The sequence below is a fragment of the Pseudomonas sp. B3(2017) genome, from assembly GCF_002113595.1.
Taxonomy (GTDB): Bacteria; Pseudomonadota; Gammaproteobacteria; order Pseudomonadales; family Pseudomonadaceae; genus Aquipseudomonas; species Aquipseudomonas ekonensis.
This window is the reverse complement of the sequence record NZ_NEIU01000013.1, coordinates 57,672-114,167: the sequence shown is the minus strand read 5'-3', so window position 1 is coordinate 114,167 and position 56,496 is coordinate 57,672. Positions and strand designations below refer to the sequence as shown.

The 56,496-nt window shown below is 65.8% G+C and carries 50 protein-coding genes and 1 tRNA gene (2 of these 51 running past the window's edge); 28 read left to right on the top strand and 23 right to left on the bottom strand.

Annotated elements, in window-relative coordinates; all coding sequences use genetic code 11:
• The 3 genes from CAG33_RS19145 to CAG33_RS19135 all read left to right on the top strand — a co-directional run.
• Positions 1-343, top strand: partial view of an amidohydrolase gene (locus tag CAG33_RS19145; RefSeq protein WP_218189700.1) — the final stretch only. It extends 992 nt beyond the left edge of the window; the window shows 343 of its 1,335 coding nt (coding positions 993-1,335); its start codon lies beyond the left edge, outside the window; it ends in the stop codon at positions 341-343.
• 209 nt (positions 344-552) lie between these two features.
• Positions 553-2,298 (top strand): methyl-accepting chemotaxis protein, encoded by a 1,746-nt coding sequence (locus CAG33_RS28545; protein ID WP_085640106.1) that lies wholly within the window; start codon positions 553-555, stop codon positions 2,296-2,298.
• A gap of 12 nt (positions 2,299-2,310) precedes the next feature.
• Positions 2,311-4,038 (top strand): bifunctional diguanylate cyclase/phosphodiesterase, encoded by a 1,728-nt coding sequence (locus tag CAG33_RS19135; protein WP_085582404.1) that lies wholly within the window; start codon positions 2,311-2,313, stop codon positions 4,036-4,038.
• Between the two features lie 217 nt (positions 4,039-4,255).
• On the opposite strand, the gene CAG33_RS19130 is transcribed toward CAG33_RS19135, so the two are convergent.
• Positions 4,256-4,343: transfer RNA gene (locus CAG33_RS19130), tRNA-Ser, on the bottom strand.
• Between the two features lie 123 nt (positions 4,344-4,466).
• Between CAG33_RS19130 and CAG33_RS19125 the strand changes: the two genes are divergently transcribed.
• Positions 4,467-5,138, top strand: coding sequence for a Bax inhibitor-1/YccA family protein (locus CAG33_RS19125; protein WP_085582406.1), 672 nt, complete (start codon positions 4,467-4,469; stop codon positions 5,136-5,138).
• 73 nt (positions 5,139-5,211) lie between these two features.
• On the opposite strand, the gene CAG33_RS19120 is transcribed toward CAG33_RS19125, so the two are convergent.
• Positions 5,212-5,538, bottom strand: a complete 327-nt coding sequence (locus CAG33_RS19120; RefSeq protein WP_085632802.1) for a YceK/YidQ family lipoprotein — start codon at positions 5,536-5,538, stop codon at positions 5,212-5,214.
• Positions 5,539-5,594: 56 nt separating this feature from the next.
• Positions 5,595-6,032: an Lrp/AsnC family transcriptional regulator gene (locus CAG33_RS19115; RefSeq protein WP_085582410.1), complete on the bottom strand. Its 438-nt coding sequence runs from the start codon at positions 6,030-6,032 to the stop codon at positions 5,595-5,597.
• Positions 6,033-6,168: 136 nt separating this feature from the next.
• Between CAG33_RS19115 and CAG33_RS19110 the strand changes: the two genes are divergently transcribed.
• A complete protein-coding gene (locus tag CAG33_RS19110) occupies positions 6,169-7,062 on the top strand; it encodes a DMT family transporter (RefSeq protein WP_085640103.1) in 894 nt (297 codons plus the stop codon).
• A 3-nt stretch (positions 7,063-7,065) separates the two neighbouring features.
• Here the strand turns inward: CAG33_RS19110 and CAG33_RS19105 are convergent, their stop codons facing one another.
• Positions 7,066-8,106, bottom strand: a complete 1,041-nt coding sequence (locus tag CAG33_RS19105) for an FUSC family protein (protein ID WP_170930041.1) — start codon at positions 8,104-8,106, stop codon at positions 7,066-7,068.
• Positions 8,107-8,152: 46 nt separating this feature from the next.
• Positions 8,153-9,778 carry an NADP-dependent glyceraldehyde-3-phosphate dehydrogenase gene (locus tag CAG33_RS19100; RefSeq protein WP_085640097.1) on the bottom strand — a complete coding sequence of 542 codons (1,626 nt, stop codon included), beginning with the start codon at positions 9,776-9,778 and terminating at the stop codon, positions 8,153-8,155.
• A gap of 444 nt (positions 9,779-10,222) precedes the next feature.
• Between CAG33_RS19100 and CAG33_RS19095 the strand changes: the two genes are divergently transcribed.
• From CAG33_RS19095 to CAG33_RS19030, 14 genes are all read left to right on the top strand, one after another.
• On the top strand, positions 10,223-10,585 hold the full coding sequence (locus tag CAG33_RS19095) for a cytochrome c5 family protein (protein ID WP_085582418.1): 363 nt from the start codon (positions 10,223-10,225) through the stop codon (positions 10,583-10,585).
• Between the two features lie 76 nt (positions 10,586-10,661).
• Entirely contained in the window at positions 10,662-11,990 is a 1,329-nt protein-coding gene (locus CAG33_RS19090) for a D-arabinono-1,4-lactone oxidase (protein ID WP_170930040.1), read from the top strand.
• Between the two features lie 74 nt (positions 11,991-12,064).
• Complete coding sequence (locus tag CAG33_RS19085; RefSeq protein ID WP_170930039.1) at positions 12,065-13,273, top strand: DSD1 family PLP-dependent enzyme; 1,209 nt, start codon at positions 12,065-12,067, stop codon at positions 13,271-13,273.
• Positions 13,274-13,573: 300 nt separating this feature from the next.
• The gene (locus CAG33_RS29075; RefSeq protein ID WP_085640087.1) at positions 13,574-14,185 is read left to right on the top strand and encodes a transposase; all 612 of its coding nucleotides are present in this window, start codon (positions 13,574-13,576) and stop codon (positions 14,183-14,185) included.
• A gap of 59 nt (positions 14,186-14,244) precedes the next feature.
• A complete protein-coding gene (locus CAG33_RS19075) occupies positions 14,245-15,834 on the top strand; it encodes a ShlB/FhaC/HecB family hemolysin secretion/activation protein (protein ID WP_085640083.1) in 1,590 nt (529 codons plus the stop codon).
• A gap of 14 nt (positions 15,835-15,848) precedes the next feature.
• On the top strand, positions 15,849-17,648 hold the full coding sequence (locus tag CAG33_RS19070; RefSeq protein WP_085582428.1) for a DUF2341 domain-containing protein: 1,800 nt from the start codon (positions 15,849-15,851) through the stop codon (positions 17,646-17,648).
• Between the two features lie 11 nt (positions 17,649-17,659).
• The gene (locus tag CAG33_RS19065; RefSeq protein WP_085640080.1) at positions 17,660-18,085 is read left to right on the top strand and encodes a biopolymer transporter ExbD; all 426 of its coding nucleotides are present in this window, start codon (positions 17,660-17,662) and stop codon (positions 18,083-18,085) included.
• A gap of 3 nt (positions 18,086-18,088) precedes the next feature.
• On the top strand, positions 18,089-18,796 hold the full coding sequence (locus CAG33_RS19060; protein WP_085582430.1) for a TonB C-terminal domain-containing protein: 708 nt from the start codon (positions 18,089-18,091) through the stop codon (positions 18,794-18,796).
• A gap of 39 nt (positions 18,797-18,835) precedes the next feature.
• On the top strand, positions 18,836-20,533 hold the full coding sequence (locus tag CAG33_RS19055) for a putative porin (protein WP_085640077.1): 1,698 nt from the start codon (positions 18,836-18,838) through the stop codon (positions 20,531-20,533).
• A gap of 17 nt (positions 20,534-20,550) precedes the next feature.
• On the top strand, positions 20,551-21,180 hold the full coding sequence (locus CAG33_RS19050) for a DNA repair protein (protein WP_085640074.1): 630 nt from the start codon (positions 20,551-20,553) through the stop codon (positions 21,178-21,180).
• Positions 21,181-21,198: 18 nt separating this feature from the next.
• On the top strand, positions 21,199-21,669 hold the full coding sequence (locus CAG33_RS19045; protein ID WP_085582436.1) for a YbjN domain-containing protein: 471 nt from the start codon (positions 21,199-21,201) through the stop codon (positions 21,667-21,669).
• Positions 21,666-22,613: a peptidylprolyl isomerase gene (locus CAG33_RS19040; protein WP_085640070.1), complete on the top strand. Its 948-nt coding sequence runs from the start codon at positions 21,666-21,668 to the stop codon at positions 22,611-22,613. Before CAG33_RS19045 ends, CAG33_RS19040 begins: the two co-directional genes overlap by 4 nt.
• Before the next feature lie 158 nt (positions 22,614-22,771).
• A complete protein-coding gene (locus tag CAG33_RS19035; protein WP_085582440.1) occupies positions 22,772-23,749 on the top strand; it encodes a LysR family transcriptional regulator in 978 nt (325 codons plus the stop codon).
• A 73-nt stretch (positions 23,750-23,822) separates the two neighbouring features.
• Positions 23,823-24,338 (top strand): GNAT family N-acetyltransferase, encoded by a 516-nt coding sequence (locus CAG33_RS19030; protein WP_085582442.1) that lies wholly within the window; start codon positions 23,823-23,825, stop codon positions 24,336-24,338.
• Between the two features lies 1 nt (position 24,339).
• Here the strand turns inward: CAG33_RS19030 and CAG33_RS19025 are convergent, their stop codons facing one another.
• The 5 genes from CAG33_RS19025 to ccoN form a co-directional block, all read right to left on the bottom strand.
• The gene (locus CAG33_RS19025; protein ID WP_085640067.1) at positions 24,340-25,032 is read right to left on the bottom strand and encodes an aspartate/glutamate racemase family protein; all 693 of its coding nucleotides are present in this window, start codon (positions 25,030-25,032) and stop codon (positions 24,340-24,342) included.
• 163 nt (positions 25,033-25,195) lie between these two features.
• The gene (locus CAG33_RS19020) at positions 25,196-26,182 is read right to left on the bottom strand and encodes a halovibrin HvnC (RefSeq protein WP_085640064.1); all 987 of its coding nucleotides are present in this window, start codon (positions 26,180-26,182) and stop codon (positions 25,196-25,198) included.
• A gap of 51 nt (positions 26,183-26,233) precedes the next feature.
• On the bottom strand, positions 26,234-27,622 hold the full coding sequence (locus tag CAG33_RS19015; RefSeq protein WP_085582448.1) for a hypothetical protein: 1,389 nt from the start codon (positions 27,620-27,622) through the stop codon (positions 26,234-26,236).
• Positions 27,623-27,833: 211 nt separating this feature from the next.
• A complete protein-coding gene (locus CAG33_RS19010; protein ID WP_085582450.1) occupies positions 27,834-28,055 on the bottom strand; it encodes a CcoQ/FixQ family Cbb3-type cytochrome c oxidase assembly chaperone in 222 nt (73 codons plus the stop codon).
• Between the two features lie 14 nt (positions 28,056-28,069).
• Positions 28,070-29,497 (bottom strand): cytochrome-c oxidase, cbb3-type subunit I, encoded by a 1,428-nt coding sequence (gene ccoN / locus CAG33_RS19005; protein ID WP_085640061.1) that lies wholly within the window; start codon positions 29,495-29,497, stop codon positions 28,070-28,072.
• A gap of 324 nt (positions 29,498-29,821) precedes the next feature.
• Here ccoN and CAG33_RS18995 point away from each other — a divergent pair, with 324 nt between their 5' ends.
• From CAG33_RS18995 to CAG33_RS18985, 3 genes are all read left to right on the top strand, one after another.
• Positions 29,822-31,495, top strand: coding sequence for a nitrite/sulfite reductase (locus CAG33_RS18995; protein ID WP_085632771.1), 1,674 nt, complete (start codon positions 29,822-29,824; stop codon positions 31,493-31,495).
• Positions 31,492-31,971, top strand: a complete 480-nt coding sequence (locus tag CAG33_RS18990; RefSeq protein ID WP_085582456.1) for a DUF934 domain-containing protein — start codon at positions 31,492-31,494, stop codon at positions 31,969-31,971. Before CAG33_RS18995 ends, CAG33_RS18990 begins: the two co-directional genes overlap by 4 nt.
• 143 nt (positions 31,972-32,114) lie before the next feature.
• A complete protein-coding gene (locus tag CAG33_RS18985) occupies positions 32,115-33,089 on the top strand; it encodes a hypothetical protein (protein ID WP_085582458.1) in 975 nt (324 codons plus the stop codon).
• A gap of 108 nt (positions 33,090-33,197) precedes the next feature.
• On the opposite strand, the gene CAG33_RS18980 is transcribed toward CAG33_RS18985, so the two are convergent.
• Entirely contained in the window at positions 33,198-35,534 is a 2,337-nt protein-coding gene (locus CAG33_RS18980; RefSeq protein WP_085640058.1) for a tetratricopeptide repeat protein, read from the bottom strand.
• Positions 35,535-35,736: 202 nt separating this feature from the next.
• On the opposite strand from CAG33_RS18980, the gene CAG33_RS18975 reads away from it, so the two are divergent.
• Positions 35,737-36,408 carry a DUF3313 domain-containing protein gene (locus tag CAG33_RS18975; protein ID WP_085632765.1) on the top strand — a complete coding sequence of 224 codons (672 nt, stop codon included), beginning with the start codon at positions 35,737-35,739 and terminating at the stop codon, positions 36,406-36,408.
• A 110-nt stretch (positions 36,409-36,518) separates the two neighbouring features.
• Here the strand turns inward: CAG33_RS18975 and CAG33_RS18970 are convergent, their stop codons facing one another.
• The 12 genes from CAG33_RS18970 to CAG33_RS18915 all read right to left on the bottom strand — a co-directional run bounded on the left by CAG33_RS18970 (position 36,519) and on the right by CAG33_RS18915 (position 50,262).
• Complete coding sequence (locus CAG33_RS18970) at positions 36,519-39,020, bottom strand: fused MFS/spermidine synthase (protein ID WP_085640055.1); 2,502 nt, start codon at positions 39,018-39,020, stop codon at positions 36,519-36,521.
• A gap of 207 nt (positions 39,021-39,227) precedes the next feature.
• Positions 39,228-40,802, bottom strand: a complete 1,575-nt coding sequence (locus CAG33_RS18965; RefSeq protein WP_085632761.1) for an arylsulfatase — start codon at positions 40,800-40,802, stop codon at positions 39,228-39,230.
• A gap of 64 nt (positions 40,803-40,866) precedes the next feature.
• The gene (locus tag CAG33_RS18960; protein WP_085640053.1) at positions 40,867-41,889 is read right to left on the bottom strand and encodes an HAD family phosphatase; all 1,023 of its coding nucleotides are present in this window, start codon (positions 41,887-41,889) and stop codon (positions 40,867-40,869) included.
• The gene (locus tag CAG33_RS18955; protein WP_170930038.1) at positions 41,886-43,280 is read right to left on the bottom strand and encodes a BatD family protein; all 1,395 of its coding nucleotides are present in this window, start codon (positions 43,278-43,280) and stop codon (positions 41,886-41,888) included. Before CAG33_RS18955 ends, CAG33_RS18960 begins: the two co-directional genes overlap by 4 nt.
• A gap of 38 nt (positions 43,281-43,318) precedes the next feature.
• On the bottom strand, positions 43,319-44,899 hold the full coding sequence (locus CAG33_RS18950; RefSeq protein ID WP_085640047.1) for a VWA domain-containing protein: 1,581 nt from the start codon (positions 44,897-44,899) through the stop codon (positions 43,319-43,321).
• 1 nt (position 44,900) lies between these two features.
• Positions 44,901-45,893: a VWA domain-containing protein gene (locus CAG33_RS18945; protein ID WP_085640044.1), complete on the bottom strand. Its 993-nt coding sequence runs from the start codon at positions 45,891-45,893 to the stop codon at positions 44,901-44,903.
• The gene (locus CAG33_RS18940; protein ID WP_085640040.1) at positions 45,880-46,473 is read right to left on the bottom strand and encodes a DUF4381 domain-containing protein; all 594 of its coding nucleotides are present in this window, start codon (positions 46,471-46,473) and stop codon (positions 45,880-45,882) included. The genes CAG33_RS18945 and CAG33_RS18940 overlap by 14 nt, the downstream gene beginning before the upstream one ends.
• Positions 46,470-47,408, bottom strand: a complete 939-nt coding sequence (locus CAG33_RS18935; protein WP_085640037.1) for a DUF58 domain-containing protein — start codon at positions 47,406-47,408, stop codon at positions 46,470-46,472. The genes CAG33_RS18940 and CAG33_RS18935 overlap by 4 nt, the downstream gene beginning before the upstream one ends.
• A gap of 8 nt (positions 47,409-47,416) precedes the next feature.
• Complete coding sequence (locus CAG33_RS18930; protein ID WP_085632749.1) at positions 47,417-48,397, bottom strand: MoxR family ATPase; 981 nt, start codon at positions 48,395-48,397, stop codon at positions 47,417-47,419.
• 54 nt (positions 48,398-48,451) lie between these two features.
• Positions 48,452-49,402, bottom strand: a complete 951-nt coding sequence (locus CAG33_RS18925; protein ID WP_085640034.1) for a transporter — start codon at positions 49,400-49,402, stop codon at positions 48,452-48,454.
• Between the two features lie 12 nt (positions 49,403-49,414).
• Positions 49,415-49,639, bottom strand: coding sequence for a hypothetical protein (locus CAG33_RS18920; protein ID WP_085582484.1), 225 nt, complete (start codon positions 49,637-49,639; stop codon positions 49,415-49,417).
• Between the two features lie 197 nt (positions 49,640-49,836).
• Positions 49,837-50,262 (bottom strand): YciI family protein, encoded by a 426-nt coding sequence (locus CAG33_RS18915; protein ID WP_085640030.1) that lies wholly within the window; start codon positions 50,260-50,262, stop codon positions 49,837-49,839.
• A 134-nt stretch (positions 50,263-50,396) separates the two neighbouring features.
• On the opposite strand from CAG33_RS18915, the gene CAG33_RS18910 reads away from it, so the two are divergent.
• The 5 genes from CAG33_RS18910 to CAG33_RS18890 form a co-directional block, all read left to right on the top strand.
• Entirely contained in the window at positions 50,397-50,840 is a 444-nt protein-coding gene (locus tag CAG33_RS18910; RefSeq protein WP_085640027.1) for a polyketide cyclase, read from the top strand.
• Positions 50,841-51,076: 236 nt separating this feature from the next.
• Positions 51,077-51,577: a thiol peroxidase gene (gene tpx / locus CAG33_RS18905; protein ID WP_085640024.1), complete on the top strand. Its 501-nt coding sequence runs from the start codon at positions 51,077-51,079 to the stop codon at positions 51,575-51,577.
• Between the two features lie 190 nt (positions 51,578-51,767).
• Positions 51,768-53,075, top strand: coding sequence for an MdtA/MuxA family multidrug efflux RND transporter periplasmic adaptor subunit (locus tag CAG33_RS18900; RefSeq protein ID WP_085632745.1), 1,308 nt, complete (start codon positions 51,768-51,770; stop codon positions 53,073-53,075).
• Entirely contained in the window at positions 53,072-56,170 is a 3,099-nt protein-coding gene (locus tag CAG33_RS18895; protein ID WP_085582494.1) for an MdtB/MuxB family multidrug efflux RND transporter permease subunit, read from the top strand. The genes CAG33_RS18900 and CAG33_RS18895 overlap by 4 nt, the downstream gene beginning before the upstream one ends.
• A gap of 85 nt (positions 56,171-56,255) precedes the next feature.
• A protein-coding gene (locus tag CAG33_RS18890; RefSeq protein ID WP_085582496.1) for an efflux RND transporter permease subunit crosses the window boundary here: on the top strand, positions 56,256-56,496 show its 5' end (the start). 2,867 nt of this gene lie beyond the right edge of the window; the window shows 241 of its 3,108 coding nt (coding positions 1-241); it begins with the start codon at positions 56,256-56,258; its stop codon lies off the right edge, out of view.

Genomic DNA, 56,496 nt, shown 5'->3' with positions numbered 1-56,496 from the left:
CATGAAGGGGCACTCCACGCCGTTGGTCAACGACGCGGGGGCGACCGTCATTGCCCGTGCCGCCTTGGTGCGCCAACTGGGTGCCGACAAGGTATTGAACGGCTTGCCGCCTGCAATGGGGTCGGAAGACTTTCACATGCTCGCCACACCTTTTCCCGACACCAAAATCATGTTTGTCGAGGTGGGGGGCGGGCTCCCCGATGCCTATGCCAACCTGATCGAAAAAGGACTGGCGCCGGCCATGAACCACAGCCCGAAGTTCGTCGTCGAGCTACCGGCGATTGCAGCGGGTGCGCGGGCCATGAGCGCGACACTGTTGGCGTTTTTCGCCAAACCGCAATAGCCGCACGTTGTGTTGCCCGACTCTGGCTCTTTACCTGGTGAGGATCGCCAGGTTGGAGTCGGGTAAGTCTTCTACGCCATCTCAAATGCCTTTAGAGCATTTCGCAATGCAGTTGAGCGCAGGTCAGGCGCTCAGGGCTGCCGGGGACTCAACCCTCTGTGCAGCTATCGCCATTGCGGGCATGTAAATCCAGATTCAGGAATATAGAAATGAAATTAGCCAACACATCGAGAGCGATCCAATACGTGCTGGTTGCGATAGTGGCGACATTTTCAGGCCTGCTTTACACCTTCGTGACGCTCAAACAAGCCGCCCATGATGCACGCGAGGTCAGCGAGAGGCGTTATCAGTCCTACTTGCTGGCGGATGAACTTCGCCAAAGCTCCGACGATTTGACCCGCCTGGGGCGGACTTATGTAGTGACGGCCAACCCGGAGTACGAGCGCGAGTACCTGCAGATTCTCGATATTCGTAACGGGAAGGCTCCGCGTCCTGAAGACTATCACCGTATTTACTGGGATTTCGTCGCGGCGGGCAATGCGCAGCCTCGCCCTGATGGCGAGGCGGTGGCCCTGGAAACCCTGATGAAGCGGGATGGTTTCACGGATGATGAGTTCGCCAAACTCAAGGAAGCGCAGGCCAATTCAGACAAGCTTGTTCAACTCGAAGTCCAGGCGATGAATGCGGTCAAGGGCAAGTTCGTGGATGCCCAAGGCAACTACACCGTCAACGGCGAGCCTGATCTCGCGCTCGCTCGCACCTTGGTGCACAGCCCGCAATATCATGCCTTCAAGGCACAGATCATGAAGCCGGTCGATGAATTCTTCGGCCTGATGGAAGGGCGCACATCGCGGGCGGTATCACAGGCAAACGACGCGCTGAATTTTGCGCAGAATCTGTTTGTGGCGGTTTTGCTCATGTTGATCGGTGAGATCGGCCTGATGATTTACTTGGGGCGAAAACAAATCATCGAGCAGTTGGGCGGCGCCCCAGCCGAACTGGACCGTGTGTTGACGGAAATTGCGAGCGGCAATCTGGCCGTGACGATTCACGATGCCCCGGACAGGAGCGCCCTAGGCAGCGTGCGGGTGATGACCCGTACGTTGAGGACTCTGATCGGCGCCATTACCCAGACGAGTGAACAGTTGCGCGGTGCTGTGGCGCAAGTTGCCCAGGTGGTGGAAGAGACCGCTGCACGGGCGTCTCAACAACGGGAAATGACTGACCTGGTGGCCACTGCCGTGCATGAGATGGGGCTTACCGTTCAGGAGATCGCCCGCAATGCCAGTGGTGCGGCAGAGGCGTCGCAAGTGGCGCAAGCAGAAGCTCATCAAGCCAGCGGCATCGTCGGTGAGTCCACCGCGCACATCGAAAAAATGGCCGAGGAAATCGGAACAGCCGGTCACTCCGTCGGTGAGCTGGCCGAACACGTGTCGTCTATCGATCAAGTGCTGGCGGTGATTCGCGGCATTTCGCAACAGACCAACCTGTTGGCGCTGAACGCCGCCATCGAGGCGGCACGGGCCGGCGAGTCGGGGCGCGGATTTGCCGTCGTGGCCGACGAGGTCCGAACCCTGGCCGGTCGCACCCAGAACTCCACGGATGAAATCCAGCAAATGATCCAGGGCCTCAAGCAAGGGGCGGAAACAGCCGTCAGTTCCATGCGCGCTGGCCAGGCGGCAACGCAGACCGGCGTCGATGCCAGCCAGCGGACCAATCAATCGTTGGAGGCAATCGCGTCGCAGATCGAACGGATCAGCGACATGAACAGCCAGGTGGCGACCGCGACAGAGGAACAGTCCTCGGTTACCGAGGAAATCAATCGCAACGTTCAAGGCATTGCCGACCTGGCTCATTTCACCTCCAGTGAAACCCATCGCTGCCAGCAGGATTGCCAGACGTTGCGTCAGGTGTGTGATGAATTGACGGCGCAGGTCGGCAACTTCCGCCTGTAGGGGGCACATTCGATGTCTCAGCAGAAAGACGATGCCCCGAGTGGCCGACACAACGATGCTCCGATAGTCCTGGACCTGTCGCTGTTCGACGCCATCACTGATGCGTCGCCCAATACGGTTCTGGTCATCGATGAGCGCGGCATCATCCAGGCGGCAAGCCACTCGGTGCTGCATAACTTCAATTTCGCCCAAGTGGAGTTACTTGGGCAAAATCTCTCGGTCTTGCTGCCCGAAGCCTACAACCAGCGCCAGCCGACCTATCTTGAAAGTTTTCGCAATGCCAGCAGGCGCAGGGTCGTCGGCGGCGGGCGCGAGGTGCTGGGGCAGCGCAAAGACGGTTCCTATTTCCCCATGCAGTTCAACGTCAATGAATTCCAGCTGGGGGGACAACGCGCCTTCGTCGGCGTCTGCTACGACATCAGCGAACGCCATCGATTGACCAAGCGAATCACCCAATTGGCCACTTACGATGACCTGACCGGGTGCATCAATCGCCATCAGTTTGTGGAAATGCTGGAAAAAGCCTTGGGCAATTGCCAGCAGACCAACGGTCGATTGGGTTTGCTCTTCATTGATTTGGACGGATTCAAGAACATCAACGACAGCTACGGCCACGGAGTGGGTGATCGCCTGCTCAAACAGGTCGCCGAACGTTTGCGCCTGGCTTTGAGGGGCGGCGATATTTTGGGGCGAGTCGGTGGTGACGAGTTCGTGGCGTTCCTGTTGCTGAACGATGGCGACAAGGCCGAGCAGATCGCAGACCGCTTGATCAAAAGTCTCCAGCAGTTGTTCGACATCGATGGTGTGCCGCTGTTGGTCTCGGCCAGCATCGGGATCAGTCTGTTTCCCGAGCATGGCCGATCGGCGGACAAACTGATCAACGCGGCGGATATCGCGATGTACCGGGGCAAGTCCGACGGGGGCGGCGAAGTACGTATTTTCAGCCATGAGATGCGTGAGGAAAACGAGCGCAACTATCGACTGGTCTCTTGTTTGCGCGAAGCGCTTGAGCTTGGGCAATTCGAACTGCACTACCAATTGCAGTTCGATACGCGAACCTTCCTGCCTTCAGGCCTGGAGGCGCTTATTCGCTGGCACCATGGCGATACACTGTTTGCACCCGGCCAGTTCATAGCCATCGCGCAGAAATATCGCCTGATGCCCGCCATTACCCGTTGGGTCATTCGTCAGGCGTGCGTCGATAACGCCTGGCTGATCAAGTCGGGCATTCTGGATGTGCCGGTAGCGGTGAATGTTTGTGTGGATTCGTTCGTCGACGAGCAGTTCGTAGAGGTGATACAGCAAATGATCAAGGAGACCGGACTGCCACCCGAGAGACTGGTCCTGGAAATCACCGAAGACGTGGCCATGACGGGCGCGGAGCAGGCCATGCGCAATTCGCTGGCGTTTCGCCGCTCGGGCATTCGCCTGGCGATGGACGACTTTGGCACGGGGTATTCATCCCTTGGCCGCTTGCGTAGCCTTCAGTTCCACAAGTTGAAAATCGATCGATCCTTCGTGGCGATGCTGCCTGGCAGTACCGCCGATCAGGAGATCGTGCGCGCCATTCTCAGCATTGCCCGTGCATTGGGCATGCAGGCAATTGCCGAAGGTATCGAAACCCGCGAGCAACTGGCGTTCCTGCAGGCCGAAGGATGTCACGAAGGGCAGGGGTACTGGTTCGCCAGACCCATGCCGTTGGAGGCACTCATTACTTGGGTCGAAGGGCGGATTCAGTAACAGAAGGGCATTTCAGGGGAACCGTAGGCAAGCCGTTTGCGGGGACGTAGCGCTCAAACCGGGCTCTGGTGCTGGACAGCTGTGTGGGATGGGCCACTGAGTGGCCCTTCGTGAAATGGCTGAAAAGATGCGAAAACGATCCAGGGGGAAAGAATAGGATTCCTGAATGCCAGAAACGACAAAGCCCTGAATAATCAGGGCTTTGTCGTATAGAAGATGGCGGAGGCGATGGGATTCGAACTCATGGACCTGTTACAGTCGACGGTTTTCAAGACCGTTGCCTTAAACCACTCGGCCACACCTCCGTTTGCATTGCGGGCGCCATAATACCTGAATGAAACACACTGTCAAACTCTGTACATGGCTTGTTGCAGAGCGTCTGTTATCATCTTTGCGACTGAACGTTTCAAACCAACAGGAGTGTCGCCATGCGCGAACAGGATTACGCAGTTCACAACGGCGTGCAGGCCGAGCAGCTAGAAGTTAGCCGCGTCCTGCGCAACACCTACGGCCTTCTGGCGCTCACCCTCGCATTCAGTGGCGTGATGGCGTTCGTGGCCCAGCAGATGCGCGTCGGCTACCCGAACATCTTCGTGGTGCTGATCGGTTTCTACGGGTTGTTCTTCCTCACCAACAAGCTTCGCGATTCGGCCTGGGGCCTGGTGTCGGCGTTTGCCCTGACCGGTTTCATGGGCTTCCTGCTCGGCCCGATCCTCAACCGTTACCTGGGCATGCAGGGCGGCGCCGAAGTGGTCAGCTCCGCGTTCGCGATGACGGCCCTGGTGTTCGGCGGCCTGTCGGCCTACGTGCTGATCACCCGCAAGGACATGAGCTTCCTGGGCGGCTTCATCACCGCCGGTTTCTTCGTGCTGCTGGGTGCGACGCTGGCCAGCTTCTTCTTCCAGATCAGCGGCCTGCAACTGGCGATCAGCGCAGGTTTCGTGCTGTTCTCGTCGGTCTGCATCCTGTTCCAGACCAGTGCGATCATCCACGGTGGTGAGCGCAACTACATCATGGCCACCATCAGCCTGTATGTATCGATCTACAACCTGTTCGTCAGCCTGCTGCAACTGTTCGGCATTCTGGGCCGCGACGACTGATCGGTTATCGCGCAACCCTAAAAAAACCCGCTTCGGCGGGTTTTTTGTTGCCTGTGAAAACGCGCAGGCGTTATCAGTTGATGACGATGCTGCCGTCGGTGTGCTGCCGGTAGACCGTGTAAGGCAACAGCAGGGTGTCCAGCACCCCGGACGCCGCCGCATCGATCACTACGCCGAGCGGCGCGTTGCTGTGGTTGAAGGCATCGACGCCGTCTCCCAGTTGGGCGTTCAACTGGCAGAAATCGAATGCCACGCCGCTGTAGATCCGCGGTACGGCCCCGCAATAGGTTTTCTTGTCCTTGAGGTAGTCCACGGACGTCTGGTCGGAACGCGCCACGGTCTGCACCGTTCCGCAGCCGGTGAGCGTCAACGCCGCCAGCGCCATTGCCAAGACTTTCATGCCGCATTCCTTCGCCTGAAAAACATCAATCTACGCTGATCCCGTCGGTAAAGCACTCAGTTCATCGGCGGCAATCGACGTTTCACTGGGGTTTTCTTGACGATGGCGGTATTGGTTTCCGCCAGGGTGTTGAGCCGGTCGAGCAGGGTGTCCAGCTGCTCCATCGAGCGTACGTGCAGGCGGGCGATGAAGCAGTCCTCGCCGGTGACCTTGTCGCACTCGGTGAATTCGGGGATCGACAGGATCTGCCGCTCCACTTCCTGCAACTGCCCCGGCAGCGGCCGCACCCGGACGATGGCCTGCAACTGGTAGCCGAAGCACTTCGGGTCGATCTCCACGGTGTAGCCCTTGAGCACGCCGCGCTCTTCCAGCCGTTTCAGCCGCTCGGCGACGCTGGGGGAGGAGAGGCCGCTGATCTGCGCCAGGGCCTTGAGCGAGCGGCGCGAGTCCTCCATCAAGGCGCCGATGAGGATCTGGTCGATGTCGTCGGTCATGGTGCGGTTCCTGATTAGGCGGTGGAGGGCATCCACCCTCGATAAAAAAGGCGGATCTTGAGTTTAGCCTTCTTTTTGCGCTGGAGAGATGTCGGCGTGGCTTGGCATACTTTGGCCACAACACAGGAGATTTGAAATGGACAAGACCCTGCGCCGCGGCTCACTCGAAATGACCGCCGCCATGCTGATTTCCGGGACGATCGGCTGGTTCGTGCTGGTGTCCGGGCAACCGGTGCTGGACGTGGTGTTCTGGCGCTGCGTGTTCGGCGCCGGCACCTTGCTGCTGATCTGCGCCGCGTTCGGCTTTCTGCGGCCGGGCATCCTGACCCGCACCACCTTCCTGCTGGCGGTGCTCAGCGGACTGGCGATCGTCGGCAACTGGGTGCTGCTGTTCGCTTCCTACTCGCGGGCCTCGATCGCCATCGGCACGGCGGTGTACAACGTCCAGCCGTTCATGCTGGTGGGGCTGGCGGCGCTGTTCCTGGGCGAGAAGATCACGCTGCAGAAGCTGCTCTGGCTGGCGGTCTCGTTCATGGGCATGTTGGCCATCGTCAGTGCCCACGGCGGGCAGGGCGAAAGCGGCAACGACTATCTGACGGGCATCGCCCTGGCGCTGGGCGCGGCGTTTCTCTATGCCATCGCCGCGTTGATCATCAAGCGCCTCACCGGCACGCCGCCGCACTTGATCGCGTTGATCCAGGTCTGCACCGGCGTATTGGCGCTGGCGCCGTTCGCGCACTTTTCCGCGCTGCCCCAGACGCCGAACGCGTGGGCCAGCCTGGTGACGCTGGGTATCGTCCACACCGGGCTGATGTATGTGCTGCTGTACGGCGCGATCCAGAAACTGCCGACCGCGTTGACCGGCGCCCTGTCGTTCATCTACCCGATTGCGGCGATCTTCGTCGATTGGGTTGCCTTCGGCCATCGCCTGGAGACCCTGCAATGGGTGGGGGTGGCGGCGATTCTGCTGGCCGCCGCCGGCATGCAGCAGGGTTGGGGCCTGAAGTCGCGGCGCCTGGCCGCACAGTAGTCCTCAACGGTTCCAGCGCGGGGCGGATGTCGCCAGGCGCTGGCGCATGTCGCCGATGTTGGCCGCCAGTTGCCGGGTCAGCAGCCGGTAGCCGTCCAGCGGGCTGTAGACCGGTGCGTCGAGGCTCGCGTCCGGCAGCGCCATCGGCCGTCCCAGGCGTTGGACAGCGCCGGACTTCAGCGCCCGGGCCATGCCGACCAACTGCACGCGGACATGCCGGTGTTCGGCCTTCAGCGCCGCTTGCAGATGGGCCATGGCATGCGGGTCGTTGGCGTCCGGCCGGGTGTTGCCGAGGATCTCCAGGGTGCTGATGCACAGGCGCAGGTTGCGCTGGATCGCATCCAGTTCGGTCATCGACACGTTCACTTCCTTGGACACCGACGGCATCAGCGAGCGCAGCTGCACCATCGCCGCGTTCAAACGGTTCATCAGCTTCAGGTGTTCGTCGGCGTTGACCGGCTGGCCGCCGATGATCCGTCCGTAGACCGTCGCGCAGTCGCGCAAGGCGTCGGCCAGGTTGTAGCGCCACGAATACACCGCGTACAGCGGCAAGGCGAAGGAAAAGGCCAGGGCCAGGGCGATGCCGATCAGGATGTCGACCCCGCGCCACAGCCCGTCGGTGATGGGGTTGTCGCCGTGGCCGGCGACAATGAAAACGGTGATGGCCGAGAGCAGGGCGGTGTAGCCGCCCTTGCCGATGGCGTGATAGGAGAAGAAGCCGCAGACCACGGCCATGGCGAAGTAGGTCAGCCACGGCAGGCCGAGCCAGGCCTGCTGCGCCACCAGCGCCAGGCCCACGCCGGCGCCGATCAGGGTGCCGGTGGCGCGTTCGGCGGCTTTCTTGCCGATGTTGCCGTGGTGCTGCAAACCGCCGATCACCACCAGCATGGTCACCGACGCCCATTCGCCGTGGGGCAGGTTGATGCCGGTGGTCAGTGCGATGGTCGCCAGCAGCCCCAGCGCCACCCGCACGGCATGGATCAGCCGGGCATGCCGGTAGCGCCGGTACGGATCCAGCAGCGGCCGCAGGATCCGCCGCAGCAGCGGCGGCCAGCGGTGAGGGCTGAAGGTGCTCAGCGGCGTTCGCTCCTCAGAAGATGTAGTCGGTGGCGATGAAGTTCGAGTCCCGCCCGCGGATGATCTCGCTGATCAGATCCTTATTGTTGTCCTGGAACTTGGTCGCCACCAGGGTGCGGATCGAAAACACCCGCAATGCGTCGTGCACCGACAGCGTGCCTTCGGCGGAGTTTTTCCGGCCGTTGAACGGGTAGGTGTCCGGGCCGCGCTGGCACTGGGCGTTGAGGTTGATGCGGCCGACCTGGTTGGCGAAGGTGTCCACGAGCCGGCCGATCGCCACCGGGTTGGTGCCGAAGAGGCTCAACTGCTGGCCGAAGTCCGATTCCAGCACATAGTCGATCACCGTATCGAGGTGGCGGTACGGCACGATCGGCACCACCGGGCCGAACTGCTCTTCCTGATAGACGCGCATCTGCGGCGTCACCGGGTACAGCACCGCCGGGTAGAAGAACGACGCGCGGGCCTCGCCGCCGTTGGGGTTGACCACCGCCGCACCCTTGCTCACCGCGTCGGCCACCAGGCCGTGCAGGTAATCGACCTTGCCCGACTCCGGCACCGGCGTCAGCGCCACGCCGCTGTCCCACGGCATGCCGGGTTTGAGGCTGGCCAGTTTGGCGTTGAATTTCTCGATGAAGCGATCGACCACGTCTTCATGGACGAAGAGGATTTTCAGCGCCGTGCAGCGCTGGCCGTTGAACGACAGGGAGCCGGTGACCGCTTCGCTGACCGCGTTGTCCAGGTCCACCTCCGGCAGGACGATGCCGGGGTTCTTCGCGTCCAGGCCCAGGGCCGCGCGCAGGCGGTGCGGCTTGGGGTGCAGCTTCTTCAGGTCGCTGGCGGCCTTGTTGGTGCCGATGAAGGCGAAGATGTCGATCTTGCCGCTGGCCATCAGGGCGCTGACGGTCTCGCGGCCGCTGCCGTAGATCACGTTGATCACGCCGGTCGGGAAGCTGTCGCGGAACGCCTCCAGCAGCGGACGGATCAGCAGCACGCCGAGCTTGGCAGGCTTGAACACCACGGTGTTGCCCATGATCAGCGCCGGGATCAGCGTGGTGAAGGTCTCGTTCAGCGGGTAGTTGTAGGGGCCCATGCACAACGCGACGCCCAGCGGCACGCGGCGGATCTGACCGAGGGTGTCCTGTTCCAGCTCGAAGCGGCTGGAGCGGCGGTCGAGCTCCTTCAGGGCGTTGATGGTGTCGACGATGTAGTCGCAGGTACGGTCGAATTCCTTTTCCGAATCCTTGAGGTTCTTGCCGATCTCCCACATCAGCAGCTTCACCACCGCGTCGCGCTGCTGGCGCATGCGGCCCAGGAACGCCTCGACGTGCTGGATGCGCTCGGCCACCCGCATGGTCGGCCACAGGCCCTGGCCCCGGTCATAGGCACGCACGGCGGCGTCGAGGGCGGTGAGGGCGGTGTCGGCGTCCAGCAGCGGCGTGCTGCCGAGGATCACCTGTTCGTCGCCGTTGTCGCCGTGTAGGTACACCGGGCTGCGCACGGTGGCGAGAGGGCCGTCCCAGCGGCGCAGCTCGCCGTCGACCAGGTACTCGCGCTGCTCGGTCTGGCCGTCGAGGCGGTATTTATCCGGGATGTCGCTGACAGATGGGAACAGGTTGCCAAGGATGTTTGCTGAGGTCATGTCACTACCCTGTAGATGATGTCGGCGTACGGATTGGAAAAGGCTTCAGTGGTTATACGCCTGAACGGCCCCGGAGTTAAACCCGTGCGGGTCAGGCAAAGGCGCGAAACAGAGCCGGTTGCTCGCGATGGCGGTGTGTCAGGGACTTGGCGGCTGGCTGACCTGACGCCATCGCGGGCAAGCCCGCTCCCACAAGGTTCTCTGTCGTTCACAAGTGTTGTATGCGCCGCATAGCCTGTGGGAGCGGGCTCGCCCGCGATAGCGCCGGTCAGGGCGCTGCAAGGCAAATGCCGTTCGCGCAACAGCGCCATGGCCCCGGATGCCCCCTCGCTGGCCCGCAATGCCCTCAACCCCCGCGCGGCGCTGGCTTAAGGTTGACCCTGCCTTGACCACAACAACAAAGGTGCCGCCGCCATGGGCGCGGTGCCAAACGCGAGGATTGCCATGGGGGCCGCCCGATTCCTGCTTCCGCTGCTGCTGGCCGTTGCCGTGGGGGGCTGCGGCGATGACGCCAAGGCGCCTGCCGCCGCCGGCATCGCCAGCACCGCCACGCCCGCCGACCCGGCACTGGCGCAGATCTACGCCAACAGCTGCCAGCTCTGCCACGCCAACCCCGCCGCCAACGCGCCGCTGACCGGCGACCGCAAGGCCTGGGAGCCGCGCATCCGGCAGGGCGGCGACACGCTGCTCGACCACGCCATCAACGGCTACAACGGCATGCCGCCGATGGGCCAGTGCGTAGAGTGCTCGGAAGAGCAATTCCTGCAACTGATCGGCTTCATGGCCGACCAACCGATCCCACAGTAAGGGTGCCCGCATGACGATGGATCTGACACGGCGTCAGTTGTTGCAACGGGCGAGCATCGTCGGCGCGTTCAGCGCGCTGGCCGCGAACCCGGCATTGGGCCAGTTGATGCGCGCGCCACGGCTGATTCCCTGGCGCAACTGGTCCGGCGGGCAGAGCTGCCTGCCGGCGGCGCGGCTGGCGCCCAAGAACCTGGACGAGTTGAGCCAGGCCATCCGCCAGGCGCCGGGCAAGATCCGGCCGGTGGGCTCGGCGCATTCCTTCAGCGCGCTGGTGCCCACCGACGGCACGCTGCTGTCGCTGAGCTACTTCAACGGCCTGCTCGGCCACGACCCGAACACCCTGCAGGCCGAGTTCGCCGCCGGCACGCCGATGTCGCGCATGGGCCAGCCGCTCAAGGACATCGGCCAGGCCCTGCACAACATGGCCGACATCGACTACCAGACCCTGGCCGGGGCGATTTCGACCTCGACCCACGGCACCGGCAAAACCTTCCAGTCCTATTCCGCCCACGTCTGCGGGCTGCAACTGGTGAGCGCCGACGGCGGGGTGCTGGACTGCGACAGCCAGCGCCACCCCGAGGTGTTCAACGCCGCCCGCGTCTCACTCGGCGCCCTCGGCGTGGCCACGAAGATCCGTCTGCAGAACCGTCCGGCCTACCGCCTGCGCGAGCGCCAGTGGATCGCCAAGACCGAAGAGCTGCTGGAGGACATCGACAAGAACACCTCGGAAAACCAGCACTGGGAAATGCTCGTGGTCACCCATTCCGACTACGCCTTGTCCATCGCCCTCAACGAAACCAGCGACCCGGCCACGCCGCCGATCAGCCCCGAAGAGGAGGGCGGCAACGAGTTCGTGACCCTGATCGAGAAGCTCGACAAGTACGGCAGCGATTTCCCCGAGCTGCGCAGCTCGCTGCTCAACAGCCTGCGCCACCTGGCCAGTTTCGATGACCGGGTGGGCGACTCGTTCGACATCTACGCCAACGTGCGCACCGTGCGCTTCAACGAGATGGAGTACTCGGTGCCGGCGGAACACGGGCCGGCCTGCCTGCGCGAGATCCTCAAGCTGATCCGCGACAAGGACCTGCGCACCTGGTTTCCCATCGAGTACCGCTACGTCAAGGCCGACGACATCCCGCTGAGCATGTTCGAGGGCCGCGACAGCTGTTCGATCTCGGTGCATCAGCATTACCAGATGGATCACCACAACTTCTTCGCCGCCGTCGAACCGATCTTCTGGAAGTACAACGGCCGGCCGCACTGGGGCAAATTGCACACGCTCAACGCCCGCACGCTGCAGCCGCTGTACCCGCGCTGGCGCGAGTTCATCGACGTGCGCCAGGCGCTGGATCCGCAGGGCAAGTTCCTCAATGCCCATCTGTCGTCGATTCTGGGGGTGAACTGATGGCCGTCGGCCGACGCAATTTCCTGCTGGGCACCTTGGGTGTCGGCGTGCTGCTGGTCGGCGTGGGCGCGTGGTTGCGGCCCGGTGACCGCGGCGGGCCCTACAACGACTATTTCCGCGAACTGAACCGCGAACTCAAGGCCCGCGGGCCGATGCGCCCGGTGATGCTGATCGACCTGGACCGGCTGGACCACAACATCGACGTGGTGGTGCGTTCGGTCAAACGGGCGGGCAAGCACCTGCGGCTGGTGGAGAAATCCCTGCCGTCGCCGGGGCTGCTGAGCTACATCGCCCAGCGTGCAGGCACCCAGCGGCTGATGTCGTTCCACCAGCCGTTCCTCAACCATGACGCGGTGACGTTCCCGCAGTCCGACATCCTGCTGGGCAAGCCGTTGCCGGTGCGTTCCGCCGAGCTGTTCTACCAGACCCACCAAGGCCCGTTCGATCCGTCGAAGCAACTGCAATGGCTGCTCGACGGCCCCGAACGTCTGCAGCAGTACCTGGCGCTGGCCAAAGGGCTGGGCACGCGGATGCAGGTCAACATCGAGCTGGATGTGGGCCTGCACCGGGGCGGGGTCGGCGACCTGGAAACGCTGGGGCAGATGCTCACGCTGATCGCCGCCAACCCGCAGCATCTGACGTTCGCAGGGTTCATGGGCTACGACCCGTTCGTGGGCATGGGCGTGCCGGGGATCCTCGGCTCGCCGGAGGAACTGTTCGCCAAGGTGATGGCGATCTATCAGCGCTGCGTGGATTTCACCCGCCAGCGCTTCCCGGCCCTGTGGCACGACGGCCTGTGCCTGAACACCGCCGGCAGCCCGAGCTACCGCATGCACGAAAACGAAACCCTGAGCACCGAGGTGTCGGTGGGCACGGCGATGCTCAAACCGACCCACTACGACCTGCCGTCGCTGGTCGAGCACGAACCCGCCGCCTACATCGCCACGCCTGTGCTGAAAAGCACCGGCGCGGTGAACATCCCAGCGCTGGACGACAAGTCGAAGCTGTTCTCCTGGTGGGACACCAACCAGCGCCAGACTTTCTTCATCTACGGCGGCAACTGGATGGCCGAGTTCGAATCGCCGCCGGGGCTGCAAAGCAACGGCGTCTACGGGCGCAGTTCCAATCAGGAGATGGTCAACGGCTCCAGCGCCGTGGGGTTGAACGTGGAGGACCAGGTCTTCCTGCGCCCGACCCAGACCGAGGCGGTGCTGCTGCAGTTCGGCGATTTGCTGGCGGTGCGCGGCGGCAAGATCGTCGACACCTGGCCGGTGTACGGCTGACATCCTTTCACCATTCCCCCTAGCAGGCGCGAGCCTGCTCGCGAAAGCGTCCTGCCGTCCGCTGGCAAGACGCTTTCGGGGCGGGCGCCACGCCCTTGCTTCCGTCCTGCGGTGCCTTGGCCGGCGCCATCGCCAGCAGGCTGGCGCCCACATTTGATGGGTGCACGTCTCTTCGGTAATGAAGCTTTTGTGACAAAAGTTCGGTAGCACATCGCCAGTCCGGTCATGCCTATGTAACGCGCTTGAGGGGCCCTTCGGGGCGGTCATCGCAAGCCGAGGCGGGACGCCGGGAGTGAGGCAATGGGGACTATGGAACGCTACTCGAAAGTGGGCATGCAGGAACTCGATCAACGCCTGTCGAAGATCGTCGAGGCCGCGCGCAAGAAGCCGGTGTCGGTGTACCGCTACGGTGCGCCGTGGGTCTGGATCGTGTCGCAGGACGACTGGCAGGGCGCCTTGAAGGAGGTCTCCAGCTACATTCCGCCGGGCCATTCGCTGGTGTTGCTGCGCCCGCAGATCGATGACCTGCTCGCCGAGCACCGCGACCTCCTGCATGAACTAAATGCCGAGCCCGGCAGGGTCATTCCCGCGCAGACCGTCATGCACATCCTGCTCCTGCAACTGCTGTATTCGGTGCCCAGCGAGCAGCAGCTGTTCGAGCAGCTCAACTACAACCTGCTGTTCCGCTGGTTCGTGGGCCTTGGCCTGAACCAGAAGGTCTGGAGCTTCAACACCCTCAGCCGTGACACCGCCACGCTGCTCAACAACCCGCGTGCGGTGCAGCTCATCCAGAAAGTCATCGGCGAAGTGTTCTGCGGCGCGCTGCTGCAGATGCCCGAGTTCTCGTTGAATTTCGCCCTGCTGCACACGTGGCTGGGCAAGCACGCCGGGACGCCAGCCGCCAGCAATTGACCGACGCAGCACACAAGGCGCTTTCGCGCCGTAGACCATCGCGAATTCAGGGGAATGGTGTGGAACGGATTTTCAAGTCACGGCTGGCGCTGTGGGGCTGGCTGCTGGTGACGGCCGGCGCGCAGCCTGCGATCGCCGAAGAGGGCGCCGCGCCGCAGCGTCTGGTGGACGTCAACGAATACTTCGTGCGCGGCAACACCGTGCTCGACGCGCGGGCCATCGAAGAGGCGGTGTATCCGTTCCTCGGCCCGCAAAAGGCCCTGAGCGACATCGAAGGCGCGCGGGACGCCTTGCAGAAGGCCTATCAGGACCGCGGCTACCAATCGGTGTTCGTCGAATTGCCGGAGCAGGCGGTGGCCGACGGCATCGTCTACCTGCAGGTCAGCGAGACCAAGGTCGGCCGGGTGCGGGTGGTCGGCGCCAAGCATTACTCGCCGCTGGACATCCGCGACAACGTCCCGGCGCTCAAGGAAGGCGAGGTGCCGGACTTCGCCAAGGTGCAGGGCGAACTGGCGCAACTGAACAAGACGCCGGGCCGCCAGGTCATGCCGCTGGTGCGCGAAGGCCAGCGCCCCGGCACGATGGACGTGGACCTGCAGGTCGAAGACCAGAACCCGTGGACCGCCAGCGTCGGCCTGAACAACGACTACAGCGCCGACACCGAAAAGCTCCGGGCTGTCACCAGTCTGGGTTACAACAACCTTTGGCAGCTCGGTCACAGCCTCAGCCTGACGTACTTCACCGCACCCCAGGACACCGACAACGCCAAGGTCTGGTCGGCGTCCTACACCGCGCCGCTGAACGACCGCTGGAGCGTGCAGTTCTCCGGCTACCAGTCCGACAGCAACGTCGCCACCCTCGGCGGCAGCAACGTGCTGGGCAAGGGCCACTCCTACGGGGTGTCGGCGATCTACACACTGCCGTCCAGCGGCAGTTGGTCGAACTCGCTGTCGGCGGGCATCGACTTCAAGGACTTCGACGAACGCCTGACCCTGGCCGGCGACAGCGACAAGGTGCCGCTCAAGTACGCGCCGTTCACCTTCGCCTACAACGGCTACCGCTACACCGAAAAGAGCCAGCTGGGCCTTGGCCTGAGCCTGGTGGCCGCCACCCGCAGCATTTTCGGCTACGGCAGCTCCGACGAAGAGTTCGACTACAAACGCTACCGCGCCAAGCCGAGCTTCGCGGTGGTCAAGGGCGACACGAATTTCACCTGGACCTTCGACAACGACTGGCAGAGCGCAAGCAAGGCCGCGTTCCAGCTCGCGTCCGGGCCGCTGGTCTCCAACGAACAGTTCTCCGCCGGCGGCGCGACCTCGGTGCGCGGCTACCTGGCGGCCGAACGCACCGCCGACGACGGCTTCCTGCTCAGCCAGGAGCTGCGCACCCCGTCGCTGGCCAAGTTCGTCGGCGGCTGGATGCAGGACTGGCGCTTCTACGCCTTCGCCGAAGGCGCGCAACTGTACCTGCGCGACGAGCTGCCGGACCAGGACGCCGACTACGCCCTGGCCAGCGTCGGCCTCGGCACCCGCGCCAGCCTTAGCAAATGGCTGTCCGGCAGCCTCGACTGGGGCTACCCGCTACTCGAAGGGCCGAACACCTCGAAACAGGAATCGCGCCTGCATTTCAACCTTCAGGCCACTTTCTAACAGGAGCACTTTCCATGCAGCGCCTTTTCCTATCGTTGTTGATCTGCCTGGGCTTCGTGCTCCCGGCCACGGCCCAGGCCTGGTGGCAGGACGACTGGCACTACCGCAAGCAGATCGCCGTGGACACCACGCCCCAGGGCGCAGGCATCCCGCAGGCCCTGGGCCGTACCGCGCTGCTGGTGCGCCTGCACACCGGCAACTTCACCTTCGACGGCGTGAAGGAGGACGGCTCGGATCTGCGCTTCGTGGCCGCCGACGACAAGACTGTGCTCAACCACCAGATCGAAAGCTTCGATGCGCTGATGGGCATGGCGTTGGTCTGGGTCGATGTGCCGAATGTCGAGGGCGGCCAGCGCCAAGACATCTGGATGTACTACGGCAACCCGAAGGCCCCGGCCACCGGCAACGGTCAGCTGACGTTCGATCCGAACTACACCGCGCTCTATCACTTCGACGGCGCCACCGGCACGCCGGCCAAGGACACCACCGCCTACGGCAACACCGCCCAGAGCGCCACCGGCGCAAGCATCGACGGCGTGGTGGGGCGCGCCTTGCAGTTCAGCGGCCAGCCGCTGCTGTTGCCGGCCAGCCCGTCGCTGCAGCACAGCGCCGGCAGCGCGTTCACTTTCAGTGCCTGGCTGCGGCTGGATCAGGCCAACGGCGAGCAGTTGATCCTGGCCCGCCGCGAGGGCGCCGCCAGCCTGCTGGTGGGGGTCAATCAGGGTGTGCCGTTCGTGGAGATCGACGGCCAGCGCGCCGTCGCCGGCCAGGCGCTGAGCCCTGGCCAATGGCAACATCTGGCGGTGACCGCCGAGGGCGGCAAGACCGCGCTGTACGTCAACGGCCGCGAGAACGTCGCGCTGGCGCAAGCGATGCCGGCGTTCAACTCGGCCATGGCCATCGGCGCCGACCTTGCCGCCGGCCCGTACTTGCCGTTCGCGGGCGCCATCGACGAGCTGCGCCTGTCCAAGGTCGCGCGCCCGGCGGCGTTGCTGCTGGCCGACGCCACCGCCCAGGGCGCCGAGTCGAAACTGGTCGCCTACGGTGTCGATGAAGAACAGTCCGGCTTCGGCTTCGGCAGCCTGGGCTTTTTGCTCAACGCGGTGCCGGCGGACGCCTGGGTGATCATCGCGGTGCTGGTGCTGATGATGTTCCAGTCGTGGATCATCATGATCCGCAAGAACCGCACCCTGGGCCGCGTCACTGCCGCCAACGAAGATTTCCGCGTGCAGTTCGCCAAGGTCGGCACGCGCCTGGAGATGTTCGCCGACGACACTCAGCTCGCCCAGCGACTGCAGCATTCGCCGTTGTGGCGCCTGTACCTGGTGGCCGTGAAAGAGATCCGCACCCGCCGCGAGCAGGGCGCCGACACCTCGTCGGTGTCGGCGGCCACCATCGAGGCCATCCGTTGCTCCATGGACGGCGTGCGCACCCGTGAGAACCAGGCCCTGAGCGCCAAGCTCTCGACCCTGTCCAACGCCATCGCCGGCGGCCCGTACATCGGCCTGCTCGGCACCGTGCTGGGGATCATGGTGGTGTTCCTCGGCACGGCCATGGCCGGTGACGTCAACATCAACGCCATCGCGCCGGGCATGGCCGCCGCGCTGCTCGCCACCGCCATGGGCCTGTTCGTCGCGATCCCGGCGCTGTTCGGCTACAACCGGCTGATCACCCGCAACAAGGAAGTCAGCGCCGACATGCGCGTGTTCGTCGACGAGTTCATCACCCGTCTGGCGGAGATGCACGGCGAAGGCCAGTCCAGTGAGGCGGCGCAGGTGCGCGGCCATCACGTCAACCACTCCGTACCGGCCTGAGGAGCACTGACATGGCGTCCGTAAATGCCTCCCACGACGATGACGAAGACGCAGCGGTGGACAGCATCAACATCACCCCGCTGGTGGACGTGCTGATGGTGGTGCTGGTGATGTTCATCCTCACCGCCACCGCCCAGGTGTCCGGGATCCAGATCAACCTGCCCAAGGCCAGCGCGGCGGTGTCGCTGTCCGAGGCCAAGACCAAGGCGATTTCGGTCAACGACGGCGGCCAGGTGTTCCTCGACGCCTACCCGGTGACCCTGGTGGAGCTGGAGGAGCGCCTGCGCATCGAGAAGGCGCAGAACCCGGACTTCCCGGTGATCGTGCGCGGCGACGCCACGGTGCAATACCAGAAAGTCATCGAGGTGCTGGACCTGTTGCGCCGGCTCGAACTGTCCCAGGTCGGTCTCGTCACCGGCAAACCGAGCCAGGGCTGAGCCATGACCGCACACAACCCGATCGAGCCGTTGCCGGTGAAGAAGGCCTCGCCGCTGCGCTACGTGAAGTGGGGCGCGGGGCTGATCGTCGGCGCGCTCGCGGCATATTTGCTGTGGCAGTGGGCCAACGACATGAGCGGCATCCGCCGCGAAGCGCCGAAGGTGCCGACCATCATTCCGTTGCCGCCACCGCCGCCACCGCCCCCGGAAAAGCCGCCGGAGCCGGAGCAGCCGGTGGAGGAAAAAGTCGTCGAGCCGGAGCCGACCCCCGAGCCGCAAGAGGTCAAGCCCGAGGAGGAAGCGCCGCCGTCGCCGGCGGACGACCTGGCCAACCCGATGCAGATCGACGGCGACGCCCAGGCCGGCAGCGACGCCTTCAACATCGGCGCGGGCAAGGGCGGCGGCATGGCCGGGGCCGGCGGCGGGCGCCTGGGCAACGGCACGTACAGCCAGTTCCTGGCGTTCACCTTCCAGAAGCTGCTGCGCGAGAACCCCGACCTGCGCAACCTGGCGTTTTCGCTGCAGGCCGATGTGTGGCTCAGCGGCGCCGGCGAAATCACCCGGGTGGAATTGACGAAGTCCAGCGGCAAACCGGACATCGACGCCCAGGTGCTGGCGGCGCTGCGTGCCGCGCCGGCCCTGAGCGAACGGCCGCCGGCCTCCATCACATTGCCTGTGCGCCTGTCCCTGCAGGGACGGCGTCCGGGCTGACCGAATTACTCAAGATTTGCCAAAAGGAGTTGTGTGCAGATGATTTCCCACGTGAACCGGTTGTCCCTGGCGGTCGGCATGGTCGTCGCGACCCTGGTCGGTCAGGCCGCGGCAGCGCCCGCGCCTTCGGAGAACGCCACGATCAACCTGATCCGCTTGCTGGTCGAGCAGGGCATCCTCAAGCAGGACAAGGCCGACGCGCTGATCGCCCAGGCCCAGAACGAGGCCGCCCAGGCGAAGCAGGCCGCCGCCTCGGCCGCCGTGGCGGCAGGCCCGGTCGCCGCGCCGGGGGACGTGCGCGTGCAGTACGTGCCGGCCGCGGTGCGCGACCAGATCCGCGATCAGGTCAAGGCCGAGGTCATGGCCACCGCCAAGCAAGAGAACTGGGCCCAGCCCAACACCTTTCCGGAGTGGGTCGCGCGCATCAGTTTCGACGGCGACATCCGCCTGCGCGACGAGTCGCGCTACTACTCGGGCAGCAACAGCAACGAGATCGTCGACTTCGCCAAGCTCAACAACAACGGCCCGTACGACGTGAACCCCAACAGCAGCACCAACCTGCCGCCGTTGCTCAACACCCGCGAGGACCGCGAGAACCTGTTCCGCCTGCGCGCCCGGTTGGGCATGAAGGCCGAGATCGCGCCGCAGTGGACCGCCGGCGTACGCATCGGCACCGGTTCGGACAACAACCCGGTGTCCACCACCCAGAACCTGGGCGGCGGCTTCGCCAAGAAAGACATCTGGCTCGACCAGGGTTACCTGACCTGGAAACCGTCGGATGAGCTGACCCTGACCGGCGGACGTTTCGCCAACCCGTTCATGTCCACCGACATGCTGTATTCCAACGACCTGAACTTCGATGGCATAGCGGCGATCTTCGACCGCAAGCTCAGCCGCGACTGGGGCGTGTTCGGCACCGTCGGCGCGTTCCCGGTGGACTACACCAACGACACCACCACCAGCAACGGCTTCGACAAGGAAGAAAGCGACAACAAGTGGCTGTACGGCGCGCAGATCGGCGCCAAGTGGGCGATCAACAGCGACAACCGGCTCAAGGGCGCGTTGGCGTACTACCGCTTCGACGACATCGAAGGCCAACGCTCCAGCCCTTGCCGGCCATGGGCCGGGGAACCGGGCTGCGACAGCGACGGCACCCGCGCCGCGTTCATGCAGAAGGGCAACAGCGTGTTCCTGCTGCGCGACATCACGCCCAACCCGCTCAACCCGGCGGGCACGCCGCAGCCGCAGTTCGTCGGCCTGGCGTCGGAGTTCAACCTGCTGGACCTGAACCTGGTCTGGGACGCGGATCTGCCGCAGGACTTCAAGCTGCGCGGCCAAGGCAACTACATCCACAACCTGGGCTACGACGAAGGCGACATGCGTAAGCGCTCGGCCGGGCAGATCGTCAACAACCTGGGCAGCGACGGCCAGATCAAGAGCGGCGCCAACGCCTGGATGGTGCAGTTCACCCTCGGCAACGCGCTGGACCTGAAGAAGCAAGGCGACTGGAACCTGTTCGCCGGCTACAAGTACATCCAGCCGGACGCCTTGCCGGACGGCTTCAACGATTCCTCGTTCCACCTGGGCGGCACCAACGCCAAGGGCTACATCCTGGGCGGCAACTACGGGCTGGCCAAGAACGTCTACGCCACCGGCCGCTGGATGAGCACCGAGGCGGTGTACGGCGCGCCGTTCGACATCGATGTCATGCAGCTTGAGATCAACACGCGCTTCTGAGGCGCCGGGAGAGGGTAATGGACACGCGTTTTCTGTGGCTCGGTCTGGGCCTGTTGGTCGCCACCGGCGCGAGCGCCGAAGGCATGGAGGAGCGCCTGCGCACCCAACTGCGCAGCACCGCCCAGCAATTGCAGGCCCTGCAGAGCCAGCAGGCCCAGGCCAGCGCCGCGCAGTTGGCGGCGCAGAACGAGGCCAAGGCGGCGCAGGCGCAGATCAATCAATTGACCGCCGAACTGGCCAAGGCCAAGGGCGTCGCCGAGCAGTTGGCCGGCCAGCAGCAGAGCCTGCACAGCCAGGCTCAGGCTCAGGTGGCCGCCAGCAACGAGCAGGTCGGCAAGTTCAAGAAGGCCTATGACGAGCTGCTGGCCATGGCCCGTGCCAAAGAGGCGGAACGGTCTAAGCTTCAGGCGCAATTGGCCGAACGTGACACACAAGTGCAGCAATGTTCGGTCAAGAATCAGCAGATGTACGGCGTCGCCAAGGAGATCCTCACCGCCTACGAAAACATCGATGTGGCCCAGGTGATGAAGATCCGTCAGCCCTTCGCGGGCAGCGCCCGGGTCAAGTTCGACGAACTGGCCCAGGGCTTCGGCGACGAGCTCTACAAGACCCATTTCGATGCGCCGAAAACGGCGCTCGCCCAGTGATTTGACAAGGAAGCGACCATGACTCAATTGATCAGCCACGTGACCCCGGCCTCGTTGACCGAAGTGCTGCAAGCCGCCGGTTACCGGGTCAACCGGACCGAACAGAACGGCATCGTCCAGTTGCTCAGCGCAAGCCAAGGCATCGGCTACGCGGTGCGTTTCGGCAACCCGGCGCCGGAGGCCGGCGGTTTCGTGGACTTCACCTTTAGTTGCGCGCTGCGGGTGCAGGGCGAGCTGCCGGCCGGGGTGGCCGAGCAGTGGAACGCCTCGCGCCGCTTCGCAAGGCTGTCGTTGCAGGGTGAATTCCTGGTGATGGAAATGGACGTGGTGGTGGCGGCGGGCGTCAGCGCGGCGCACCTGCGCGGCAACCTGGAACTGTGGGACCGCCTGCTTCAGGAATTCATCGTGTACCTGCGTGATTTCAGCCAGCAGGCTGCCGCGCCGGCGGTGAACGCCGAAGCGGCCGCGCAAGAGGAAGCCGTGCTGTGAAAAAGCCTGCCATGGTGATGGGCGCCGCGACGGTGGCGCTGCTGGTGGTGGCCGTGGCGTTGGCGGTGCGGCCGGGCAGCGACCCGGTCGCCGCTCAGCAGCCGGCGCCGTCGATGCAGGCCGAGGCGGGGCCAGCGCTGGCCCGCCTGGGCAATCAGCAGGTGTCGCCGCAGGAGGTGCAGGCGCTGTTGGCCAGCCTGCCGCCGGCGTCCCGCGCACAGCTGCAAGGCAACCGCGAGGCGCTGGAGCGCTGGATCCGTTCGCGGCTGGCCGAAAAGGCCGTGCTGGAGCAGGCGGACGCTCAGGGTTGGGCGCAGCGTCCCGACGTCGCCCGGCAGACCCGCGCGGCCACCGAGCAGATCGTGTTCCGCGACTACTTGCGGTCGGTCAGCGAGGTGCCGGCGGACTACCCGAGCGCCGCCGAACTGCAGCAGGCCTACGAGGCCGGCAAGGCCGACTGGGTGACCCCGGCGCTGTACCGGGTCAGCCAGATTTTCCTCGGCGTGGGCGATCCGCAGAACCTCGACGCCGTGCGCAAGCAGGCGTCGGAGCTGAGCAAGAAAGCCCAGGCCGCGCCGGGGGAGTTCGCCGCCTTGGCCGGCCAGTATTCCCAGGACCGCACCACGGCCGAGCGGGGCGGCGACAGCGGCCTGCAACCGTTGCAGCAACTGGTGCCGGAGGTGCGTGGCGCGGTGGCGCGGCTGAAGGTCGGCTCGGTGTCGGAGCCGGTGCAGAGCGCGGCGGGCTTTCACGTGATCAAGCTCACCGAACTGCAGCCGGCCCGCACCGCGACCCTGGACGAGCTGCGTGACCAACTGACCCAGGCCCTGCGCGCCCGGCGCCAGGAGCAGATCGCCCAGGCGTACCTGGACGGCATGCTCAACACCGCGACGCTGAGCATCGACGGGGCTGAACTCAACAAGGTGCTGGAGGGAAAACGGTAATTCGGATCCACCGCTGAACCTTGTGGGCACTGGCTTGTCGGCGATGGCTGCGTGTCAGTCACCAGACAGGTTGGATCGGCCGACCGCATCGCTGGCAAGCCAGCGCCCACGAAGGACGAGTGCACAGGCAAACAACAAAGATCGACAGGGAGTCATCGATGTCATTCACCGAACCCGCAGGACGACAGGGCAGCCCCGAATACCGCTGGCCGCAGGACAAGGAGGAACCCTGGCAGGCCCGGGCCGCCGCCCTCGACGGCGACGTGGCGCAATACTTCCTGGTAAGCGCCCGCTGCGGTTGCTTCATGCAGGCGGCCCGCAGCCTCAACGTGCGTTCGACCTTGCTGCGCAAGCAACTGGCGCAGTTGGAGCAGCAACTGCAATGCGCGCTGTTCAGCTTCCAGGGCAGCGCCCTGAGCCTGACCCGCGAAGGCCAGCAGTTGCAGGCGCGGCTGATCGCCCTGGCCCATGAGCGGAAGCTGCCGGTGGTCGAGCAGCCGCTGGTGCGCCTGGCCGTGGCCGAGTCGATCCTGCACGACATCCTGGGCCGCGACCTGATCGCGCTTTTGCGACGCAACGCCAGCGTGCGCCTGGAGATCATTTCGGTGGACAGCGAACTGGCGCTGCGGGCAGTGAGCGCCGACGTGGTGCTGTGGCTGGCCCCCGGCGACAGTCCCCATCCCGGCCCGACCTTCGCCACCGACGAACCGCAACGCCTGGCGACCCTGGACTACCTGCCGCACATCGCCAAGCGCTATTCGCGGGTGACGGCGCGCCCGGACACCCTCGACGACCTGGCCGACTTCATGCTGGTGCAGTGGCGTCACGACCGTCAGATCGACGGTTTTCGCCCCTGGAACAACCTGGTCGAACAACGCCTGGCCGGGGTGGTGCAGATGCAGTCCTATGAGCTGATGCTGGAGATGATCCGTTGCAGCGCCTGCATCGGCCTGCTGCCGATGTACATGGGCCGCTTCGACCGGGGCCTGGTGGCGTTGCCGGGGCTGTTCGACGAGCCGATGCGGTTGCAGGCGTGGCTGGCGGTGAATGCCGAGTCGCAGGCATCGGCCGAGGTGCAGGCGTTGGCCGGACTGATCCGCCACACGTTCAGCGAGCGGCAGGAATGGTTCGAATAGCCTGACGCTGGATCACATGATGGGTGGCGGATTAGAGTGAACCGCCATGCAACCGATCCAGGAGGGATCCACCATGCCTGACAACGTCGCCATCCACCTCGAACGCTTCAACGAATCCCACGTCGAGGGTGTCACCGCGCTCTACAACGATCCGGCCGTGGGTCGGCAGGTGCTGCAGATGCCGTTTCAGTCCAGCGAGGTCTGGCGCCAGCGGCTGCTGGCGGACAACGAACGGGCGGTGAAGCTGGTGGCGCTGCACCAGGGCGCGGTGATCGGCAACCTGGGGCTTGAAGCGTACTCGCGGATGCGCCGCAGCCATGCCGCCAGTTTCGGCATGGCCGTCGCCTTGGCGTGGCAGGGCAAGGGCGTCGGTTCCCGGCTGCTGGCGGCGGCGCTGGACGTCGCCGACAACTGGATGAACCTGCACCGGGTCGAGCTCACCGTGTACGCCGACAACGACGCCGCCATCGGCCTGTACCGCAAGTTCGGCTTCGAGACCGAGGGGCTGTTGCGTGACTACGCCGTGCGCGACGGGCAATGGGTCGACACCCTGAGCATGGCCCGCCTGCGCCCGCGCCCCAAGGCGTGAATCAGTCGTCCAGGGCGAACGCCACCGCCGCCTGCGCATGCAGCGCGGTGGTGTCGAGCAGGGGCAGGGCGCTGTGCTCGGGCTTGATCAGCAGGCCGATTTCCGTGCAGCCGAGGATGATCGCCTGGGCGCCCCGGGCGGTCAGGGATTCGATCACCCGCTGATAGGTCTGCCGTGACGTTTCGCTGATCACGCCGACACAAAGCTCTTCGTAGATGATCCGGTGCACCGCACGGCGTTCGGCCTCGTCCGGCACCAGCACGTTCAGGCCCTGGGCGTGCAGCCGCTGCTTGAGGAAGTCCTGCTCCATGGTGAACGCCGTGCCGAGCAGGCCGACGGTGTTGGCGCCGATCTCCAGGGCCGCATGGGCGGCGGGTTCGGCGATGTGCAGGAACGGAATGCCGATGGCGGCCTGGATCGGCTCGGCCACCTTGTGCATGGTGTTGGTGCACAGCACCACGCATTCGGCGCCGCCGGCCTCCAGCCGGCGTGCGGCATCCACCAGGATCGCCGCCGCGTCGTCCCAGCGCCCGGCGTGCTGGGCCTGCTCGACCGGACCGAAATCCACGCTGTGCATCAGCAGCTGCGCAGACCGCAGCGGCCCGAGCCGGTCACGGACCTGCTGGTTGATGAGGCGATAGTATTCGGCGCTGGATTCCCAGCTCATGCCGCCGATCAGGCCGATGGTGCGCATTGGATGTCCTCAGGCTGTGGCCTGCGCGGATGCGCCAGGCCTGAGGGGAGTTTCCGGCGGTTCGGCGGCGGATGCCAGCGCAAATCAACTGTAGCGCCCATTCAGTTGCAAAGTGTTGCGCAGCGTCATCCGCCCCGAAGCGGTTTCCCGCCGCACGCCGGGCTTACGGTGTCACAGCTTGATCGGCCGGATCGTAGGAAAACGATGAATCGACGCCTGGCGTGGAGGGCGGCGTCAGCCGGATGATCGGCACGAGGATCTTCGGGTCGGTCGAGTTGTAGAAGTCCCTTTGGTTGTACTGGGCCTCGGCCAGTCCGGCATCGCTTCCGCCGTAGATGTAGAAGAACGCCATGAGCGGGAACTTGTTCGGCGGGAAGCTCTGGGCGCACGACTTGGCAGGGTCTGCCGACAGCGGGTCGCACCAGGTCTTGATCAGGATTTCATTGTGTTCGTTGACCCCGGACACGTTGGCGAGCGCTCTGGCCCGGATGGACTGATAGAACGCCGGGCCCGCGAGTTGGTTGCGGTCATCCGATATGTCGAAGCCGCACTGGCGCTGGTTCCGGTTGCCGCCGGCGATCGACCACACGTCATACCACTGCTCCGCCGTGGTCACGCCGGCGTTGTGGCAGAGCTGGCTCTGTTGGGGATAGTCGGGGTGGGCCACGCAGACCTCCGTCGCCGACCGGGTCCAGGTCCAGGCGTCGTAAGGGTAGGAGCACAGGTAATCCAGGTCATACTTGTCGGCCGGTGCTTCGAAAATCGGATAGACGATGAATCCGTTGCCGTGCCCCCAGGCCAGGCGTCCGAAATTGGCATCGGCCCGCAGATAGGAAAACGAGACGCCACCGTTCTTCACCGAGTTGGGGCTCGGATCCCAGACCTTGTACTGATTGTTGGGATCCTTGACCGTCACCCGCAGCGTCACCCCCGAGCAGAGGAACGCCGGCTGCGAGTCGGAGTTGAAGCAGTTGGGGAATTTCCGGCCGTAGAGCGTCTTCAACTGCGTGACGATGGCCGGGCCGTCGAGCACCTGGGTGCCGCTGCCGCTGCCGCTGGCGCTGACGTTGACGGTCGCCGGCGGCTGCGTCGCGACTTGCGAGCAACCGGCCAGCAGGACGAACAAGAAGATTCCGATGGCTTTGCGCATGACGTGCTCCTTCGCCCGGTCGGGCACTTTGGTGTTTCGTGTGGCGCGTCCCTAGATCGTCACCCGCAGATACCAGGAAAAGATGATCGGCTCGCTGGTGCCGGTACGGTGCAGGGTGTAGTTGAACAGGCCGGTCTTGCCCCGGTTGTTGCTGATCCAGGCGGGGGGGACGGCGACGTCGGTGTACTGCGGCTGGGTGATGCCGAACTCGTCGCTGTGGTGGCGGATGGTGCCCACCGTCAGAGAGATGCGCACCTTGTGGCTCCCTTCCAGAGGAGGGTAGTAGGCGCGCAGGTTTGTCTTGTTGGCGTTGAGAGTCGGTTCACCCAGCAGGTGCTTTTGCGCGGTGACGTTGATGTCTAGGTTTCTCGACGGTATGTCTGGCTGGGTGCCCGGCAACCGCACGGTATACGAGATTTTCGCGCTGTTGGCGATGCAGTCGACCACTTCCTCGCGGGGCACACGGAAGGTCAGGGTCTGGCCTGCGGTGGTGACGGTCTGGATTTCGCTGCCGAAGGTCGAGTTGCGCCCCACCCAGTACACTTTCACGGTCTGGCCCGGCGCCGATCCGGTGTAGTTCACCTCGACCGTGGCGTACTGGGCCTCGTAGAAGTCGCGCACGAAGTTCAGCACGGTTCCGTTGGCGTCCTTGGCCTCCAGCACTTTCGGCGGTCTGAGATCCAGTGCCGGCGTGCGGATGTGCACGTCGATCTCGGTGGTCGCGGACCAGATCGCCAACGGGCCTGAGGTGTTGCCGATCTGGTCGGTGACGCGGTACTTGAGCTGGAACCTGGGGTTGTCCTGCCAGAACGCCTCGGTGAACAGGGTGATCACCACGCTGCCGGCCGCCGCTTGGGCGGCCGTCACGGTGTGGGTGGTTTCACGGCCGTCGGCGCTCAAGGTGATGACATCGCGTTCGCGCAGGTGGATGTAGCGCAGGGTGACGGCCACGCCTTGCGCCGCGCGCGCGGCATCCACGCCGTTGGCGATGACATCCGCCGGCAGGGTCATGAGCAGGTTCGGGTTGTCGCCCGTGCCCGTGACTTCGCCGCCGGGGCGCGGGGTGTGGAAGAGCGCCACCAGCGGTTGCGAGGTTTCGGGGTCGGGTTGGCTGATGCGGGTGACCCGCAGGCTCAGGCGGTTGATCCCGTCGCGCAGGAGGGCGGCCGGCAGGTTCAGGTCGAAGCGCAGGTTTTCTTCACCCGGCTGAATGGTCTTGCTGACGGCGGCGGTGGCCGATTCATTGAGCAGCAGTTCGGCGAAGTCGCGCGGTGCCATGTTCAGCCACGGATCGCACGACACACGGAGTATGCCGTTACTGATGAGCGACAGCGCAATGCCGCCGTCGGGGGCCTCAGGATGAACCACCGGAACCGTCAGGCCGGGAATGGCGGGCCGGTCGATGACCAACGGCTGATTGTTGTTGTCTGGCGTGTTCATGGTCGCGCTCCTGTCGTGCCGATATCGCGTTGACGAGTCAGCGATATCAAACACCCGCAGGCGCGGCCGGGCACCTGTCAGATCTGACAGGTGCCCTCTCAAAGTACGCAGAAAAGACCACCGTCGGTCGTTTTCCGGATCTGTGCAGAAACGGTGGGAGCCCCCCATCGCCGGCACCGGCTTCATCGCGGGCAGGCCCGCTCCCGCAGGGTCACATGTCCATGTTGACCCAGCCCGGCTTGGCCTCCTCCGGCGCCACGGCCTTCACTGTCTTGCCGGTGGCCAGCTCCACCCGCCGCGCCACTTCCGGGTCGTCGGCGAACGGCGTGAGGCTGGCGTCGTCGAGGCTTTGGGCGGTTTCGTGGCGCAGGCAGTACTCCACCGACAGCCACAGAAACAGCACCCCCAGCCCATTCAGGAACATCTCGAACATGGCCGCCTCCTTGCCTAGGCGATCTGCGCGTCGCGGTGGGCCAACGCCACGTCCGCCACCCGCACGGTGCGCCACACGTTGTAGGCCATCAGCAGCATGCCGCTGAGGAAGAACACCCCGCCGGCGAAGCGCACGATGAAGCCCGGATGGCTGGCCTGCAGCGCTTCGACGAAGGAGTACGTCAGCGTGCCGTCTTCGTTGATCGCGCGCCACATCAGGCCCTGGGTGATGCCGTTGACCCACATCGAGGCGATGTAGAGCACGGTGCCGATGGTCGCCAGCCAGAAGTGCAGGTTGATCAGCGGCGTGCTGTGCATGCGTTCGCGGCCGAACACTTTGGGCACCATGTGGTAGGTGGCGCCGAAAGTGATCATCGCCACCCAGCCCAGCGCCCCGGCGTGCACGTGGCCGATGGTCCAGTCGGTGTAGTGGGAGAGGGCGTTGACGGTCTTGATCGCCATCATCGGGCCTTCGAAGGTGGACATGCCGTAGAACGCCAGCGACAGCACCAGGAACCGCAGGATCGGGTCGGTGCGCAACTGATGCCAGGCGCCGGACAGCGTCATCATGCCGTTGATCATGCCGCCCCAGCTCGGCGCCAGCAGGATCAGCGACATCGCCATGCCCAGCGACTGCGCCCAGTCGGGCAGGGCGGTGTAGTGCAGGTGGTGGGGACCTGCCCAGATGTACAGGGTGATCAGCGCCCAGAAGTGCACGATCGACAACCGGTACGAATACACCGGCCGGTTCACTTGCTTGGGCACGAAGTAGTACATCATCCCCAGGAAGCCGGTGGTCAGGAAGAAACCCACCGCGTTGTGGCCGTACCACCACTGCACCATGGCGTCGGTGGCGCCGGAGTACACCGGGTAGGACTTGAACCAGTCCACCGGGATCGACAGGTGATTGACCACGTGCAGCATCGCGATCACCAGGATGAACGCGCCGAAGAACCAGTTGCCGACGTAGATGTGCTTGGTCTTGCGTTGCACCACAGTGGTGAAGAACACCACGCCGTAGGCCACCCAGACCACCGCCATCCAGACCGCGCCGGAGAATTCGATCTCGGCGTACTCCTTGGTGGTGGTGTAGCCCATCGGCAGGGTGATGAACATGATCACGATCACCGCCTGCCAGCCCCAGAAGGTGAACGCCGCGAGCCGGTTCGAATACAGCCGCACCTGGCAGGTGCGCTGCACCGCGTAGTAGCTGGCGGCGAACTGGGCGCTGCCGGCGAAGCCGAAGATCACCAGGCTCGTGTGCAGGGGCCGCAGGCGGCCGAAGGTGGTCCACGGCAGGTCGAGGTTCATGTCGGGCCAAACCAGTTGCGAGGCGATCCATACCCCCATCGCCATGCCGACCACACCCCAGAAAACGGTTGCGATGACAAATTGGCGGACGACCTTGTAGTTGTAGGCCTGTCCGGTTGCTGCTGTGCTCATGGTCGATTCATCCACGGTTGCAAAGGCTTGCCGAACCACCCGGCCCGGCATGGGCTGCACTGTAGGAACCCTGCCGAAAACAAAACAGGCTCAGGAATCTTTCATTTGTGCGGATCAGATTTAATGGCTGCCTGCGGCCATCTGCCGCGCTCTGATACGGTTTTTATGGTTTCAGGTGAATCTGTAACGGCCTGCGCCGCATCGGCATAGTTCAGCAAAAGCAATAACTGTGGGAGCGGGTTGGGTCGCGAATGCGGTGTGTTAACTGACACACCGCATTCGCGACCCAACCCGCTCCCACAGAAAACCCTGATGAGGTAGCCGATGTATCAGTACGACGATTACGACCGGGCGCTGGTGTTCGAGCGCGTGGCGCAGTTCCGTGACCAGGTCGCCCGGTTCCTGGCCGGCGAGTTGAGCGAAGAAGAGTTCCTGCCGCTGCGCCTGCAGAACGGCCTGTATATGCAAAAGCACGCGTACATGCTGCGGGTGGCGATCCCCTACGGCACCCTGAGCGCCGGGCAGATGCGCACCCTGGCCGGCATCGCCAGCGACTACGACCGGGGCTACGGCCACTTCACCACCCGGCAGAACATGCAGTTCAACTGGATCAGGCTGGAGGAGGTGCCGGACATCCTCGAACGCCTGGCGCAGGTGAACATGCATGCGATCCAGACCTCCGGCAACTGCGTGCGCAACATCACCACCGAAGCCTTCGCCGGGGTGGCGGCGGACGAACTGATCGACCCGCGTCCGCTGGCCGAGATCCTGCGGCAGTGGTCGACGATCAACCCGGAGTTCCTGTTCCTGCCGCGCAAGTTCAAGATCGCCATCTGCTCGGCCAGGCAGGACCGCGCGGCGATCATGATGCACGACATCGGCCTGTACCTTTACCCCGGCCGGGACGGCCAGATGCTGCTGCGGGTGATCGTCGGCGGCGGGTTGGGGCGCACGCCGATCCTGGGCCTGCAGATCCGCGACGGCTTGCCGTGGCAGCACCTGCTGTCCTACGTCGAGGCGGTGCTGCGGGTCTACAACCGCCACGGCCGGCGCGACAACAAGTACAAGGCGCGGATCAAGATCCTGGTCAAGGCGCTGGGCATCGAGGCATTCGCCAAAGAGGTTGAAGCCGAATGGCAGCACCTCAAGGACGGCCCGGCGCAACTGACCGACGCCGAGTACCAGAGGGTCGCCAGTGCCTTCGTGCCGCCGGCCTACCGGTCGCTTGCCGGCACCGACCTGGACTTCGGCACGCACCTGGCCGAGAGCCCGGCGTTCGCCCGTTGGGTCGCGCGCAACGTGCAGCCGCACAAGGTGCCGGGCTACGTCAGCGTGGTGCTGTCGACCAAACCGGGCGCGGCTGCCGCGCCGGGTGACGTCACCGGCCAGCAGATGCTCGCGGTGGCCGACTGGTCCGAGCGCTTTGGCTTCGGCGAGATCCGCATCGCCCACGAGCAGAACGTCGTCTTGCCGGACGTGCCCAAATCCGAGCTTCACGCCCTGTGGCTCGAAGCGCAGGAGCGAGGGCTGGGCAGCGCCAACGTCGGCTTGCTCACCGACATCATCGCCTGCCCCGGCGGCGACTTCTGCGCGCTGGCCAACGCCAAGTCGATCCCGGTGGCCCAGGCGATCCAGGCGCGCTTCGAGGACCTCGACTACCTGCACGACCTGGGCGACATCAGCCTGAACATCTCCGGCTGCATGAACGCCTGCGGCCACCACCACATCGGCAACATCGGGATCCTGGGCGTCGACAAGAACGGCAGCGAGTGGTACCAGATCACCCTCGGCGGCGCCCAGGGCAAGCACAGCACGTTGGGCAAGGTCATTGGGCCTGCGTTCAGCGCCGCCGAAGTGCCGCAGGTGATCGAGCGGATCATCGCCACCTTCGTGCGCTACCGCGAAAGCGAGGAACTGTTCATCGATACGCTGGCGAGGATCGGCCTGGAGCCGTTCAAGGAACGGGTCTACCCCAAGGCGCTGGAGGCGACGGCATGAACAATCTGCTGCGGCTGGAAGAGGGCGGGGCGCGGATCGTGGCGGACGACCCGTGGACGCTCGTGCGTGAGCCGGCAGGCACGCGGCCGGCGGGGCTGCTGATTCTGCCGCTGGCCCACTGGCTGGAGTCGCCTTCCACCCACGCGGTGTGGCTGGGCCCGGACGACGAGGTCGAAAGCCTCGTCCCGTGGCTGGCCTCGCTGCCGCTGATCGCCCTCGACTTCCCGAGCTTTCGCGACGGCCGCGCCTACAGCCAGGCCTACCTGCTGCGCAGCCGCTTCGGCTGGGCCGGTGAACTGCGGGCCATCGGCGACGTGCTGCGCGACCAGCTCAGCCACATGCGCCAGTGCGGCTTCGACAGCTTCGCCGTGCGCGAGGACAAGTGCGCCGAAGACGCGCTCAAGGGCCTGGCCGGGATGAGCGTGCAGTACGGCCGCTCGGTGATCGAACCGCGGCCGCTGTTCCGCCGGCGGTAGCCACAGCAACCCCTGCACAGGGGAAACCCCTAGAACCGCCTTCAATCGGGGATTTTTCCTTGGGTCGGTGATGGCCTTTTGGTAGAGTCCTTGGCGCCAGCGGGTTTTCGGCTGGACGACGGAACGAAGAAGGGAGTCTGTTTGTGGCTGCGGGCAAAAAAATCCTCGGCCTCACTGCGTTGCTTTTGATGCTGACGCTGTGGGCCAGTTACTTTTATGTGTTCAACGAAAACCGCGACGGCCAACTGGGCGGCGCCGGCGACAGCCGGGCCTGGTGCGGCACGCCGCCGTCCGGCGAAGCGGCGTTGCTGGGCAAGGACCAGTTGACCCTGCGCATCACCAACAACCTGCGCGGCGAGTTCATGCTCAGCGGTTCGGTGGTGGTGTCCGAACGCACCTTCAACCGCTACGACCTGGGCCGCAACGAACTGCGCCTGCGTCTGGAGCCGCTGCAGTGGTCCTACGGCGTGACGCCGATCTTCCTCGAACAGGTGAAGGTGCAGCCCCTGAGCCGCAACCTGTCGGCGACCGACAAGAGCGCCTTCGCCGAGCTTGAGCCGCGCCCCATCGGGGTTCAGGGCCAGGTCGCCGCGTTTCCCTTCGACACTTACCGCTACGGCTACAAGCCGGTGCTGTATTACCTCAAGGGCAACGAGCGCATCGACCTGCGCTTCAAGAACATCACCACGCAGATGGAGATGTCCAACACCTTCACGCCGATCCAGAAGTACAACCGCGTCGAGTACATCAACGAGAAGAACTCGATGATCCGCGACGAAGACTACAAGGCCTACGGCCCCCACGAATGCGCCTTCAGCGTCGAGCGCAAGGGTGCGTTCAAGGTGGTGGTGCTGTTGCTCCTGCTGATCCTGTGCCTGCCGCTGATGCACGTGTTCTACCGCGACGAGCCGGGGATCGACTTCCTCGCCACGCTGGTGGGCATCGCCGTGGTGCGCACGGTGCTGGTGGGGCCGGTGAAGGATTTCGAGCTGTACAACATCGACTTCCTGTTCGGCGCGGCGATCCTGCTGGTGGGGTCGGTGTCGCTGATCAAGGCGATGAAGGCCCACAGCCGGCGGGAGATGGCGTTGCGGAGCGGGGCGACGTCGTCCTGGTGATCGGGGCCGGGGCCTGCCGTGGTTGTGCAGGCCTTGGTTCTGCCCCGCAGCGTCCTCACCGGCGCCATCGCCAGCAGGCTGGCTCCCACAGATTCAGTGGGCCCGCAGTCATTTCAGGGCCGGGTCACCGGGGTTCAGCTGCTTCCAGCTCTGCATGACGGCCTGGGCCTTGGGCTCCTGTCCGCTGTCGAGGTAATACTGGATCAGCGACAGCCGCGCATTGCGGTTCGCCGGCTGCGCCTTGAGCACCTGTTCCAGCTGTGCGCACGCCTCGTCGACCTTGCCGCTCTCATGCAGCGCCACGCCCAGCACATAACCGTACTGGGCGTTCTGCGGCTCCAGCCTGGCGGCTTCGCGCAGCGCCGGCATCGCCTCGCCGGGCTTGCCGGCGCGGATCAGCGCCAGCCCTTGGGCGTGCTGCAGCAAGGCGCTGTCGGGATGCGCCTTGAGGCTGGCGGCGAGCTGCGTTTGTGCCTCCTGCCGTCGGCCGTTGGCCTCCAGCCACTGCACCAGCGTCACTTGCGCCGGATGGAAGTCCGGATCGCGCTTGAGCGCCGCGCGCAGCAATCCTTCGACCTCCGCGCTGCGGCCGCTGGCCTGGTACAGCAGGGCCAGGTTGAGATTGGCTTCGGCCCGTTCGGCGAGGTGCTTCTGTACGTCTTCGTATTCGCCGATCGCCGCGTCCCACCGGGCCTGCGCGGTGCCCAGGCCGCCGCGCGCGCTGCCGAGCAGTTCCCTGGCGGTGGCGATGCGCACGGCCTTCACCGGGTCGGCCAAAAGCGCTGTCAGCAGCGGTGCGCGCTCCGCCGGCGGCACGAATGCGCTGACCGCCCGCACGGCGCTTTCGCGCACTTGAGGGGCGGGGTGCTTGAGGTCCTGCGTCGCCAGTTTCAAAGCCTGTTCGCTCGGGTACAGCGGCAGTTCCGCCAGGAGGGTCGCGCGTTGGATCGCCGGCAGGTTGCTGCGCTGCAACTGTGCCTGCAACGCCTGGGCGGCGCCCGGCAAGCCGTTGCGGACCTGGTGCAGGCTCTCGTCGTAGCGCGGCGCCTGCGGGCCGTTTGAGGCGTTCCACTGCCTGAACTGTGCCGTGACCTTGTCGCCGTCCTTGCCCTGGTGACAGTTCAGGCAGGCATCCGGTGTGCCGAGGCGGGCGGCCCGCTCGGGGTTCGGCAGGCTGAAGCTGTGGTCATGGCGAAAGTCGTTGCCCATGTAGAACTTGCCCGGCATGTGGCAATCCACGCATTGCGAACCGGGCTGGCCCATGGCGTGGCGGGTGTGTTCGACGGCGTCGTAGCGCTTGGCCTGCAGCCCCTTGCCGTCCACGCCTTGAACCGGCGTCGTGCCCGCCGGGTTGTGGCATTGCAGGCACACGCCGTTGCCGGGGGCCTTGAGTGCGCCGCTGTGAGGGTTGTGGCAGTCGCTGCAGCGCACGCCCTTGTCGAACATTTTGCTCTGGGCGAACGAGCCGTGCTCGAACACCTCGTCCTTGATCTTGCCGTCCAGGGCATAGAGCTCGCGGGTGAGCACGCTGGGCAGATAATCGTCCATCAACCGTTTGCCCACGGTGTAGCCGTCGCCCAGCGGTGCGCGGCGGGCGTGGCAACGGGCGCAGGTCTCGATCTCGACGGTGGCGTCGCGGTTCTTCAGGTCCACGGCGAAGCCGGCGTGGATCAGGTCGCCTTTCTGCGCCGTCCATTGCAGGTGGTTCGACGCCGGGCCGTGGCAGGCCTGGCAACCGACGCCCAGGCTGTTCCATTGGCTGGCGAAGGTTTCGGACGCGGCATCGAAGTTGCGCCTGTAGCCGGTGGTGTGGCATTCGACGCACATGAAGTTGGCGTTCTGCGCTGGTTTGCTCCAGTGCAGCGGGTTCTTGAAGTCCACGCCCTGGCCCGGATAGAGGTGGAACCAGCGCCGCTGCTCGGTATCCCAGGCCACGCCGAGGGCCTGCAGGCGGCCGTCGCCGACGTCGATCAGGTACTGCTGCAGCGGCGCGATGCCGAAGGTGTAGGCGACCTTGAAATCGGCGTTCTTGCCGTCGGCCCCCGGCGTATTGACCCAGAAGGCATCGCCCTTGCGCAGGAAGCGGGTGGTCTCGTGCTCGCCCCGGAAACCGGCGTCGTTGAAGTCGCCCAGCACCGTCTCGGCGGTCGCCGACTGCATTGCCAATTGATGGTGGGAGCCTTGCCAGTCCTTGGCCTCGGCGCTGTGGCAACCCTGGCACTGGCGCTCGTCCACGAACGTGGCCGGTCCGGCGGGTGCCGGTTTGACGGTCGAGGCGACGGGCACAGGCCGACCCGGCGACGGGGCGGGGGTGAACAGATACCAACCGATGGCCGCCACGGTCACCAGCAGCAGGCCGATGGCGGCAGGAAACAGACGATGTGAAATCAGGTTCGGTGAGGCATCAGGCTGCTGCGGCGCGGCTTTGTCTTTGGGCTTGGGCATTGCGGCTTCCGTGATCCGTGTGCAGGGGCCGTCTGGCGCGCGTTCAAGCTTGATGGAGCTTTGTCGCAGGCCGGGCTTCTGTCAAATGCCGGAGCCGAACCCAAGCGAATGTTGCCGCATGCAAGAGCAAACCGTGCGGTTTTAGCTATACCTGTAACTCCCCTCAAGCAATATTTCCGGCCTTCTGACAGGAGTTACAGACATGAAGCTTGCATTGATGATGAGCACCGTGTGCGTCGCTGCGCTTGCCGTGACGGGGTGTTCCAGCAAAGTCGTCGAGCCGGATCAGTACTCCGGCTTCCTCAAGGACTACAGCCAGCTGAAGGAAGCCAAGTCGCCTTCCGGCGCCACGGTGATGCGCTGGGTCGATCCCAAGCTGGACATCAACAAGTTCAGCAGCGTCTACGTCGAACCGACCCAGCTGTACCCCAAGCCGCAGCCGACGGCGAAGATTCCGCAGCAGACCCTCAACGGCATCACCGGCTATTACGACCAGGCGCTCAAGCGTGAGATCGGCAAGTCGTTGCCGCTGGCCAACGGCCCGGGCCCTGGCGTGATCGTGGTGCGGGCGGCGATCACCGCCGTGAGCAGCAAGACCGAAGGCCTCAAGCCCTATGAAGTGATCCCGATCGCCCTGGTGGCCGCTGCGGTCAGCACCGCCAGCGGCATCCGCGACCAGGAAACCACCCTGGCCACCGAGGCGGTGTTCCTCGACGGCGGCAACAACAAGGTGGTCGCCCAGGTGGTGCGCAAAGGCACCGGCAAGCCGCTGGAGAACGACGCCCAGGTGATGAAGGCCGACGACGTGAAAGCCGTGATCGACGGCTGGGCGGCGGACATGCACCAGTCCTACCTCAAGCTCAAGGCCAAATGACGGAACGGGCCTTCATGCGCGGCGGCTCGTTGCGCCGCGCTGTGGCCTGACGCTCGCTCTGGCTCCCGGAAGATCGCAGGAGCCAGCCTGCCGACGCTGCACGCGCGGCCTCACTGCCCGGTGAACCAGCGGAAGTAAGGGTTCCCGCCATCGCCCTGCATGACCTCTCGGATATCCCGGCCCCACGCCTCGCGGTCGCCGTCGTAGGCGTGCAGGCTCGCCCGGTAGAACTGCATCAGGCGCTGGCGGTGCGCTTGCAGGCGGGTGTCGAATCCGGCGTCGGCGTTCACCAGCGGCGGCTCGACGTGCAGATCCAGCAGCGCCGGCAGCACCCGGCTGATCTCCTTGGCGCGCACCCAGGGTGCGTATTCGATCCGGGGGCGGTCGTCGGTCACCGCCGGCGCATCGGCGGCAAAGCGTTCGAGCCCGGCGCGGTCGGTGACCCAGGTCGCCAGCAACGCCGGCGCCGAGCCGATGCCCACCTCCTGCAACGCGCTGCGCACGCTGTCCTGTTCGAGGCGCCGGGTGATGGTCGCCGCGTCCAGGGCGATCGGTTCGAGGGAACCCACCAAGAGCATTTCATGGAACTCGCTGGTCCATAGCGTGGCGTGGGGAAACACGTCGAGGAAGCTGCGCACCAGGGAACGGGAGTCGTCGATGTTCTGGGTCGGCAACGGCAGCCATTGGGCGACCAGGCCTTTGCGTTCGAGGCGACTGGCGGCCAGTCGGTAGAAGTCCCGGGAATACAGGTTGACCACCCCGGCGGCGGAGGGCGGCGGCGGTTCGAGGGTGATCAGGTCGTAGGTCTGCGGGCTGCGCAGCAGTTCCTGGCGGCCGTCGCGCAGGCGCACTTCGACGCCGGGATCGGCGGCGGCATTGAAGTTGCCCTTGAACAACGGCGCCGCCTTGAGCACCGACGGCAGCAGTTCCGCGACGACCCGGTGCTCAAGCCCCGGATAGCGCAGCAGCGCGCCGGCGGTGATGCCCGTGCCGAAGCCGATCACCAGCGCCGAGCGCGGTTCGCCGTTGTGGATCAGCAACGGCAGCAACGCCTGGATCCGCATATAGCGCAGCGACGGCATGGCATCGCCGGTGTTGGACACGCCTTGAATGTACAGGCGCCGGAACGCGTTCTGGCCTTGGCCCTGGGTGACCACGGCCACCGTGCCGCCCCGGCCTTCCTCATAGAACGCCAGCGTGCCGTTGCGCGCACCGGGCAGCAGCGCCGCGAGCCTGTCGGCGGGGATCAGCAGGGCCAGCGCGACGGACACCAGCCCCAGTGCGGCCACGGCCTGGCGCCGGCCTTTCTTGACGTGGTGCCCCTTGCGCACCGCCAGCCAGCCGACGGCGGCCGCCACCACGGCTAGCAGCCCCAGCGTGCGGATCAGCCCCAGCCACGGGATCAGCGCAAAACCGCAGAGCATCGCCCCGACGATCCCGCCCAGTGTGTTGAACGCCACCACCGCGCCGACGTCCCGGCCGACGTGGCCGGGGCCGACGCTCAGGCGCAGCGCCAATGGAAACGCCGCCCCCAGCAACAGGGTCGGCACGAGCACGATGCTCACCGCGGCCACCGCAAAGCGTGCGCTCATGCCGGCCAGTTCGCTGGCGCCCAGGGTCAGCAGCCAGACTTCGGCCTGGCCTTGCGCGATCACCAGCCAGCGGCCCAGCACGGCGAACTCCAGTAGCGCCAGCAGCCCGGCGCCGGTGATCAGCAGACCGAATGCGCCCCACGGATCGCGGATGCGCTCCACCCGGCGGGCGAGCAGGGCGCTGCCCAGGAACAGGCCGCTCAGGTAGGTGGCCAGGACCACGGCGAAGGCATAGGTGCGGGTGCTCATGAACGGCACGATCGACTGCGACCAGACCACCTCATACCCCAGCGCCACGCCGCCGGCGACGCCATACAGCCACAGGGCGGTGCGATCCGGGACGACCTTGCTTGCATGGGATTTGGCCGGCGCTTCGTCCGGCACCGGGCAGCGGCGTTGCCATCCCAGTGCGCCGGCGGCGGCCAGCAGGTTGAGCATCGCCGCCGCCCACGCGCTGCCGCGCACACCGAGGGCGGCGATCAGCACGAACGCGGCGAGCAGGGTGCCGACAATCGCGCCCAGGGTGTTGGCCGCATACAACTGGCCACCGGCCTTGCCCGGATCCGCCGCCAGCGCCCGCACCAGCACCGGCAGGGTGCCGCCCATCAGCACCGCCGGCAGGCCGACCAGGGCGAACGGCAACAGCCAGGCCGCCAGGCCAATGTGCTGCTGCAGCCAGGCGAAGGCCGGGGCGCTCAGGCTAAGCGCGAAGGTGGCGGCGACGCCGGTCACGGCCACCAGCACTTCGAGCCCGGCGTACAGCGGCACGGGGGCGGGCAAGCGGTCCGCCCAGCGTCCGAAGGCCCATCCGCCCAGCGCCAGGCCGGCGAAGAAGGCGCTGATGCCGAGGGTGATGGCGAAGACCTCGACGCCGACCACCAGGGACAGATGCTTGATCCACAGCACCTGGTACACCAGGGCGGCGGCGCCGGAGAGGCACAGCAGCAAGGCCGGGATCGACAGCGCGGGGGCGCGGGCGACGGCGAGGGTCGGGGTCTTGCTGGCGGTGCGTGTGGGCATGCGCGGGCCTTGATCGGGTTTGGAAGTCTCGGTGACTGCGCGGGCCTCATCGCGGGCAAGCCCGCTCCCACAGGGTTCTGCGGTGAACACAGAGTCTGCATTCACCCGAAACTTCTGTGGGACCCAGCCTGCTGGCGAAGGGCGCCGACGCGGTCTCCCATGAATGGGGGCCGCCCGCCGCAACGGGCGGGCGGCAGTCCGGCGTTGTTACTTGGCGGCCTTCATTTTCTCGGCGATTTTCTTGTCCACCTCCTCACGAATCTGGTCGATGCTGAAACTCGCCGGGCGTTGGCTCGGCGGGTACTCGACGAAGGTCTGCAGGAACGCGGCGGAACGGCGGATGGCGTCGAACAGCAGGTAGTCGTTCTTCGCCAGCCAGTCGTAGTACTGGTCCGACACGACGTCGGCGCGTTCGTACGGATCCATGCGCAGGTTGAAGATCTTCGGCACGCGCAGGCAGGTGAACGGTTCGCTCCAGACCTTGAACCCGCCGGGGGCGCGCTGTTCGCAGAACACGATCTTCCAGTTGTCGTAGCGCATGCTCACCAGTTCGCCGTCGTCGTTGAAGTAGTAGAACTCGGTGCGGGCGCTCTTGTCGGTCTTGCCGGTCAGGTAGTCGAGCTGGTTGAAACCGTCCAGGTGCACCTTGAAGTTCTTCCCGCCGACGTCGGCGCCTTTAAGCAAGCGTTCCTTGATGTCGGTGTCGCCGACGGCGGCCAGCAGGGTGGGGAACCAGTCCAGGCCGGAGACCATCTGCGTCGACACTTCGCCGGCCTTGACCTTGCCCGGCCAGCGGATCATCGCCGGCACCCGGTAGGCGCCTTCCCAGTTGGAGTTCTTCTCGTTGCGGAACGGGGTGGTCGCCGCGTCCGGCCACGACCATTGGTTGGGCCCGTTGTCGGTGGTGTAGACCACGATCGTGTTGTCGGCGATCTTCAGGTCGTCCAGGGTCTTGAGCAGCTTGCCCACGTCGCCGTCATGTTCGAGCATGCCGTCGGCGTACTCGTTGCCGGGCATGCCGCTTTGCCCCTGCATGGACTCGCGCACATGGGTGAAGGCGTGCATGCGGGTGGTGTTCATCCAGACGAAGAACGGCTTGTCCGCCTTGGCCTGCTTCTCGATGAACGCCTGGGCGGCGGCGGTGGTTTCGTCGTCGATGGTTTCCATGCGTTTCTTGTTCAGCGCGCCGGTGTCTTCGATCTTGCCGTCGGCGAAGCTGTGGATCACGCCACGGGGGGACGCGGCCTTGACGAAATCGGCGTCATCCTTCGGCCAGTAGGGGCGCTCAGGCTCCTCCTCGGCGTTGAGGTGATAGAGGTTGCCGAAGAACTCGTCGAAGCCGTGGTTGGTGGGCAGGTACTCGTCCTTGTCGCCCAGGTGGTTCTTGCCGAACTGGCCGGTGGCGTAGCCGTGGGCCTTGAGGGCCTGGGCGATGGTCACGTCCCTGGCCTGCAGGCCGACCGGCACGCCCGGCATGCCGACCTTGGACAGGCCGGTGCGCAGGGCCGACTGGCCGGTGATGAAGGTCGAGCGGCCGGCGGTGCAGCTGTTCTCCGCGTAGTAGTCGGTGAACAGCATGCCTTCCTTGGCGATGCGGTCGATGTTCGGCGTCTTGTAGCCGACCACGCCCATCGAGTAGGCACTGATGTTGGTCTGGCCGATGTCGTCGCCGAAGATCACCAGGATGTTGGGTTTGTCCGCCGCTGCGGCGGTTGCCGACAGCGCCATCACCGATGTCGCCACCAGGGCGAGCCTCGGTATCCACTTGCGTATGCGAGTCATGTGACTTGCTCCTTTTGCGCGGGGGTGGGTGGTGCGACAAGCGTTTGTTGCGGTCTTGCGTGGCTCACTGCGTTTGCTCGGGCACGGGCGGATCGAACGGGTAGATCCGGCGCCAGTCGGCGGCCATGTCCACCACGATCCAGCCACGGGAATTCGCTTCGTCGAGGGCCTTGTCCAGCCGGCCGATGTCGGACTTTCGGTCGTAGGCCCATTCGCGCTTGGCGTCGGTGTGGTGCACCAGGCCCATGAGGCGCTTGCCGGGGCTGGCGGCGGTCCACTGCAGCATCTGCAGGTCGCCGTCGGAGTTGCCGAACGCGAGGATGGGCCGGCGGCCGATGACGGCGTCGATGCTCACCGGCTTGCCCGGCCCGTCGTCGTTGTGCGCAAGCTTGGGCGTGCGCAGGATCGAGGCCCGGCCGTCCTTGTATTCGAACGCGGTCACGAACGTAGTGCCGATGACCTGCTCCGGCGGGACGCCGTACACCGTTTCGGCGAAGGCGCGCATGAAGGCGGTTTCGCCGCCGGACACAATGTAGGTCTTGAAGTCCTGGCTGCGCAGGTAGTCGAGCATCTCCAGCATCGGCTGGAAGATCATCTCGGTGTAGGGCTTGCCGGTCCTGGGGTGGCGGGCCTGGCTCAGCCAGGTTCTGGCGTTGTCGTCGAAGGCCTCGGCGGTCATGCCGGTGTGGGTGGCGGCGAAGATCTTCAGCAGGCCGTCCATGCCCGCTGCGGCCAGCGCCTGGTGGTCGTTCTCCAGCACGGCCTTGAACGGTTGGGTGGTCTTCCATTGCGGGTGCTGCGCGGCGGTGCGCTTGACCTCGTCGAAAGCGAACAGCAGCTCGAAATACGCTGGCTGCTCGCTCCACAGCGTGCCGTCGTTGTCGAACACGGCGATGCGTTCGGCGGGTTTGACGAAGTCCTTGCTGGACCGGTCCGTCACCGCTTGCACGAACTCGATGATGCTGCGCTTGGCCGGTCCTTCGTTCCACGAGGGCAAGGGTTCGCTGGCGGGTGCCGACAACGGGAGCAGCAGAGCGAAGATCAGGGCCAGGCCGAATCGCTGGCGGTGCAGCACCGGGGCATTCATGGGAAATCCTTCTCGTGAACGGGGTTGAGCGGGCGCAGGGCCGGCGCCGGTCCGGCCCCCTGTCGGTCAGCCTGACTATGCAGGGTAGCCAAGGATCGGCGCAGTCGGTCCAGCGCCGGATCTACGGCAGGTTCGCGGCCGTAGCAGCCGCGCAGCACCGCTTGCAGGCCGGGGCTGGCGCTGGCCAGTTTCAGTCCGCCACGGCAGCGGCGCAGCCACAGGTACAGCGCGCTCAACTGCGCCGGCCGGTGTTCGAGCTGCGGTCTGATCTGTTGCCAGGCGCAGTCGGCCGATTGCCGCCAGGCGAGTTGCCGTGCCTGCCGGCGAGCCTGCCAGCCACGGTAAGCGCGCAGCAGCGCAGGGCGGGCGAGCGCGCCCAGGCCGATCAACGCACCGAGCGCCGCCAGCCAGCCGAGCCAGCGTGTGGAGACAGACAAACGACCTTCGCCCAGCCGCCGCAGATCCTCGGCGATGGAGAACACGGGTCGATAGGCGCTGTTGGCGCCGGCCTCGAAAGTCACCGCCGGAACCTGCGCCGTGCGCATCTGCCGGGTGCCGCTGTCCCACCACTTCACCACTACGGCGGGCAGGGTGTGCGTGCCGGCCGTGTCGATGCGGTAGCTGACGGCATCGATCCGTTGCCCGCCCAGCCGATGGCCGCGGCCGTCGTCGAGGTCGCTGACCTGTGGGGGCTGCGGGTACCGGCTCAGCCCGGCGACTTCGCCCAGTTCAGGCGGCGGCAGGGTCATGGCCAGGGTGTCGTCGGCCTGCAGGGTCAACCGCCGGGTGAGGCTGTCGCCGATCTTGAGCGGGGTGTCCGGTTTGTCGACGGATTGGCTCAGGCGCAGGGCCGAGGCCACCAGCGGCGTTTCCCCCGGAAGGAAGCCCGGCGGGGTTGCCGCTTCGAAATGCAGCGGCTGGCTTTGGCCGCTCAGTTCGGCCGTGGCCTGGCCGGGTGTGGCGCGCACGGTCAAGGCCGGGATGTCGAAGCCGCCTGCGGCGGTCGGGGTGATCAGGTAGGTGAACCGCATGCCGGTGAACGCCTGGCCGTCGAGGGTCTGGTTCAGGTGGTCGGCCTGGCCGTCCGGCGGCAGCACTCGGGCGCCGTCGAGCTTGAGCTCGGGCAGGGTCGGGGCGCCGGTGAACCAGGTGTCGGTGAGCACGTCCAGTTGCAGCGCCACCTGCCCGCCGACCAAGGCACCGTCGGCGGGCAGGAGGCGGGCCTGGATTTTGAGTTGCGGGTCGGCGAGGGCATTGAGGCAGAACAGCGCGAGCGCGAGCAGGGTGCAGAACCTGGCGGTGGATGGGCGGGCCTCATCGCGGGCCAGCCCGCTCCCACAGGTGGGCGCATTGCGAAGGTCGGACGCCGGTGGTGTCTTCACGGGCGCCATCGCCAGCAGGCTGGCTCCCTCAGGGTTCATGGCAAGGTTCATGGCCGGGCCTGCGCTTGATCCTGCAGGCTGAACTTCTGCCTGAGGAACTTTGCCGGGGACGTGGTGAGGTTCTGCAGCCACAGCGCATCGGACGTCGCCTGTTGCGTGGCGACCGGTTTGCTCTGGCCCTTGCCCGGGGTCTTGTCGAACTTCACCTCGTCGGGTGGAGTCTGCGGCGTGTTCTGGTCGGCGCTTTCTGTGTCCTTCTGCAAGGCGATGGCCAGGGCCAGGTTGGCGCTGGCTTCGGGGAACTGCGGTTGTCGTTTCAGGGCCAGGGTGTAGGCGGCGATCGCCTGGTCGAACTTGAAGCGGCGCACATGGATGTTGCCCAGGTAGAAATACGCTTCAGGTGTGTCCAGCCGCGCGAAGGTCGCCAGGGCCAGATCGTAGTCGGCGGCATGGTAGGCGGCGATGCCTTTCCAGTACGGATCGGTGAACAGCGCGGCGGCCTGCGGATAGTGCTGGTGCTCGAAGGCCCAGCGTCCCTGCTGGTCGCGGGTGAAGAAGGCATCGGTCAAGCCGTTGGCCTGCGCCGGAGCCGAGGGCCAGCCGACCGCGGCCGTCAGCAGCACGGCGGGCATCCAGTTCACGCTCCAGCCCTTGCGAACATTGACCAGCGCAAGCAGCAGCAACGGCCAGCACAGCCAGTAGCCGGCGTCCTTCCAGCGTAGGTCGCGCTGTTCGGCGCTGGCGCTGCGAAAATGCTGGCGGGCGTGCAGTTCGATCCAGTCCAGGTCGTCATCGTCCGGCCTCAGGCTGCCCAGCGGCCCGTCGACCGCCGAGGCCAACTGTTCGAGCGCCGCCTGCTCGAACCGGCCCAGCGCCGGGCGCCCGGCGGCATCGGCACGGGGCTGGCCGTCGGTGTTGCGGATGATTCCGCCGTCCTCGTTGCCGACCGCCAGCACCAGCACTTGCAGGTCGCTGCCCTGCAGCGCTTTGCCGAGGCTGTCGAACTGCGCGCGGTCGGCGCCGTCGGTGATGAGCAAGAGGCTGCCGGGAGATTTCTCGGCGTCGAGCAGGCGTTTGGCCTGGCCGATCACCGCGAGGACGTCTTTGCCCGGTTTGTCGATCAGGCCGGTGCCCAGGGCCTGGATAAACGTGTCGAGCAAGGCCGGATCGTCCGTGGGCGGCAACACCAGATGGGCGCTGCCGGCATAGGCGATCAGGGCGGTACGGGCCCCGGTGCGGCGCTGGATCAGGTCGTGCAGCTTGTGCTTGGTCGCCTCCAGGCGGGTGGGCGGTACGTCGCTGGCGTCCATCGACGGGGACAGGTCCACCGCCACGATCAGCGGCGCGCGGTTCTCCAGAAAGTCGGGCCGGTCCTGTTCCCACGTCGGGCCGGCCGCCGCCACACCGCCGAGCACCGACAGGGCGCACAGCAGGTGCACCGGCCGCCAGCGTTGGCGGTCGCTCGGGGTCACCAGCAGATGCGTCAGCAGGTGTTCGGCGATGTCGCCGCGCAGGCGCCGCTGCAGATCCCGGCCGCGTCGCCAGAGCCACGGCGACAGCGCCCCGGCCGCCGCCAGCGCCAGCCACCAGGGCCGCAGGAAATGGAAGTCGCCCAGGCTCAATTCCATCTCAAGCCTCCTGCCGCTGGTGCAGCAGCGCCAACCGTGGCCGCAGCGCCGCACCGAGGTGATACACCGCCAGCAGCGCGAGCGCCGCGCCCAGCGGCCACTGGAACAGCGCCCGTTTCGGCCGGTGGCTGAGGGTCTTCACCTGATGCGGGGTGAGGCGGTCCAGGGTGTCGTAGACCTCATCCAGGGCTGCGCGGTCCTCGGCGCGGAAGAACCGGCCGCCGGTGGTCTTGGCGATCTGTTCCAGGCTGCGCAGATTGACCTTGGCTTCCCCGGACGCGTCCGGATCGCCGATGCCGATGGTATGGATCACTACACCTTTGTCCGCCGCCATCTCGGCGGCATGGTCTGGGGTGATGGCGCTGCTGGTGTCGTTGCCGTCGGTGAGCAGGATCAGCACTTTCTCCTGTTCGTGGGCCTGCTCCAGCAGTTTCAGGCTCAGGCCGATGGCGTCGCCGATGGCGGTGTTGGGGCCGGCCATGCCGATGCCGGTGTCGTCCAGCAGCAGCGACAGGCTGGCGTGGTCGAGGGTCAGCGGGGCCTGGGGGTAGGCGCCGCTGCCGAACACGATCAGGCCCAGGCGGTCGTCCTTGCGCTTGTCGATGAAGCCGCGCACCACGTCTTTGACCGCCGCCAGGCGATTGGTCTTGCGGCCTTCGGGATCGGTGAAGTCTTCGGTTTCCATCGACTGCGAGAGGTCGATGGCCAGCATCAGGTCGCGCACCGGCTGACGGCGTTCGAGGGGGGATTCCACGTAGACCGGGCGGGTGGCGGCGAGCAGGAGCAACCCCCACACCACGACATTGAGGGCCAGTTGTGCGCGGTTGCGGCGGCTGCCGGCGGTGTCGGGCCTCTGGCCCACGGCGCGGCTCAGGGCGCCGAAGAAGGGCACACGCACCGCGCTGCGGGCTTCGCGGTAGGGCGGCAGCCAGCGGTAGGCCAGCCACGGCAGCGGCAGCGCCAGCAATAGCCAAGGGTAGTCAAGCTGCCACATGATGACGCTCCACCCAGGTCTGGCAGAGGTCGAACAGCGTTTGCCGCTGCGCCTCGGGGAGGGCTTGCAGCACCGTGTCCGGGGCGTAGGCGAGCTGGCCGAGGCGGTGGCTGAAGTCAGGGGGGAGCGGACTGGCGCAATGCTGCTCCAGAAAACGCTGCCATTCGCGGTCGCCCAGCGCCGCAGGCCCCTGTGGGAGCGGGCTTGCCCGCGAAGGCGTCCGCTCAGACAACACCGATGTCGAATGTACCGGCCTCTTCGCGGGTACGCCTGCTCCCGCAAGGTGGGTTTTGCGGGCGGGAACGGGCATGGAGAGGGCGACGCGCTTGAGCAGCTCCGGCAGTTCGCGCAAGGCGCGCAGGTCGTCGCTGCGGCTGCGCAGTTGCGCCAGGCGCAGCAGCGCTTCGCGACGGTAGCGGTTGCGCTGCCACTGCCGGTAACGGCGAAAGCCGATCAGGGCCGTGGCCGCCAGCAGCAGCGCCAACAACGCCCACCAGCCCCAGGTCTGCGGCGCATAGCTGACCGGCGCGGGCAGGCCCAGCTCCTTGAGCTGGGCGATGTCCGGCACGTTCGGATTCATGGCCGCGGGCCGGCGGATTTGCCGAGTTCGCTGCGCAACTGCACAGACGCCTCTTCGGCGGTGCTGAACATCATCAGCGGCACCTGGCTGCGCCGCAGCAGGTCGGCGACATCCTTGAGCCGGCCGCTGAAGAAATCCTCCAGCGGCTGGTGAACGTGGCGTTGCCCGACGGCCAGCTCCACCTGCAAGCGGCCTTGGGTCACCCGCAACCGGCCCCGGTCCGGCAGCTTCAGGGCCATCGGGTCGTAGACCTGCAAGGCGATCACGTCGTTGTGCGTCGCCAATCTCCGCAGCTGTTGCAGGGTGCGGTCGCCGGCCCCGGCGAAGTCGCTGACGATGCAGATCAAATGGTCGTGGCCGGCCAGCGCCAGGCAGCGCAGCAAAGCCTTGTCCAACTGATCCTCGTCCTCGGCGTCCGGATTGCCGGCATTGAGGGCGTTGTTCTGCTCGACCATGCGGCTGCACAGCGCTTGCACCCGCTGGCGGCTGTGCAACGGTGCGACGGTTTCGATTGAGCGGTCGTTGAACACCAGCCCGCCGACCCGGTCGCCGGCGTGAAACACCATCCACGCCGCCAGCGCGCCGAGTTCGGCGGCGAGGGCGGACTTGAAGCTGCGGCGGGAGCCGAAGAACATCGACATGCGCTGATCGACCACGATCAGCGCCGGCCGGTCGCGCTCCTCGGTGAAGGTGCGCACCACCGGTCTGCCGGTGCGCAAGGAGGCGCGCCAGTCCAGGTGGCGCAGGTCGTCGCCGGGTTGGTAGCGGCGCAACTCATCGAAGTTCAGGCCGCGCCCGCGCAGGCGCGAGGCATGGCTGCCGGACAGGATGCTGCTGCGCGGCTGGCGGGCCGGAAAGCTCAGGCCACGGGCCTGAAATTCCAGCGCCATCAGTTGCGCCAGCGACACGTAGACCCGTCCGTCGCTGCTGTCCATAGGTCACCTCAGGCGGGAATCGCCACGCGGTCGAGGATCCGGTCGAGCACCTGATCGGCGCTGACGCCGTCGGCCACCGCGTCGTAGCTCAACTGCAGACGGTGGCGCAGCACCGGGTGCAGCACGGCGCGCACATTGTCCGGCGACACGAAGTCCTGGCCCTGCAGCCAGGCGTCGGCCCGGGCGCAACGGTCCAGGCCGATGCCGCCCCGGGGGCTGGCGCCGATGGCGATCCAGCGGCCCAGGTCTTCGTCGTAGTCGGCGGGATGGCGGGTGGCGTTGATCAGGTCGATCAGGTAACGGTCGATCGCCGGGGAGACGTGCACCGCGCTGACTTCCCGGCGGGCGGCGAAGATCACCTCCTGGGCCAGGTTGAAACCGTTGGCCGGGGAGGCGTTCGCGACCTGGGCGGACTCCTCGGCGCGCAGCAGGCGCAGCACCTGGCTTTCGTCCTCGGCGCTGGGGTAGTCCAGCAGCACCTTCATCAGGAACCGGTCCATCTGCGCTTCCGGCAGCGGGTAGGTGCCTTCCTGTTCGATGGGGTTCTGGGTGGCCACCACGATGAACAGATCCGGCAGCGCATGGCTGTTGCCGGCCACGGTGATCTGCCGTTCCTCCATGGCTTCGAGCAGGGCGGCCTGCACCTTGGCCGGGGCGCGGTTGATCTCGTCGGCGAGGATCAGGTTGCCGAACAGCGGCCCCGGCTGGAAGCGGATCTCGTTACGGCCCTCGACCTGGTGCAGCACTTCGGCGCCGGTGATGTCCGAGGGCAACAGATCCGGGGTGAACTGAATGCGGCTCATCTTCGCGTCCAGGTGCCGGGACAGCGCCTTGACCGTGCGGGTCTTGGCCAGCCCCGGCAGGCTTTCCAGCAGCAGATGACCGTTGGCGAGCAGGCCGAGCAGGATCTGGCGGATCACCCGGTCCTGGCCGAGCACCGCTTCGGCCATGTTCGCTTGCAGCGCGTTGAGGTCAGTCAGTGCAGTCATGAGGCGTTTCCTTAACTCAGGACATCGTACAAAAACCGGCACCGCCCGGCGGAACTAGAAAAACGCCAGCGTCAGGTTGACCGCGACGCCGTTGCCCTCCGGACGGTTCTTGGTGTCAAACTCCGGCACCCAGCGGGCGTTGACGCTGGCCTGGGCGTCGGCGAACTTGCCGCTCCAGCCGACCACGGGGCCGGCGCCCACGGAGCGCCCGCGAAAGCCGTTGAGCGTGTCGGCGGTGTCGCCCTTGTCGTCGCTGATCTGCTGCACGTAACCGGCTGCCAGCCCGGCGTTCCAGCCGTTGCCCAAGCCGCGTGTCCACATCGCATCGAGGGTGAAGAGGGTGCCGTTGCGGTAGTCGGTGGCGTCGTTGCGGGTGTAGAACTCCAGCCCGCTTGAGACGGTGAACTCGCCGCCCTTGCCGTCCAGGTGGGTGAAGGCCACGGTGGGCATGAAGGTGTAGGTGTTCTGCCCGGCGTTGGCGAGCCGGTCTTTGTCGTAGGCCCCGGTGGGCACGTAGACCGGCAGGGAAAAGGCGATGTGGTTGAGTTCGTCGAAGTGATAGCCGGCGGCGATCGGCGTCACCAGCGCATCGGCGAACTGGGTGGCGGCATCGCCCGTGCCGAGGGTGCGTCCGCGCGGGCCGGTGACGCTGGCGGTGACGTCGGTGTACTGCACCGGCACGCCGATGGCCGAGGCATAGTTCCAGCGGCCCTGGCCGGTGTCCCAGACGTGGGTGAGGTTGGCCAGGGTGTAGGAGACTTTCATGTCGATCCCGGCGCTGACCGCACCGGAGATCGGCGCGCCGCGGCTGCCCTTGATGTCGCCGTCGTACCAGATGCTGGTCAGCGACATGACCCAGCCGGGCGCGGGCGGCACCACCCCGGCGTTGGAGAACACCTGCTGGCCGGTGATGGGGCGGCCGACGCCGCCCTCGACCGACCAGGCCATCGCCGGGCAGAACATGCACAGCGCCAGCAGCGGGCGCACGACGCAGGGTTTGGCCATGGACGGCTCCGCTCAGGGGTGTGGAAGGGTCGTGGAGGGAGCGGTGCGTTCAGCGGTGGCGACGTGCGGAGCGGCCTGGGAACCGGCGGTGAAGTCACGGGCGCCGACGCCGCAACTGACGAACGTGAGCATCAGGCCGTAGCCGGCGAGCCTGAGGGCCAGCCCAGGCCGGCCGCACGCAGCGGCCGCTGGCGAAGGCGTCGACAGCAAGGCGAAGATTTCCACTGTCTTCGACATAGTTCCCGATTCCCTGGTGGCGTACTGGAAGGCACGGAATTCCTGGGTGCAGCGATGTGAACCTTTTCCATTCACGCCGGTGGATAGTGTCTGTTGACGCTAGCAGCAAATGAGGGGTTATCCAGTCGCAGGGATTAATTCTTTGGGAGGGGAGACGTCGGGCAAGGGCAGGGGACGGCGCCCCCGCCCTGAAGGGTTCAGTGCTTTTTCGCCTGTTCGCGGATGCGCTCTTCCTGCTCGCGCAGTTCGGGGGTGAACTCGGCGCCGAAGTCCTCGGCGCTGAACACCTGGCGGATCTCGATTTCGGCGTCGGTGCCCGGCATCGGGTTGGGGCAGCGCTTGACCCATTCGATGGCTTCGTCCCGGGATTTCACCTCCCAGATCCAGTAGCCGGCGATCAGCTCTTTGGTTTCGGCGAAGGGGCCGTCGATCACGCTGCGCTTGTCGCCGGAGAAACGCACCCGGGCGCCCTTGCTGCTGGGGTGCAGGCCGTCGGCCGAGACCAGGATCCCGGCCTTGGCCAGTTCCTCGTTGTAGTTGCCCATGGCGGTGAGCAGCTCTTCGCTGGGCATGACGCCGGCTTCGGAGTCCTGGCTGGCTTTGACGATGATCATGAATCGCATGGTGTGAATCTCCGCTGGGGGTGGGATATTTGCCACTTAGTCGAACGCCGGAGGCTGGAATCGACAGCGTCGCTAAATAAAAGATGCCCGCCTGCGTTTTGACAAATGCCGGCCCACCCAAGGAACCCTCCGCCATGCCCGTTCTGGAACTCACCACCCTGATTCCCGGCCGTACGCCGTCGCAGGTGCTGGACTTCTGCCTGGAAGGCGTCAATTTCCCGAAGATCTTTCCCGAAGGCATCGCGCCGTTGGGCGACATCGACCTGAACGACCTGCGGATCGAGGCCGGGCGGCAGTTTCGCTTTCGCCACTGGATGTTCAACCTCATCCCGTCGGACTGGACGGTGACCATCCGCGAGGCCGGGGACAGCCATTTCGTCGATGAAATGCTCAAGGGGCCGTTGCGCGCCTTCCGCCACGAACACCGGGTGGCGCCGGGCGAGGGCGGTACGCTGTACACCGACCGGGTGACCTACTCGGCCATCGGCGGCGCCTTCAGCGAACGCCTGCTGGTGAACGGCTACATGCGGCGGATCTTCGAGGCGCGGCACCGCAACATGCTGCGGTTGCTCGCATAGCCCTGTAGGCGCGAGCCTGCTCGCGATGGAGCCGGATCAGTCACTGCGACGGTGGCGGTCGGACATCGCGAGCAGGCTCGCTCCTACAGATGAATGGGGGCAGTTGTATCCAGTTTTGTGTGCCGAAACATGACAATTTCAGTCCGGGCATAGGTCGCCGGCGCATTTCGTGGTTAACTTCGGCCTCTTGCATGCTGTCCAACAAAACATTCAATACGTTCAGAAGGATTCCGTTCATGGCTCAAGTCACCCTCAAAGGCAACCCGGTTCAAGTCGACGGCCAGTTGCCGCAAGCCGGTTCCCAGGCGCCCGCCTTTTCTCTGGTAGGCGAAGGGCTGGCCGACGTTTCCCTGTCGAGCTTCGCCGGCAAGCGCAAAGTGCTGAACATCTTCCCGAGCGTCGACACCCCGACCTGCGCCACCTCGGTACGCAAGTTCAACGCCCAGGCCAACGACATCGCCAACACCGTGGTGCTGTGCATCTCGGCTGACCTGCCATTTGCCCAGGCTCGCTTCTGCGGCGCTGAAGGTCTGACCAATGTGAAGAACCTGTCGACCCTGCGCGGTGCCGAGTTCATCCAGAACTACGGCGTTGCCATCGCCGAAGGCCCGCTCAAAGGCCTGACCGCCCGCGCCGTCGTGGTGCTGGACGAGAACGACAAGGTGCTGCACAGTGAACTGGTCGGCGAAATCGCCGATGAGCCAAACTACGAAGCGGCCCTGGCTGTCCTGAAGTAACCCACGCTTCGAACACCGCTTTTACAATTGTTAACGGCCTGGCCCTGTCCAGGCCGTTTTCATTTGTGTATCAGTCTCTTGGCTCACACCTTGAAACGTAAGTTGAAGGTAAATTGCCGGTAAAGCCGCTTTGCTTAATCCCCACCAGTGCTTATCGTTCAGCCTCCCGTAACAGAAGCCCACGCGCCCTATGGTCAATCACTCCATGCAATCGTCCCCCCGTCATTCCCGTCGCTGGCTGCTCAGCCTGCTTGTGTTGGTGGCCGTCGCCGGCCTGTGCTGGAAATTCTGGCCCGCCGGCACCGCCCACAAGGAGGGCGGCGAGAAGGCCCAGGCCGGCCACACCGGCCGTTCGGGGATGATGCGTCCGGGGTTCGGCGGCGGCTCGGGGCCGGTGCCGGTGCGTGTCGCGCCGGTGGTCAAGGGGGATTTCCCGCTGTACTACAAGGCGCTCGGCACGGTGACCGCGCTCAACACCATCAACGTGCGCAGCCGGGTCGGCGGCGAGGTGGTGAAGATCTGGTTCGAAGAGGGGCAGATGGTCAAGGCCGGCGACTTGCTGGCTGAAATCGACCCGCGCCCGTACCAGAACGCCTTGCTCCAGGCCGAGGGCACCCTGCTGCAGAACCAGGCGCAGCTGAAGAACGCCCAGGTCGATGTCGAGCGCTACCGCGGCCTGTACAAGGAAGACAGCATCGCCAAGCAGACCCTGGACACCGCCGAGGCGCTGGTCGGCCAGTACCTGGGCACGGTCAAGACCAATCAGGCGGCGGTCAACGACGCCAAGCTCAATCTCGAATTCACCAAGATCCGCGCGCCGATCGCCGGTCGCGTCGGCCTGCGTCAGCTCGACGTCGGCAACCTGGTGGCGGCCAACGACACCACGGCCCTGGCGGTGATCACCCAGACCCAACCGATCAGCGTCGCCTTCACCTTGCCGGAAAACAGCCTCGACACCGTGCTCGCCCGCTACCGCAGCGGCGCCAAGCTGCCGGCCGAGGCCTGGGACCGCGGCGACACCCGCCTGCAGGCCACCGGCGTGCTGCAGAGCCTGGACAACCAGATCGACGTGGCCACCGGCACCCTCAAGTTCAAGGCGCGCTACGACAACCGTGACCAGTCGCTGTTCCCCAACCAGTTCGTCAACGTCCACCTGCTGGCCGACACCCTCAAGGGCGTGCTGCTGGCCCCGTCGGCGGCGATCCAGTTCGGCACCAACGGCACCTTCGTCTATGCCATGGACGGGGACAAGAAGGTCACTCTGCGTCAGTTGAAGATCGGCGCCAGCGACGGCGACAACACCGTGGTCACCGAAGGCCTGGCGCCCGGCGACCGCGTCGTGCTGGAAGGCACCGACCGCCTGAAGGAAGGCAGTGAGGTGGAAGTGGTCAACGACAGCCAGGACGTGCCGGCCACCCCGACCGGGCACCTGCAGGGCAAGTCCGCGTCCGGCGCCCCTGAAGCGCCCGCCGGCGACAAGGCCAAGAAGGGCGCATGAACATCTCACGGCTGTTCATCCTTCGCCCGGTCGCCACCACCCTCAGCATGCTGGCCATCGTTCTGGCCGGCCTGATCGCTTACCGCTTGCTGCCGGTGTCGGCCCTGCCTCAGGTCGACTATCCGACCATCCGGGTCATGACCCTGTACCCCGGCGCCAGCCCCGACGTGATGACCAGCGCCGTGACCGCACCGCTGGAGCGCCAGTTCGGGCAGATGCCCGGCCTGACGCAGATGGCTTCCACCAGTTCCGGCGGCGCCTCGGTGCTGACCCTGCGCTTCAGCCTCGACATCAACATGGACGTCGCCGAACAGCAGGTGCAGGCCGCGATCAACGCCGCCACCAACCTGTTGCCGAGCGACCTGCCGGCGCCGCCGGTGTACAACAAGGTCAACCCGGCGGACACCCCGGTGCTGACCCTGGCCATCACCTCCAAGACCATGCTGCTGCCCAAGCTCAACGACCTGGTCGACACGCGCATGGCGCAGAAGATCGCCCAGATCAGCGGCGTCGGCATGGTCAGCATCGCCGGCGGCCAGCGCCAGGCGGTGCGGATCAAGGTCAACCCCGAGGCACTCGCGGCCAACAGCCTGAACCTGTCGGACGTGCGCACCCTGATCGGCGCGTCCAACGTCAACCAGCCCAAGGGCAACTTCGACGGCCCGACCCGGGTGTCGATGCTCGACGCCAACGACCAGCTCAAGTCCCCCGAGGACTACGCCAACCTGATCCTGGCCTACAAGAACGGCGCGCCGCTGCGGCTCAAGGACGTCGCGCAGATCGTCGACGGCGCCGAAAACGAACGGCTGGCCGCCTGGGCCAACCAGAACCAGGCTGTGCTGCTCAACATCCAGCGCCAGCCCGGCGCCAACGTGATCGAGGTGGTCGACCGGATCAAGGCGCTGCTGCCGAGCATCACCGACAACCTGCCGGCGGGCCTTGAGGTCACGGTGCTCACCGACCGCACCCAGACCATCCGCGCCTCGGTCACCGACGTGCAGCACGAACTGCTGATCGCCATCGCCCTGGTGGTGATGGTGACGTTCCTGTTCCTGCGCCGGGCCAGCGCCACGGTGATCCCGTCGGTGGCGGTGCCGCTGTCGCTGATCGGCACCTTCGGCGTGATGTACCTGGCCGGGTTCTCGGTGAACAACCTGACCCTGATGGCCCTGACCATCGCCACCGGTTTCGTGGTGGACGACGCGATCGTGATGCTGGAGAACATCGCCCGGTTCATCGAGGAAGGCGACAGCCCGATGCAGGCCGCGCTCAAGGGCGCCAAGCAGATCGGCTTCACCTTGATCTCCCTGACCCTGTCGCTGATCGCCGTGCTGATTCCGCTGCTGTTCATGGCCGATGTGGTCGGCCGGCTGTTCCGCGAGTTCGCCATCACCCTGGCCGTGGCCATCCTGATTTCCCTCGTGGTGTCGCTGACCCTGACGCCGATGATGTGCGCCCGCCTGCTCAAGCGCGAGCCGGAGGCACACGAGCAGGGCCGCTTCTACCGGGCCAGCGGCGAATTCATCGACTGGATGATCGCCGTCTACGGCCGGATGCTGCAGTGGGTGCTCCGGCACCAGCCGCTGACGCTGCTGGTGGCTGTCGGCACCCTGGCGCTGACCGTGTTCCTGTACATGGCGGTGCCCAAGGGGTTCTTCCCGGTGCAGGACACCGGGGTGATCCAGGGCATTTCCGAGGCGCCGCAGTCGATTTCCTTCGCCGCCATGGGCGAGCGCCAGCAGGCGCTGGCCAAGGTGATCCTCGACGATCCGGCGGTGGAAAGCCTGTCGTCCTACATCGGCGTGGACGGCGACAACGCCACGCTCAACAGCGGCCGCCTGCTGATCAACCTCAAGCCGCACCGCGAACGTGACCTGAGCGCCGCCGACGTGATCGCCCGGCTGCAGCCCCAGGTGGACAAACTGGTGGGCATCCGCCTGTTCATGCAGCCGGTGCAGGACCTGACCATCGAAGACCGGGTCAGTCGCACCCAGTACCAGTTCAGCATGTCCTCGCCGGACGCCGACCTGCTGAGCCTGTGGAGCAAGCGCCTGGTCGACGCCCTGGCCCAACGTCCCGAACTGACCGACGTCGCCAGCGATCTGCAGGACAAGGGCCTGCAGGTGTACCTGGTGATCGACCGCGACGCGGCCTCGCGCCTGGGCGTGTCGGTGTCGAACATCACCGACGCGCTGTACGACGCGTTCGGCCAGCGGCAGATCTCCACCATCTACACCCAGGCCAGCCAGTACCGCGTGGTACTCCAGGCCCAGGCCGGGGAGAAGATCGGCCCGCAGGCGCTGGACCAGATCCACGTCAAGACCACCGACGGGGCCCAGGTGCGCCTGTCGAGCCTGGCCCGCGTCGAAGAGCGCCAGGCGCAACTGGCGATCACCCATATCGGCCAGTTCCCGGCGGTGATGATGTCCTTCAACCTGGCGCCGGGCGTGGCGCTGGGGCAGGCGGTCGACATCATCGAGCAGGTGCAGAAGGACATCGGCATGCCGCTGGGCGTGCAGACCCGCTTCCAGGGCGCGGCCGAGGCGTTCCAGGCCTCGTTGTCGAGCACCTTGCTGCTGATCCTGGCGGCCGTGGTGACCATGTACATCGTGCTGGGCGTGCTGTACGAGAGCTACATCCACCCGGTCACGATCCTCTCGACCCTGCCGTCGGCGGCGGTCGGCGCCTTGCTGGCGCTGCTGCTCAGCGGCAACGACCTGGGCATGATCGCGATCATCGGCATCATCCTGCTGATCGGCATCGTCAAGAAGAACGCGATCATGATGATCGACTTCGCCCTGGACGCCGAACGCCACCAGGGCATGGCGCCCGAGCAGGCGATCTACCAGGCGGCGCTGCTGCGCTTCCGGCCGATCCTGATGACCACCCTGGCCGCGCTGTTCGGTGCGGTGCCGCTGATGCTGGCCACCGGCTCCGGCGCCGAGCTGCGCCAACCGCTGGGCCTGGTGATGGTCGGCGGCCTGCTGGCCAGCCAAGTGCTGACGTTGTTCACCACACCGGTGATCTACCTGTACTTCGACCGGTTGGGGCGTCGCTTCGGCAAGTCCGCAACCGAAGAAGAGGTGGCGGTGTGAGCCTGTCCAACCGCAAACCCAGTGGGAGCGGGCTTGCCCGCGAAGGGGCCGTGAGGTTCGGCACCGGCGCCGGGAGCGCAGGCCGATGAACCTGTCCGGCCCATTCATCAAGCGCCCCGTGGCGACCATGCTGCTGAGCCTGGCGATCATGCTGCTGGGCGGCGTGAGCTTCGGCCTGCTGCCGGTGTCGCCGCTGCCGCAGATGGACTTCCCGGTGATCGTGGTGCAGGCCAGCCTGCCCGGCGCCAGCCCCGAGGTCATGGCCTCGACGGTGGCCACGCCGCTGGAGCGCTCGTTCGGCGCCATCGCCGGCGTCAACACCATGA

What these genes read in the sequence shown, in the direction of transcription:
- CAG33_RS28545 (WP_085640106.1), top strand. Translation starts at nt 553, where the DNA reads ATGAAATTAGCCAACACATCGAGAGCGATCCAATACGTGCTGGTTGCG.
- CAG33_RS19135 (WP_085582404.1), top strand. Translation starts at nt 2,311, where the DNA reads ATGTCTCAGCAGAAAGACGATGCCCCGAGTGGCCGACACAACGATGCT.
- CAG33_RS19125 (WP_085582406.1), top strand. Translation starts at nt 4,467, where the DNA reads ATGCGCGAACAGGATTACGCAGTTCACAACGGCGTGCAGGCCGAGCAG.
- CAG33_RS19120 (WP_085632802.1), bottom strand. Translation starts at nt 5,538, where the DNA reads ATGAAAGTCTTGGCAATGGCGCTGGCGGCGTTGACGCTCACCGGCTGC.
- CAG33_RS19115 (WP_085582410.1), bottom strand. Translation starts at nt 6,032, where the DNA reads ATGACCGACGACATCGACCAGATCCTCATCGGCGCCTTGATGGAGGAC.
- CAG33_RS19110 (WP_085640103.1), top strand. Translation starts at nt 6,169, where the DNA reads ATGGACAAGACCCTGCGCCGCGGCTCACTCGAAATGACCGCCGCCATG.
- CAG33_RS19100 (WP_085640097.1), bottom strand. Translation starts at nt 9,778, where the DNA reads ATGACCTCAGCAAACATCCTTGGCAACCTGTTCCCATCTGTCAGCGAC.
- CAG33_RS19095 (WP_085582418.1), top strand. Translation starts at nt 10,223, where the DNA reads ATGGGGGCCGCCCGATTCCTGCTTCCGCTGCTGCTGGCCGTTGCCGTG.
- CAG33_RS29075 (WP_085640087.1), top strand. Translation starts at nt 13,574, where the DNA reads ATGGGGACTATGGAACGCTACTCGAAAGTGGGCATGCAGGAACTCGAT.
- CAG33_RS19070 (WP_085582428.1), top strand. Translation starts at nt 15,849, where the DNA reads ATGCAGCGCCTTTTCCTATCGTTGTTGATCTGCCTGGGCTTCGTGCTC.
- CAG33_RS19065 (WP_085640080.1), top strand. Translation starts at nt 17,660, where the DNA reads ATGGCGTCCGTAAATGCCTCCCACGACGATGACGAAGACGCAGCGGTG.
- CAG33_RS19060 (WP_085582430.1), top strand. Translation starts at nt 18,089, where the DNA reads ATGACCGCACACAACCCGATCGAGCCGTTGCCGGTGAAGAAGGCCTCG.
- CAG33_RS19055 (WP_085640077.1), top strand. Translation starts at nt 18,836, where the DNA reads ATGATTTCCCACGTGAACCGGTTGTCCCTGGCGGTCGGCATGGTCGTC.
- CAG33_RS19050 (WP_085640074.1), top strand. Translation starts at nt 20,551, where the DNA reads ATGGACACGCGTTTTCTGTGGCTCGGTCTGGGCCTGTTGGTCGCCACC.
- CAG33_RS19045 (WP_085582436.1), top strand. Translation starts at nt 21,199, where the DNA reads ATGACTCAATTGATCAGCCACGTGACCCCGGCCTCGTTGACCGAAGTG.
- CAG33_RS19035 (WP_085582440.1), top strand. Translation starts at nt 22,772, where the DNA reads ATGTCATTCACCGAACCCGCAGGACGACAGGGCAGCCCCGAATACCGC.
- CAG33_RS19030 (WP_085582442.1), top strand. Translation starts at nt 23,823, where the DNA reads ATGCCTGACAACGTCGCCATCCACCTCGAACGCTTCAACGAATCCCAC.
- CAG33_RS19025 (WP_085640067.1), bottom strand. Translation starts at nt 25,032, where the DNA reads ATGCGCACCATCGGCCTGATCGGCGGCATGAGCTGGGAATCCAGCGCC.
- CAG33_RS19020 (WP_085640064.1), bottom strand. Translation starts at nt 26,182, where the DNA reads ATGCGCAAAGCCATCGGAATCTTCTTGTTCGTCCTGCTGGCCGGTTGC.
- CAG33_RS19015 (WP_085582448.1), bottom strand. Translation starts at nt 27,622, where the DNA reads ATGAACACGCCAGACAACAACAATCAGCCGTTGGTCATCGACCGGCCC.
- CAG33_RS19010 (WP_085582450.1), bottom strand. Translation starts at nt 28,055, where the DNA reads ATGTTCGAGATGTTCCTGAATGGGCTGGGGGTGCTGTTTCTGTGGCTG.
- ccoN (WP_085640061.1), bottom strand. Translation starts at nt 29,497, where the DNA reads ATGAGCACAGCAGCAACCGGACAGGCCTACAACTACAAGGTCGTCCGC.
- CAG33_RS18995 (WP_085632771.1), top strand. Translation starts at nt 29,822, where the DNA reads ATGTATCAGTACGACGATTACGACCGGGCGCTGGTGTTCGAGCGCGTG.
- CAG33_RS18990 (WP_085582456.1), top strand. Translation starts at nt 31,492, where the DNA reads ATGAACAATCTGCTGCGGCTGGAAGAGGGCGGGGCGCGGATCGTGGCG.
- CAG33_RS18980 (WP_085640058.1), bottom strand. Translation starts at nt 35,534, where the DNA reads ATGCCCAAGCCCAAAGACAAAGCCGCGCCGCAGCAGCCTGATGCCTCA.
- CAG33_RS18975 (WP_085632765.1), top strand. Translation starts at nt 35,737, where the DNA reads ATGAAGCTTGCATTGATGATGAGCACCGTGTGCGTCGCTGCGCTTGCC.
- CAG33_RS18970 (WP_085640055.1), bottom strand. Translation starts at nt 39,020, where the DNA reads ATGCCCACACGCACCGCCAGCAAGACCCCGACCCTCGCCGTCGCCCGC.
- CAG33_RS18965 (WP_085632761.1), bottom strand. Translation starts at nt 40,802, where the DNA reads ATGACTCGCATACGCAAGTGGATACCGAGGCTCGCCCTGGTGGCGACA.
- CAG33_RS18960 (WP_085640053.1), bottom strand. Translation starts at nt 41,889, where the DNA reads ATGAATGCCCCGGTGCTGCACCGCCAGCGATTCGGCCTGGCCCTGATC.
- CAG33_RS18955 (WP_170930038.1), bottom strand. Translation starts at nt 43,280, where the DNA reads ATGGCGCCCGTGAAGACACCACCGGCGTCCGACCTTCGCAATGCGCCC.
- CAG33_RS18950 (WP_085640047.1), bottom strand. Translation starts at nt 44,899, where the DNA reads ATGGAATTGAGCCTGGGCGACTTCCATTTCCTGCGGCCCTGGTGGCTG.
- CAG33_RS18945 (WP_085640044.1), bottom strand. Translation starts at nt 45,893, where the DNA reads ATGTGGCAGCTTGACTACCCTTGGCTATTGCTGGCGCTGCCGCTGCCG.
- CAG33_RS18940 (WP_085640040.1), bottom strand. Translation starts at nt 46,473, where the DNA reads ATGAATCCGAACGTGCCGGACATCGCCCAGCTCAAGGAGCTGGGCCTG.
- CAG33_RS18935 (WP_085640037.1), bottom strand. Translation starts at nt 47,408, where the DNA reads ATGGACAGCAGCGACGGACGGGTCTACGTGTCGCTGGCGCAACTGATG.
- CAG33_RS18930 (WP_085632749.1), bottom strand. Translation starts at nt 48,397, where the DNA reads ATGACTGCACTGACTGACCTCAACGCGCTGCAAGCGAACATGGCCGAA.
- CAG33_RS18925 (WP_085640034.1), bottom strand. Translation starts at nt 49,402, where the DNA reads ATGGCCAAACCCTGCGTCGTGCGCCCGCTGCTGGCGCTGTGCATGTTC.
- CAG33_RS18920 (WP_085582484.1), bottom strand. Translation starts at nt 49,639, where the DNA reads ATGTCGAAGACAGTGGAAATCTTCGCCTTGCTGTCGACGCCTTCGCCA.
- CAG33_RS18915 (WP_085640030.1), bottom strand. Translation starts at nt 50,262, where the DNA reads ATGCGATTCATGATCATCGTCAAAGCCAGCCAGGACTCCGAAGCCGGC.
- CAG33_RS18910 (WP_085640027.1), top strand. Translation starts at nt 50,397, where the DNA reads ATGCCCGTTCTGGAACTCACCACCCTGATTCCCGGCCGTACGCCGTCG.
- tpx (WP_085640024.1), top strand. Translation starts at nt 51,077, where the DNA reads ATGGCTCAAGTCACCCTCAAAGGCAACCCGGTTCAAGTCGACGGCCAG.
- CAG33_RS18900 (WP_085632745.1), top strand. Translation starts at nt 51,768, where the DNA reads ATGGTCAATCACTCCATGCAATCGTCCCCCCGTCATTCCCGTCGCTGG.
- CAG33_RS18895 (WP_085582494.1), top strand. Translation starts at nt 53,072, where the DNA reads ATGAACATCTCACGGCTGTTCATCCTTCGCCCGGTCGCCACCACCCTC.